This is a genomic window from Plantactinospora soyae, assembly GCF_014874095.1.
In the GTDB taxonomy this organism is placed as follows: domain Bacteria; phylum Actinomycetota; class Actinomycetes; order Mycobacteriales; family Micromonosporaceae; genus Plantactinospora; species Plantactinospora soyae.
Map to the genome: position 1 here is coordinate 4,248,192 of NZ_JADBEB010000001.1, position 57,671 is coordinate 4,305,862.

Annotated in this window: 45 protein-coding genes, 3 tRNA genes and 1 pseudogene (1 of these 49 only partly in view); 19 read left to right on the top strand and 30 right to left on the bottom strand. The window is 71.5% G+C overall.

What is annotated here, in order from left to right; genetic code table 11:
• From H4W31_RS19010 to bioB, 3 genes are all read right to left on the bottom strand, one after another.
• On the bottom strand, window positions 1-1,464 hold the 5' portion of the coding sequence (locus H4W31_RS19010; RefSeq protein ID WP_192767887.1) for a lectin. 468 nt of this gene lie to the left of the window's left edge; only the first 1,464 of its 1,932 coding nucleotides appear in the window; its start codon is at window positions 1,462-1,464; its stop codon lies off the left edge, out of view.
• Between the two features lie 156 nt (window positions 1,465-1,620).
• Window positions 1,621-1,845 (bottom strand): biotin synthase auxiliary protein BsaP, encoded by a 225-nt coding sequence (bsaP, locus tag H4W31_RS19015; RefSeq protein WP_404825719.1) that lies wholly within the window; start codon window positions 1,843-1,845, stop codon window positions 1,621-1,623.
• An 11-nt stretch (window positions 1,846-1,856) separates the two neighbouring features.
• Window positions 1,857-2,852 (bottom strand): biotin synthase BioB, encoded by a 996-nt coding sequence (gene bioB, locus H4W31_RS19020; RefSeq protein ID WP_192767889.1) that lies wholly within the window; start codon window positions 2,850-2,852, stop codon window positions 1,857-1,859.
• A gap of 368 nt (window positions 2,853-3,220) precedes the next feature.
• Here bioB and H4W31_RS19025 point away from each other — a divergent pair, with 368 nt between their 5' ends.
• Window positions 3,221-4,357, top strand: coding sequence for an 8-amino-7-oxononanoate synthase (locus H4W31_RS19025; protein ID WP_192767890.1), 1,137 nt, complete (start codon window positions 3,221-3,223; stop codon window positions 4,355-4,357).
• Window positions 4,358-4,380: 23 nt separating this feature from the next.
• The gene (gene bioD / locus H4W31_RS19030; protein WP_192772218.1) at window positions 4,381-5,085 is read left to right on the top strand and encodes a dethiobiotin synthase; all 705 of its coding nucleotides are present in this window, start codon (window positions 4,381-4,383) and stop codon (window positions 5,083-5,085) included.
• A 35-nt stretch (window positions 5,086-5,120) separates the two neighbouring features.
• Here bioD and H4W31_RS19035 read toward each other — a convergent pair whose 3' ends face one another.
• Window positions 5,121-6,110, bottom strand: a complete 990-nt coding sequence (locus tag H4W31_RS19035) for an ABC transporter substrate-binding protein (protein ID WP_192767891.1) — start codon at window positions 6,108-6,110, stop codon at window positions 5,121-5,123.
• Window positions 6,111-6,503: 393 nt separating this feature from the next.
• Here H4W31_RS19035 and H4W31_RS19040 point away from each other — a divergent pair, with 393 nt between their 5' ends.
• Window positions 6,504-8,267, top strand: a complete 1,764-nt coding sequence (locus H4W31_RS19040) for a sensor histidine kinase (protein ID WP_192767892.1) — start codon at window positions 6,504-6,506, stop codon at window positions 8,265-8,267.
• A 114-nt stretch (window positions 8,268-8,381) separates the two neighbouring features.
• On the top strand, window positions 8,382-8,996 hold the full coding sequence (locus H4W31_RS19045; protein ID WP_450091432.1) for a response regulator: 615 nt from the start codon (window positions 8,382-8,384) through the stop codon (window positions 8,994-8,996).
• A gap of 76 nt (window positions 8,997-9,072) precedes the next feature.
• Here the strand turns inward: H4W31_RS19045 and H4W31_RS19050 are convergent, their stop codons facing one another.
• Together H4W31_RS19050 and H4W31_RS19055 are read right to left on the bottom strand one after the other, a co-directional pair.
• Window positions 9,073-9,891 carry an ABC transporter permease gene (locus tag H4W31_RS19050; RefSeq protein ID WP_225945587.1) on the bottom strand — a complete coding sequence of 273 codons (819 nt, stop codon included), beginning with the start codon at window positions 9,889-9,891 and terminating at the stop codon, window positions 9,073-9,075.
• Complete coding sequence (locus tag H4W31_RS19055; RefSeq protein WP_192767894.1) at window positions 9,888-10,841, bottom strand: ATP-binding cassette domain-containing protein; 954 nt, start codon at window positions 10,839-10,841, stop codon at window positions 9,888-9,890. The genes H4W31_RS19050 and H4W31_RS19055 overlap by 4 nt, the downstream gene beginning before the upstream one ends.
• A 429-nt stretch (window positions 10,842-11,270) precedes the next feature.
• Between H4W31_RS19055 and H4W31_RS19060 the strand changes: the two genes are divergently transcribed.
• Window positions 11,271-11,810, top strand: a complete 540-nt coding sequence (locus H4W31_RS19060; RefSeq protein WP_192767895.1) for a signal peptidase II — start codon at window positions 11,271-11,273, stop codon at window positions 11,808-11,810.
• Here the strand turns inward: H4W31_RS19060 and H4W31_RS19065 are convergent.
• The 5 genes from H4W31_RS19065 to H4W31_RS19085 form a co-directional block, all read right to left on the bottom strand.
• Complete coding sequence (locus H4W31_RS19065; RefSeq protein ID WP_192767896.1) at window positions 11,763-12,977, bottom strand: MFS transporter; 1,215 nt, start codon at window positions 12,975-12,977, stop codon at window positions 11,763-11,765. The two genes, H4W31_RS19060 and H4W31_RS19065, sit on opposite strands and share 48 nt — an antisense overlap.
• The gene (locus tag H4W31_RS19070) at window positions 12,974-13,735 is read right to left on the bottom strand and encodes a DeoR/GlpR family DNA-binding transcription regulator (RefSeq protein WP_192767897.1); all 762 of its coding nucleotides are present in this window, start codon (window positions 13,733-13,735) and stop codon (window positions 12,974-12,976) included. Before H4W31_RS19070 ends, H4W31_RS19065 begins: the two co-directional genes overlap by 4 nt.
• A 16-nt stretch (window positions 13,736-13,751) precedes the next feature.
• Complete coding sequence (locus tag H4W31_RS19075) at window positions 13,752-14,960, bottom strand: cytochrome P450 (protein ID WP_192767898.1); 1,209 nt, start codon at window positions 14,958-14,960, stop codon at window positions 13,752-13,754.
• A gap of 9 nt (window positions 14,961-14,969) precedes the next feature.
• Window positions 14,970-15,662: a class I SAM-dependent methyltransferase gene (locus H4W31_RS19080; protein ID WP_192767899.1), complete on the bottom strand. Its 693-nt coding sequence runs from the start codon at window positions 15,660-15,662 to the stop codon at window positions 14,970-14,972.
• Between the two features lie 119 nt (window positions 15,663-15,781).
• Complete coding sequence (locus H4W31_RS19085) at window positions 15,782-16,579, bottom strand: SAM-dependent methyltransferase (RefSeq protein ID WP_192767900.1); 798 nt, start codon at window positions 16,577-16,579, stop codon at window positions 15,782-15,784.
• Between the two features lie 249 nt (window positions 16,580-16,828).
• On the opposite strand from H4W31_RS19085, the gene H4W31_RS19090 reads away from it, so the two are divergent.
• Window positions 16,829-17,776 (top strand): hypothetical protein, encoded by a 948-nt coding sequence (locus H4W31_RS19090; protein ID WP_192767901.1) that lies wholly within the window; start codon window positions 16,829-16,831, stop codon window positions 17,774-17,776.
• 84 nt (window positions 17,777-17,860) lie between these two features.
• Here H4W31_RS19090 and H4W31_RS19095 read toward each other — a convergent pair whose 3' ends face one another.
• The gene (locus H4W31_RS19095) at window positions 17,861-20,821 is read right to left on the bottom strand and encodes a M36 family metallopeptidase (RefSeq protein ID WP_192767902.1); all 2,961 of its coding nucleotides are present in this window, start codon (window positions 20,819-20,821) and stop codon (window positions 17,861-17,863) included.
• A gap of 473 nt (window positions 20,822-21,294) precedes the next feature.
• On the opposite strand from H4W31_RS19095, the gene H4W31_RS19100 reads away from it, so the two are divergent.
• Entirely contained in the window at window positions 21,295-22,593 is a 1,299-nt protein-coding gene (locus H4W31_RS19100) for an ABC transporter substrate-binding protein (RefSeq protein WP_192767903.1), read from the top strand.
• Window positions 22,594-22,697: 104 nt separating this feature from the next.
• Here the strand turns inward: H4W31_RS19100 and H4W31_RS19105 are convergent, their stop codons facing one another.
• Window positions 22,698-24,041 (bottom strand): alpha-L-fucosidase, encoded by a 1,344-nt coding sequence (locus tag H4W31_RS19105; RefSeq protein WP_192767904.1) that lies wholly within the window; start codon window positions 24,039-24,041, stop codon window positions 22,698-22,700.
• A gap of 2 nt (window positions 24,042-24,043) precedes the next feature.
• On the bottom strand, window positions 24,044-25,975 hold the full coding sequence (locus H4W31_RS44295; RefSeq protein WP_192767905.1) for a polysaccharide lyase family protein: 1,932 nt from the start codon (window positions 25,973-25,975) through the stop codon (window positions 24,044-24,046).
• Between the two features lie 239 nt (window positions 25,976-26,214).
• Here H4W31_RS44295 and H4W31_RS19115 point away from each other — a divergent pair, with 239 nt between their 5' ends.
• Both H4W31_RS19115 and H4W31_RS19120 read left to right on the top strand, forming a co-directional pair.
• Entirely contained in the window at window positions 26,215-26,949 is a 735-nt protein-coding gene (locus tag H4W31_RS19115; protein ID WP_192767906.1) for an ABC transporter ATP-binding protein, read from the top strand.
• Window positions 26,943-29,648: an ABC transporter permease gene (locus tag H4W31_RS19120; RefSeq protein ID WP_192767907.1), complete on the top strand. Its 2,706-nt coding sequence runs from the start codon at window positions 26,943-26,945 to the stop codon at window positions 29,646-29,648. Before H4W31_RS19115 ends, H4W31_RS19120 begins: the two co-directional genes overlap by 7 nt.
• Before the next feature lie 76 nt (window positions 29,649-29,724).
• On the opposite strand, the gene H4W31_RS19125 is transcribed toward H4W31_RS19120, so the two are convergent.
• The 9 genes from H4W31_RS19125 to H4W31_RS19165 all read right to left on the bottom strand — a co-directional run bounded on the left by H4W31_RS19125 (window position 29,725) and on the right by H4W31_RS19165 (window position 42,044).
• On the bottom strand, window positions 29,725-30,372 hold the full coding sequence (locus tag H4W31_RS19125; RefSeq protein ID WP_192767908.1) for a response regulator: 648 nt from the start codon (window positions 30,370-30,372) through the stop codon (window positions 29,725-29,727).
• Window positions 30,360-31,646 carry a sensor histidine kinase gene (locus H4W31_RS19130; RefSeq protein ID WP_192767909.1) on the bottom strand — a complete coding sequence of 429 codons (1,287 nt, stop codon included), beginning with the start codon at window positions 31,644-31,646 and terminating at the stop codon, window positions 30,360-30,362. The genes H4W31_RS19125 and H4W31_RS19130 overlap by 13 nt, the downstream gene beginning before the upstream one ends.
• Window positions 31,647-31,829: 183 nt before the next feature.
• Window positions 31,830-33,086, bottom strand: coding sequence for an IniB N-terminal domain-containing protein (locus H4W31_RS19135; RefSeq protein WP_192767910.1), 1,257 nt, complete (start codon window positions 33,084-33,086; stop codon window positions 31,830-31,832).
• 285 nt (window positions 33,087-33,371) lie between these two features.
• Window positions 33,372-35,537: an acyltransferase family protein gene (locus H4W31_RS19140; RefSeq protein WP_192767911.1), complete on the bottom strand. Its 2,166-nt coding sequence runs from the start codon at window positions 35,535-35,537 to the stop codon at window positions 33,372-33,374.
• 129 nt (window positions 35,538-35,666) lie between these two features.
• Window positions 35,667-37,166, bottom strand: coding sequence for a rhamnulokinase (locus tag H4W31_RS19145; RefSeq protein WP_192767912.1), 1,500 nt, complete (start codon window positions 37,164-37,166; stop codon window positions 35,667-35,669).
• 64 nt (window positions 37,167-37,230) lie between these two features.
• Window positions 37,231-39,285, bottom strand: coding sequence for a bifunctional aldolase/short-chain dehydrogenase (locus H4W31_RS19150; RefSeq protein WP_318783269.1), 2,055 nt, complete (start codon window positions 39,283-39,285; stop codon window positions 37,231-37,233).
• Between the two features lie 2 nt (window positions 39,286-39,287).
• A complete protein-coding gene (gene rhaI, locus H4W31_RS19155) occupies window positions 39,288-40,451 on the bottom strand; it encodes an L-rhamnose isomerase (protein WP_192767914.1) in 1,164 nt (387 codons plus the stop codon).
• A 105-nt stretch (window positions 40,452-40,556) separates the two neighbouring features.
• The gene (locus H4W31_RS19160) at window positions 40,557-40,910 is read right to left on the bottom strand and encodes an L-rhamnose mutarotase (protein WP_192767915.1); all 354 of its coding nucleotides are present in this window, start codon (window positions 40,908-40,910) and stop codon (window positions 40,557-40,559) included.
• A 114-nt stretch (window positions 40,911-41,024) separates the two neighbouring features.
• A complete protein-coding gene (locus tag H4W31_RS19165; protein WP_318783270.1) occupies window positions 41,025-42,044 on the bottom strand; it encodes a LacI family DNA-binding transcriptional regulator in 1,020 nt (339 codons plus the stop codon).
• A 314-nt stretch (window positions 42,045-42,358) separates the two neighbouring features.
• Here H4W31_RS19165 and H4W31_RS19170 point away from each other — a divergent pair, with 314 nt between their 5' ends.
• Window positions 42,359-43,234: a DUF6807 domain-containing protein gene (locus H4W31_RS19170; protein WP_192767916.1), complete on the top strand. Its 876-nt coding sequence runs from the start codon at window positions 42,359-42,361 to the stop codon at window positions 43,232-43,234.
• 146 nt (window positions 43,235-43,380) lie between these two features.
• Here H4W31_RS19170 and H4W31_RS42880 read toward each other — a convergent pair whose 3' ends face one another.
• The 4 genes from H4W31_RS42880 to H4W31_RS19185 form a co-directional block, all read right to left on the bottom strand.
• A complete protein-coding gene (locus H4W31_RS42880; RefSeq protein WP_318783271.1) occupies window positions 43,381-44,301 on the bottom strand; it encodes a carbohydrate ABC transporter permease in 921 nt (306 codons plus the stop codon).
• Entirely contained in the window at window positions 44,298-45,263 is a 966-nt protein-coding gene (locus H4W31_RS42885; RefSeq protein WP_225945590.1) for a carbohydrate ABC transporter permease, read from the bottom strand. The genes H4W31_RS42880 and H4W31_RS42885 overlap by 4 nt, the downstream gene beginning before the upstream one ends.
• 316 nt (window positions 45,264-45,579) lie before the next feature.
• A complete protein-coding gene (locus tag H4W31_RS19180) occupies window positions 45,580-46,161 on the bottom strand; it encodes a TIGR03086 family metal-binding protein (RefSeq protein WP_192767918.1) in 582 nt (193 codons plus the stop codon).
• Between the two features lie 245 nt (window positions 46,162-46,406).
• A complete protein-coding gene (locus tag H4W31_RS19185; RefSeq protein WP_192767919.1) occupies window positions 46,407-47,009 on the bottom strand; it encodes a TetR/AcrR family transcriptional regulator in 603 nt (200 codons plus the stop codon).
• A gap of 304 nt (window positions 47,010-47,313) precedes the next feature.
• Here H4W31_RS19185 and H4W31_RS19190 point away from each other — a divergent pair, with 304 nt between their 5' ends.
• The 5 genes from H4W31_RS19190 to H4W31_RS19210 all read left to right on the top strand — a co-directional run bounded on the left by H4W31_RS19190 (window position 47,314) and on the right by H4W31_RS19210 (window position 51,358).
• Entirely contained in the window at window positions 47,314-49,860 is a 2,547-nt protein-coding gene (locus tag H4W31_RS19190; RefSeq protein WP_225945591.1) for a TRAP transporter permease, read from the top strand.
• On the top strand, window positions 49,857-50,876 hold the full coding sequence (locus tag H4W31_RS19195; protein ID WP_192767920.1) for a TAXI family TRAP transporter solute-binding subunit: 1,020 nt from the start codon (window positions 49,857-49,859) through the stop codon (window positions 50,874-50,876). Before H4W31_RS19190 ends, H4W31_RS19195 begins: the two co-directional genes overlap by 4 nt.
• 219 nt (window positions 50,877-51,095) lie before the next feature.
• Window positions 51,096-51,168, top strand: a tRNA-Gly gene (locus tag H4W31_RS19200).
• A 32-nt stretch (window positions 51,169-51,200) separates the two neighbouring features.
• Window positions 51,201-51,271, top strand: a tRNA-Cys gene (locus H4W31_RS19205).
• A gap of 12 nt (window positions 51,272-51,283) precedes the next feature.
• Window positions 51,284-51,358 (top strand) — tRNA-Val (locus H4W31_RS19210).
• Between the two features lie 578 nt (window positions 51,359-51,936).
• Here the strand turns inward: H4W31_RS19210 and H4W31_RS19215 are convergent.
• On the bottom strand, window positions 51,937-52,215 hold the full coding sequence (locus tag H4W31_RS19215) for a hypothetical protein (protein WP_192767921.1): 279 nt from the start codon (window positions 52,213-52,215) through the stop codon (window positions 51,937-51,939).
• Window positions 52,216-52,379: 164 nt separating this feature from the next.
• On the opposite strand from H4W31_RS19215, the gene H4W31_RS19220 reads away from it, so the two are divergent.
• Entirely contained in the window at window positions 52,380-52,748 is a 369-nt protein-coding gene (locus H4W31_RS19220) for a hypothetical protein (protein WP_192767922.1), read from the top strand.
• A gap of 74 nt (window positions 52,749-52,822) precedes the next feature.
• On the opposite strand, the gene H4W31_RS19225 is transcribed toward H4W31_RS19220, so the two are convergent.
• A complete protein-coding gene (locus H4W31_RS19225) occupies window positions 52,823-53,401 on the bottom strand; it encodes a DUF6461 domain-containing protein (RefSeq protein WP_192767923.1) in 579 nt (192 codons plus the stop codon).
• 280 nt (window positions 53,402-53,681) lie between these two features.
• On the opposite strand from H4W31_RS19225, the pseudogene H4W31_RS19230 reads away from it, so the two are divergent.
• The 3 genes and pseudogenes from H4W31_RS19230 to H4W31_RS19240 all read left to right on the top strand — a co-directional run.
• Window positions 53,682-54,012 (top strand): annotated as a pseudogene (locus H4W31_RS19230) (transposase); the annotation flags it as partial.
• Between the two features lie 409 nt (window positions 54,013-54,421).
• Window positions 54,422-55,243, top strand: a complete 822-nt coding sequence (locus H4W31_RS19235) for a phosphotransferase family protein (protein WP_192767924.1) — start codon at window positions 54,422-54,424, stop codon at window positions 55,241-55,243.
• A gap of 224 nt (window positions 55,244-55,467) precedes the next feature.
• Window positions 55,468-56,670: an IS110 family RNA-guided transposase gene (locus tag H4W31_RS19240; protein WP_318783272.1), complete on the top strand. Its 1,203-nt coding sequence runs from the start codon at window positions 55,468-55,470 to the stop codon at window positions 56,668-56,670.
• A 547-nt stretch (window positions 56,671-57,217) separates the two neighbouring features.
• Here the strand turns inward: H4W31_RS19240 and H4W31_RS19245 are convergent.
• A complete protein-coding gene (locus H4W31_RS19245; protein ID WP_192767925.1) occupies window positions 57,218-57,547 on the bottom strand; it encodes a hypothetical protein in 330 nt (109 codons plus the stop codon).
• Window positions 57,548-57,671: the final 124 nt, after the last annotated feature.

Sequence of the window (57,671 nt, forward strand, 5' to 3'; positions counted from 1 at the left end):
CGACTGTCCGCCCCAGACCACCCGAACCGACTGTGCGCCGGTGCCGCCGTTGTGCGCGATCAGCGCCTTGGAGCCGTCCGGGTTGATCCAGGCGACGTTCTGCACCGTGCCGTTGGCGGTCGAGTCGATCCGGTACGCGCCCGGCTTGACGAACTTGGTGAGGTGTCCGGTGGTGTAGTACTCGATGGTGTTGTCGACCTGACCGGCGCGCGCGCCGCCCTCCTGCACCGTGACCAGGCCGGTGCAGACGTCGCAGCCACCGTTGTGCGGGCCCATGCTCTGGTTCAGCGCCAGGCTCCACTTGACGACGCTGCCGCTCCAGTTCCTGGTGTAGTTGACGATGTCGGCCAGATCCTCGTTGTGCTGGTTGCCGATCCAGGTGCCGCCGGAGTGTTCGGTGCTGAACTGCCGTACCGACGGGTACTGGTCGTGCACCTGGGTACCGACGCTCGGGCTGCCGCCGTAGCCGTGCCAGGCGATGCCGCCGAACAGCGGATCGTTGCGCAGCGCGGCGTCCGAGACGATGCCGGCGCCGATCTGGCCCCAGTCGCCGTAGTTCCAGTCGTGGATCATCACCTTGGTGGTGATCCCGGCACCCCGGAAGGCCGGCAGCAGGTGGTTCTTGGTGAACTCCAGCAGCCCGGACGAGTTCCAGCTCATCCCCGGGTAGTTCATCGCGGTCGGGTTGCCGGCCTGGCAGCAGTTCGGCTCGTTCTGCACCGAGACGTAGTTCACCGGGATCCCGGCGGCCTGGTACGACTGGACGTACCTCACGAAGTACTGGGCGTACATCGGGTAGTACTCCGACCTCAGCCAGCCCATCTGGTCCATCCGGCCGTTGTCCTTCATCCACCCCGGCGCGCTCCACGGCACGCCCTTGACCCGCAGGGCCGGGTTGAGCTGTCTGGCCTGCGCGGTCAGCAGCCGGACGTTGGTGTCGTAGCCGTTCGCCCCGAAGTCGCCCAGGTTGCAGCAGGTGTCGTCGAGCGACACGTTGCCGGGCCGGGACAGGTCGGAGGCGCCGATCGGGTTGCGTACGAAGGAGAGCCCGATGCCGTCGGTCGGATGGAACAGCCGACGCATCACCGCGTCCCGGGTCGCCGCGCTGATCGGACCGCCCCGCAGCAGGTACGCGGTGGTGTCGGTGATCGACGCTCCGCCGCCCTCGAACTGCTGGTAGCGGGTGTTCTCGTTGACCGTGACGGTGTGGATCGCCCCCGGACTGGTGGCGGCGAAACTGACCGGCGTCTGCTGTTGCAGGCCACGGGTCACCGTACGGCCGCCGGAGTCGGAGGTACTGGTCAGCCAGACGTTCACCGGCTCGTTGGCCGCGTACGCCGGTGGTGGCGGCCCGGCGATCGCACCACCGGCGGCGGCCAGGCAGAGCGCGAGCAGTCCGGTCGGCACCCGGCGACGGCGCAACGGTGTCCGGCGGCTCGTGGCCGCCGTACGGATGGAGGACATGCGGGGGTCTCCCTCTTTCGACAGGGATCCAAGGGGGTGAGCGGCCGGCCGGCAACCAATAGGTAACACTCTTTAATAATCAGTGTCAATGCGCCGCTGCCGCTGGCACCCCTGTTGCCGCTGCCACCGCTCTCCCTGCCACCGCAGGTCCGGGCGTCAGCCCCGGGCCGTACCGTGCTCGACGCAGGTCGCCGACCAGCCCGTCGGCAGCACCTGCACCTTCATCCGTCGCCGACAGCGCGGACAGAACCGGGGTGGCTCCAGCTGCCGGGCCGCCTGGCAGCCCGGATGGCCGGCGTCGTCGGCCGGCTCGCCACAGCGGTCGCACCACAGCCCGGTCGGGCTCGTCGCGTTCGTCATGCTCCGGGTGGTCCCCGTCAGGTCGTGGTCGTCTACAGCGTCGCGGAGAGGGCCTTGACCGGCATCTTCAGCTCGTCGAGCAGGGCCAGGTCCTCGTTCGCCGGACGACCGAGGGTGGTCAGGTAGTTGCCCACGATGACGGCGTTGATCCCGCCGAGCAGGCCGTCCCGGGTACCGAGGTCGCCGAGGGTGATCTCGCGACCACCGGCGTACCGGAGGATGGTCCGGGGCATCGCGAGCCGGAAGGCGGCGATGGCGCGCAACGCGTCACGCGGCTCGACCACCGGCTGGTCGCCCATCGGGGTGCCAGGCCGGGGGTTGAGGAAGTTCAGCGGCACCTCGTGTGGATTCAGCTCGGCGAGCTGTGCGGCGAACTCGGCCCGCTGCTCGATCGTCTCGCCGAGGCCGAGGATGCCGCCGCAGCACACCTCCATGCCGGACTCGCGGACCATCGTCAGCGTCTCCCAGCGCTCCTCGAAGGAGTGCGTGGTGACCACGTTCGGGAAGTACGACCGGCAGGTCTCCAGGTTGTGGTTGTAGCGGTGCACACCCATCTCGACCAGCTCGTCGACCTGCGCCTGGGTCAGCATCCCGAGCGAGGCGGCGACCTGGATGTCCACCTCGGCCCGGATCGCGGCCACGCCCTCGCGCATCTGCTTCATCAGCCGGTCGTCCGGGCCACGGACGGCGGCCACGATGCAGAACTCGGTGGCACCGGTGGCGGCGGTCTGCCGGGCCGCCTCGACCAGCGACGGGATGTCCAGCCAGACCGAGCGGACCGGCGAGGCGAAGAGGCCGGACTGGGAGCAGAAGTGACAATCCTCCGGGCAGCCGCCGGTCTTCAGCGAGACGATCCCCTCGACCTCGACCTCCGGGCCGCACCAGCGCATCCGTACCTCGTGGGCGAGCTGGAGGGCGGCGGGCAGCTGCTCGTCGGGCAGGCGCAGCACCGCGAGCACCCCGGCCTCGTCGAGTCCGACACCGCCGTCGAGGACCTGGGTTCGTGCCCGGTCGAGGATGTCTGGCATGGGTCGTACCCTACAAGGCGGACGGCGCGTCGATGTGGGCCGGACCGACCCACCAGGCAGGCCGGCCCGCCCGCCCTGCGACCGGGCCCGAACCACCAGCCCGGCGCCGTGCGACCGGGCACGAACCACCGGCCCGGCGCTCGGTCCGGCCCGGCGGCGGGTGGTATTTTCGCCGGTCGGGGCCGTCGTGCGGACGACGCGGACGCGTCCGTCCGAGCCCGGCGCGGTGCCGGTGGTGGGGCCGTGCTCGGCGCGGTGCCGGCGGCGGATCATGGTCGACGCCGGGGTTGACGTCCCGCCGGACGGACCGGCGATCGTGTTTCCGACACCGCCGGGAACGTGGATGCGGACCAACGTGGGGAGTGACGGTGCCGAGCTGGCTGGAGGTTCTGGACCGACGGGCACGGCTGCGCGCGAAAGCCGGCCTCAGCCGTCGGTTGCGACCGAGGGACGCGACCGAGGATCTGCTCGACCTCGCCGGCAACGACTACCTGGGACTGTCCCGGCACCCCGAGGTGACGGCCGCCGCGGCCGAGGCGTTGACCGGGTACGGCCTGGGCGCCACCGGCTCCCGACTGGTACGCGGCTCCACCGAACCGCACCACGCCCTGGAGGCGACCCTGGCGCAGTGGCTGGGCGCCGGGCGGGCACTGGTCTTCTCCTCCGGCTACCTGGCCAACCTCGGTGCGGTACGCGCCCTGGTCCAGCCCCGTACCCTGCTCGTCTCCGACGCGCACAACCACGCCTCGCTGATCGACGGTTGCCGGCTGTCCGGCGCGGAGACGGTGGTCACGCCGCACCTCGACGTCGCCGCCGTCGAGGCGGCCCTGGCCGGGGCGCCGGGCCGGCCGGCGGTGGTGGTCACCGAATCCGTCTTCTCGGTGGACGGCGACCTGGCGCCGCTCGCCGAGCTGCACGCGGTGGCCCGCCGGCACGGCGCGCTGCTGCTCGTCGACGACGCACACGCGCTGGGGGTGCTCGGCCCGGACGGCGCGGGCGCGGTCGCCGCCGCCGGGCTCGGCGGAGCCTCGGACGTCGTGGTGACCGCGACCCTGTCCAAGGCGCTCGGCGGAGCCGGCGGAGTGGTGGCCGGACCGGCCGAGCTGGCCCGGCACCTGATCGACACCGGCCGGACCTTCATCTACGACACCGCGCTTCCGCCGGCGGTGGCCGCGGGCGTGCTCGCCGCCACCAGGCTGGCCCGGACCGGGGCCGGGCTGCGGGCCGAGCTGGCCGAGCGGGCCGCCGCCGTGACCCGCCGGCTCGGCGCGGCGGGCCTGGAGGTCTCCACCCCGACCGCCGGTGTGGTGTCGGTGACCGCGCCCGGCCCGGAGACGGCGGTGGCCTGGGCGGCCGACTGCCGGGACCGGGGGGTCGCGGTGGGCTGCTTCCGGCCGCCGTCGACCCCCGACAGCCGTTCCCGGCTCCGCCTGACCATCAACGTGGGACTCGACCGGCGCGACTTCGACCGGGCGCTCGACGTGATCGTGGAGTGTGCCCCGTGACCAACGTGGCGTGGCGTGGTCCGATCCTGGTCACCGGGACCGACACCGACGTGGGCAAGACGATCGTCACCGCCGCGATCACCGCGGCCGCCCAGGCCGCCGGCCTGCGGGTCGCCGTGCTCAAACCGGGCCAGACCGGTACGGCCACCGGCGCCGTTCCGGACATCGACACCGTGAACCGGCTGGCCGCCCCGATGACCGCCCGCACCCTGGCCAGCTACCCCGAGCCGCTGGCCCCGCTCGCGGCGGCCCGGGTCGCCGAGGCGGAGCCCCTGGAGCTGTACGCCGTGGCCGACGAGATCCGGGCCGAGGCGGACAAGCACGACCTGGTGCTGATCGAGGGTGCCGGCGGACTGCTGGTCCCGATGGGGCTGCGCCCGTCCGGCGAGGCGTGGACGTTCGCCGACCTGGCGGTGTCGATCGGTGCCCCGGCCGTGGTGGTCACCCGGGCGGGCCTGGGCACGCTCAACCACACCGCGCTCACCCTGGAGGCGCTGGACCGGCGGGCGGTGCCGGCCGGTGTGGTCCTCGGCGCCTGGCCGGCCGAACCCGAGCTGGTGCACTGGGCCAACCTCACCGAACTGGTACCGAACATGGTCGGCGCGCTGCCGGACGGCGCCGGAACGATGGAACCGGGTGTGTTCCGCCGCTCCGCGCCGGGCTGGCTCACCCCGGCCCTGTACGGCGTACTGGACGACTGGCGGACCTGGGCCGAAGACGTCAGCTGAACCTCCGGCGGCGGGTGAACGTGAGTGGAACCGCGCTAGAGGTGGGTAGCCGCCGAGACGTCGGGTTTCGTCTCGACCAGGCCGTACCGCAGCATCCGGTCGGCGAAGAACTCCAGGGACTCGACGTCGACCCGGGTGCCCCAGACCGGGATGTTCACCTTCGGGGCGAGGTCCGCCCGCACGTTCGCCACGGCGGGCAGCGCGGTCCGGTACTCCTGCGGGTTGGCGGTGATGTGCGCGGCGGTCCGGGCGGCGGCGTCCTGGAACGCCCGCACGATCCCCGGATTGGCCCTGATGTAGCTCTCGGACGCCGAGTACGTGCCGACGGCGAGGTTCGGCCTCGCCTCGACGTACGGCCGGAAGACCACCCGGGTCCCCTGGCTGGCGGCGATGGTGGCGAAGGGCTCGATCACCAGGGCCGCGTCCACCCGACGCTGGGTGATCGCCGGCAGCATCTCCGGAAAGCCCAACTCCAGGAACTTGACCGACCCGGGGTCGGCACCCGCCTTCTCCAGGGACGCCTTCAGCACGATCTCGCTGACGTTGGTGAGCGTGTTGACCGCCACCGTCCGACCCGCCAGGTCGGCGACGGACCGGATCGGCGAGTCCTCGGTGACGATGACCGCCGAGAAGTCCTTCGCCGGATCCGCGCCGACCGAGGTACCCGGGGCGATGATCTGCACGGGTACGCCCCGGCTGCGCGCCAGCAGCATCGAGACCGCGTTCGAACCGCCGACCGCCAACTCGCCGGAGACGAGTCCGGGGACGATCGCGGCGCCGCCCTGTTGCCGGACGAGTTCGACGTTGAGGCCACGCTCGGCGAAGAAGCCCTTCTGGATCCCGAACGCCAGGAACGACGCCGGTGCCCCCTCGATGTCGCCGACCTTGATGCTGACCGGCTTCTCCCGGCTCGGTCCGTCGGCCGAAGCCGGGGTGGCCGGACCGGAGTCGCCGCAGCCGGCCGACGACACGGCCAGGACGAGGACGGCGCCGTACCAGATGATTCTGCTGACGATCCTGTGCATCGGAGCCTCCGCTCGGGCTTGGAGGTCGGAAACCCGGCGGGCGTACCGCTGCGCGGGGACGCGGCACCGGAGGAGTCGATCGTGCGGCACAGGGCACGCCGTCGGCGCGGTCACCTGCTTGGCGGTCGTCGAGTTGCGGGGGCTGCGGGTGCCAGCGGGAGCGGTGGCCCCTCGCCGGTACGGAGCGGAACGTCCGGAATATCTATCGGCGTTCCTGAATCTTAACAGCAGAACGGGAGGCTCAATACCTCCCTTTCGGGGCGCGGAGCCCCGGGGCGTACCGGAACGCCGGTCGGCGCCCACCCCCGACCGGCTCCGTCGCCGTGCCGGCTCCCGGGAACCTCTGACTTTCGGCAGTAACGCGCAGGTGGCGAGGCTTGTAGCCTGGGCCGGATGACGGACTGGGCGCTCGCGACGCTGCGGCGGGGCGGGTCTTTCGACTCGGTGCTCAGCCATCGGGACCGGGTCCGCGACGTGCTGCTCTGGGCGGTGCTCTCCGCGCCGGTCGCCCTGGCGTTGGTGACCCCGCCGCACGCGCCGTGGTACGCCGTCCGGCTGGCCGGTTCGGTGCTGCTGCTCGCGGTCGCGGTGCTGGCGAGCCGGTGGGCGCCGCTGCTCTCCCTCGTGCTGGTCGTGCTTCCGACCGCGTTCGACGGCAACTTCATGTTCGCCATTCCGGTCTTCAGCTATCTGGTGGGGCTGCGCGAGCGCCGGGCCGGACCGGTGGGGCTGACCTTCGCCGTGATCGCGATCGGCGGCACGGTACTGAACTTCGGCCTGCTCGGCACCGCCGCCGAGGTCTGGTTCCTGCTGGCCAGCACGCTGCTCGTCGGCGGGGTGTTCCCCTGGCTCGTCGGCCGGTACCACCGGCAGCACCGGACGCTGGTACTGGCCGGCTGGGAGCACGCCGGGCTGCTGGAACGGGAGCAGCAGGGCGCCGCCGAGCGCGTCCGGATGCGGGAGCGGGCCCGGATCGCCCAGGACATGCACGACTCGCTGGGACACGACCTGAGCCTCATCGCGCTGCGGGCCGGCGCCCTGGAGGTGGCGCCCGAACTCGACGAGCGGCACCGCCGGGCAGCCGGTGAACTCCGGGTCAGCGTCGCCCTGGCGACCGATCGGCTGCGGCAGGTCATCGGGGTGCTCCGGGATGACGCCGAGCCGGCGCCGGTCCGGCCGGCCGGGGAGAGCGTCGACGACCTGGTGGAGCGCGCCCGGTCCGCCGGAATGTCGGTACGCCTGCTCACCGACCGCAAGCCCGCGCCGGCGCCCGCCGAGCGGCGCCCCGGATCGGTGCGGGACGACGCGGATGGTGTCGGTGTGGTGCCGGCGATGGTCGGGCGGGCGATCTGCCGGGTGGTACAGGAGGCGTTGACCAACGCGACCCGGCACGCCCCGGGGGCCGCGGTGACGGTTTCGTTGACCCACCGCGCCGACCGGACCTCCGTACGGGTGGTGAACGATCCGCCACCGGCCGGGCCGCTGCCCGGGGCCCGGACGGCCGGGTCCGGCCTGGTCGGGCTGCGCGAGCGGGTACGGCTGGCCGGTGGCACCCTGCGGGCCGGACCCCGCGAACGTGGCTTCGAGGTACTGGCCGAACTGCCCCACGCCACGGAGTCGGCGTACCCGGCCGAGTCGGTGTACCCGGCCGAACCGGCGTGTTCGGCTCGGCCGGGCGGGGGCGGGGGCGCAGGCCTGGTGTTCCGGTCGCCCGGATCATCGGACGCCGACGGGCGGGTGGTGCCGGGGCCGGGGCCGGTGCCGGGGCCGGGGCCGGGGCCGGAACAGCTCGGCACGGCGGCCCAGCGGCTGCGTCACGCCCGGCAGCGGGTCCGGCGCAGCCTGGTGGCGGCGGTGACCGTACCGGCCGCGATCGGGGTGATGCTGGTGCTCGCGTACTACCCGATCGCGTCCTTCAACGCGGTGCTGGACTCCGAGCGGTACGACCGGATGCGGGTCGGGCAGGACCGCGCCGAACTGCGTGACCTGCTGCCGGAGCGGCAGGTCGCCGAACCGGAGGACGCGCCCGATCGTCCGGTGCCGACCGGGGCCGCCTGCGAGTTCTACTCCGACGGCGGTTTCCCGCCGGGGCAGACCGTCTACCAGCTCTGTTTCCTGGACGGGCAACTCGTGGTCAAGCACCGCCTCGCCGGCTGAGTCGCCCGGCCCGCCCGGCACCGTCGGGGGCCGGGCGACGTACCCGGATCGACGATTTTCCCGTGACGACAAGGAGTTCGAGTGATTCCCGTCCTGCTGGCCGACGACGAAACGATGATCCGGGCCGGGGTCCGGGCCATCCTGGCCACCGACCCGGAGATCGAGGTGGTGGCCGAGGCCGCCGACGGGCGCAGCGCGGTGGAACTGGCCCGGGCGCACCGGCCCCGGGTGGCCCTGCTGGACATCCGGATGCCCCGGCTCGACGGGCTCGCCGCCGGAGCGCAGATCCGCCAGTTGGTCCCGGAGACGGCGGTGATCATGCTGACCACCTTCGGCGAGGACGACTACATCGCCCGGGCGCTCGGCGAGGGGATGAGCGGCTTCCTGCTCAAGTCCGGCGACCCCCGGGAGTTGATCGCCGGGGTACGGGCGGTGGCGGACGGCGCGGCGTACCTGTCGCCGGAGGTCGCCCGGCGGGTCATCGAACTCGGCGGTGGACTGCTGGCCCGGGGCCCGGCCGCCCGGGACCGGATCGAGACGCTCACCGAGCGGGAGCGGGAGGTACTGGCCCTGGTCGGTGCCGGGCTCTCCAACGCCGAGATCGCCCGTCACCTCTTCCTGGTGGAGGGCACCGTGAAGAGCTACCTGAGCAGCATCTTCATCCGGTTGGGCGTACGGAACCGGGTACAGGCGGCGATCGTCGCGTACGAAGCCGGCCTGACGACCTGACGAGGGTGTTAGGAAGGGCCCCTTCTTCTACAAAAAACGATAGGAAGGGGCCCTTCCTTGCACCTTGGTTGCACTTTCAGGCGTCGCGGCGGCGGAGCACGGTGTGGCCGGCGAGCAGGGCCGCCAGCGCCCAGCCGAGGAGTAGCAGCAGGCCCACGGCGGGCGGGTAGGGATCGGGGTCGGCGCGGAGGAAGTGCAGGCCGGCGCTGCCGGGTAGGGCGTCGGCGATGCTGTTGAGGGCTGCCAGGTCGGGCAGGCGGAGCGTGGTCGGGACGATCACCAGGACCAGGAAGACCGTGACCAGGGTGCCGACCGCCCCGCGCAGCGCGGCCCCGAGGCCCAGGGTGAAGACGCTGATCAGCGCCAGGTACGCGCCGAGCCCGACCACGTCGCCGAGGGTCCGGGCGGCGTCGAACCGCCCCCACTGCCCGAGTACGGGCGCCGCGACGGCGGCACCGAGCCCGCCGAGCAGGACGCCGAGGCAGAAGGTGACCCCGGCTACCACGCTGGTCTTGGCCAGCAGCAGACGCCAACGCGACGGGGTCCACTGCAGGGTCGGCCGGATCGTTCCGGTGCTGTACTCGGCGGTGATGACGAGCAGGGCGAGCGCGATCACGGCGAACTGGGTCAGCTCGACGGCGTCGATCGCGATCCGTCCGACGGCCACCACACCCTGCTCGTCGCCGGGTTCGTCGTTGGTGTTGCCGTTCTCGACGTAGATGGCCAGTTGCCCGGCGGTGGCGGCCATCAGCAGCACGCTGGCCAGCAGGCTCCACCAGACCGAGCGCACCGACCAGAGCTTGGTCCACTCGCTGGCGATCGTCCCGGGGAGCCCGCCGCCGGAGTGCGGGTGTCGGGTCGTACGGGCCGGCGTGGGGGAGACGATGCTGCTCATCGGGCCTCGATTCGGGCGTGGGCGGTCGGGTGGGCGGCGGTCGTACCGACGAACTCCAGGCTGCCGCCGGTGAGTTCGAGGTACGCCTGCTCCAGGGACGCCTCCCGGGCGCTCAACTCGTGCAGCCGTACGCCGAGTTCGTGGGCCAGGTCGCCGACCTCGACCACCGTCGTACCGGTGATCACCAGTTCGTCGTCGCCGACCGGCTCGATCGCGAGCTGCCGGTCGGCCAGCCGGTTCCGGAGCCGGAGCAGCGCGGCCGGCTCGGGGCTGCGGACGCGTACCGCCGTCAGCGAACTGCCCGCGATCACCTCGCCGATCGGCGCGTCGGCGATGAGCCGGCCCCGGCCGATCACCACGAGTTGGTCGGCGGTGAGCTGCACCTCGCTCATCAGGTGGCTGGAGACGAAGACGGTACGTCCCTCGGCGGCCAGCGACCGCATCAGCTCGCGGATCCAGCGCACTCCGTCGGGGTCGAGCCCGTTCACCGGCTCGTCGAACATCAGCACTCCGGGATCGCCGAGCAGTGCTCCGGCGATCCCCAGCCGCTGTCCCATGCCGAGGGAGAAGGCGCCGGCTCGCTTGCCGGCCACCTCGGTCAGGCCCACCGTGGCGAGTACCTCGTCCACCCGCCGGGACGGGATGCCGTTGCTGCGGGCCATCGCCAGCAGGTGGGCCCGGGGCGTCCGGCCCGGATGTACGGCTCGGGCGTCGAGCAGCGCGCCGACGGCCCGGAGCGGGTGCCGCAGTGTCGCGTACGGCCGGCCGTCGACTAGCGCGGTTCCGGCGTCGGGCCGGTCCAGGCCGAGGATCATCCGCATCGTGGTGGACTTGCCGGCGCCGTTCGGGCCGAGGAAGCCGGTGACCCGACCGGCGGCGATGGTCAGCGAGAGGTTGTCGACCGCCGTCGTGGTGCCGAAGCGCTTGGTCAGTTCGGTTAACGTGATCATGGATCCTTCCGGTGTTTCGCGACTCGCCGATCCGGGACACGGTCCGACTCGTGCACAGACGCTAGGGATCCGGGTGGGGCTGGCGCAGCGGACGATCGACGGCCACCGACCCTGACTTTCGTCAACTCCGGCCGGGCCCGGCGGCGATCTTCCTGAGCTGGCCGATGCCTCGCACGACGTCGGCTACCACCGCATTCCCGGCTGGAGGTGGCGGTCGCCTTCGTCACGTCCGGGGGCCGGCGGCCGGCGGGGCCGAAACGGTACGAGAACCCGCCCCGACGGTCCACGACCATCGCGAACGGGGCCTGGGCGGGCCGGCGTACCCGAGCCGGATCGGCCCGCCCGACGGGTCCGGTTTCGGGCCACCGCGTCGGCGGGGTCGTAGGCTAGGTCCGTCCGGGGAGCGGCGGGTGCTGGAGGTCGTCTGTCATGCAGCAGGTCGAGGTGGATTCGCCCGTGCCGGAGGCGGACGGTGCGACCGGACGGACCCGGTGGTATCCCCGGGTTCTCACCCTGGCCCTGGTGATCCTCGTGGTGGACCAGCTCACCAAGTTCTGGGCCACCTCCGCGCTCACCGGCCGTGGCCCCGTCCCGGTGCTCGGTGACCTGATCAGCCTGCGGCTGCTCTACAACCCGGGCGCGGCGTTCTCGATCGGTACCGGGTTCACCTGGATCTTCACGATCATCGCCGCCATCGCCGTCGTCGCGATCACCCGGGCGGCCTGGAAGGTGCGGACCGGCGCCTGGGCGCTCGCCCTCGGGCTGGTGCTGGGCGGCGCCACGACCCACCTGCTCGACCGGCTGTTCCGGGAGCCCGGATTCGCCCGGGGGCACGTGGTCGACTTCATCGACTACGCCGGCTTCTTCGTCGGCAACGTCGCCGACATCAGCCTCGTCGTCGGCGGCGCGCTGATCGTCGTGCTATATCTGCGGGGCGTCGGCCTCGACGGCCGGCGCGGCGACGGGTAGCCCGGTCCGGCGGACCCGGGCGAGCCCGATCACGGTACCGAGCCCGGCGACGGCAAGGATGATCATCGCCCAGGCGATCGCGGCCGGTCCGAACCCGTTGACGGCCAGTCCGATGGCCGGCGGCAGCGCGATACCGCCGACCATCGACAGCGCGACGACGGTAGGGGTCAGCGCGGGGCGGTGCTGGGCCAGCCAGGCCAAGCCGGTGGGAAAGAGCGGGCCGACCGCGACGCCCAGCAGCGCGTAGGCGATCGGGGCCAACCCGTCGAGCAGGGTGGCGGTCGCGGCGAGCACGGTCAGCCCGGTGCAGGCGATCACGATCGCCCGTGCCGAGTAGTGGCGGCAGAGCGGCACGACCGCGAAGCGCGAGGCGGTGAACGCCAGCCAGAAGCCCGAGGTGGCGGTAGCGGCGGTGGACTCCGAGAGCCCGGTGGCGATCAGATGAGTCGTCTCCCAGCCGGCCGCGCCGGTCTCCAGCCCGACATGCAGCATGAAGAAGAGCAGGAACCCCAGCGACACCATCCCGCCGAGCGAACCGAGCCGGCGTCGGGCCGCCAGCGGTGCCGGTGGAGTGCCCGCCGCCGTCGTCGGTGCGGACCGGGCCCCGGACGCGGTACGCAGCGCCGGCACGGCCAGCAGGGCGAGCAGGGCACAGCCGACGAACGACCAGCCGTACCCGGGCAGCAGCCCGATCGCGATCGGTCCGGCGACGGCACCGACGCCGAAGCAGCCGTGCAGCAGGTTGAGCATCCCGTGGCCGCCCTCGGCGTACACCTCGGTGAAGATCTGGTTGACGCCGCCGTCGAGGCCACCGAAGCCGACCCCCGCGACGAAGGCGGCGAGCAGGGCCAGTGGCCAGCCCGGGGCGAGCGGGAAGGCCAGACAACCCACCGCGACCCCGACGAGTGACCAGCTCATGAAGCGGCCGTCGGGGACGCCGAACCGCCGGGCGAGGGGCATCGCCAGGACACCGAGGATCGCGCCGGCGAAGTGCACGCTCAGGGCGGCGGCCGCCCCGGCGGCGGTGATCCCGTGTTCCGCCCGCAACTGTGGGATCGCCGGACCGTACAGCGCCTGCTGTAGGCCGATCATCGCGAACGCGGTGACCGCGCCGTACACCGCCAGCGGACGCAGTCGGGGCGGCGCAGGACGTACTCCGACGCTCACGCGAGCACGACCTGGACACCGGCGTCGCGCAGCGCGGCCACCTGCTCGGTGTCCGCGCCGTCGTCGGTGACGAGTACGTCGGCGAGCCGCACCGGCCCGATCCGGGCGAAGGTGACCCGACCGAGCTTGGTCGAGTCGGCCACCACCACCCGGCGGCGGGACGCGGCGATGGCGGCCCGTTTCACCCGTACGTCGTCGGGGTTGAAGTCGCTGATCCCGGTGCTGCTGTCGACACCCCCGACCGACATCACGAAGGTGTCGAAGCGCAGCTCGTCGAAGATCCGTTCGGCGAGTGGCCCGACGAAGCACTGCTCGCCGGGGCGTACGTCCCCGCCGGCGGCGATGAGCCGGATCCCGGACTCGTCGGCGAGTTCCGTGGTGGCCGGAACGCTCAACGCGCAGACGGTCAGTTGCCGCCGCCCGCGTAGCGCCCGTGCGGTGGCCAGTGCGGTCGTGCCGGCGTCCAGCACCACTGTCTCGTTGGCGCCGATCAGCGCCGCCGCGGCGACTCCGATCCGGGCCTTGAGGTCCGCCCGCTGGTGGCTGCGTACGGCGAACGGCGGCTCGTAACTGCCCGACACCGTACTCACCGCGCCGCCGTGCACCCGCTGGAGCAGTCCGTCCCGTTCGAGCAGTTCCAGGTCGCGGCGGGTGGTCATCTCCGATACGCCGGCTCGGGCGCTCAGCTCGGCGACCGTCACCCGGCCATGGGTCAGCAACAGCTCCACGATCGCCTGGTGCCGCTCTTGAACAGACATGTGTGCGATTAAAACACTAAAACTGTTCGGATACCAAGATTTTTTGTTCGGATCGGCTCGGTCCGCTCCGGGCGACGACGAACGCGTCGGGCATCCGGAACGAGAGGTTGTCCGGGCACCAGGGCGCCCGGAGCACCGTGACGTCGGAGAGCAGCGGGGCCGTCTCGGCCACCACCACCGCGGCCTCCATCCGGGAGAGCTGGGCACCGACGCAGCGGTGTGCGCCGGCACCGAACGCGAGGTGGCGCCGGGAACCCCGCTGGCCGGGGGAGAACCGCTCCGGCTCGGCGACCACCTCCGGATCGCGACCGGCCCGGGCCAGCCAGAGTACGACGCTGGTCCCCTCCGGTACGGCGGTGCCGGCCAGCTCGGTGTCCCGGGCGGCCACCCGGCGCCAGGTGACGATCGGCGGCTCCAGGCGCAGGCCCTCCTCCACCACGTCGTCGACGTCGACCGTCCCGGCGCCCAGCCCGGCGAGCACCTCAGGCGCTCCGGTCAGCCGGTGCAGCAGCAGGGTGAGGAACTGCGACGTCGTCTCCTGCCCGGCGACCAGCAGGAAGAACAGCGCCCCGACCACGACCTCCGGCGGGTGCCCGGCGGCCCGGAGTTGGCCGACCAGCCCGGCACCGGTACCGGCGAACTCCCGCAGTACGGCGTGGAACCGGCCGACGACGTCAGCCAGGACGCGCTGCCGCACGGGGTCGACCGGGGCCCAGAACAGCTCCAGGGCGGCCCGGGTGAACTCCTTCACCACCTCGGCCGGCGCCGCCGGCAGGTCGACGAGCCGGGCCAGGACCAGCAGCGGCAGGTCGGCCGCGAGGTCGGCGTACAGGTCGACGGGTTGACCCGCGTCGAGCGCGGCGCCGAGCCGGCCGACCCGCTCCCGCACGACGGCGGTCAGCCAGGGCCGCTGTTCGGCGACGCGTCGCGGATGAAGGGCGTCGGCCACGATGCCCCGGATCGCCGGATGGCTGGGCCCACCGTTGTTGGCCAGCGTGGCGGGCAGCCGGAAACCGTGCCCGGCGAGCACCCGGAGCGCGGCGACCGGGATCGGGGTCATCGCGTCCAGCGCGTTGTCCGGACGGAACGTCCCGGGATCGGCGAGCACCTGGCGGACCAGGGCGTGCCGGGTCACCACCAGATGGTCGACCCCGACGTGGTCGGGCAGCACCACGACGTCCGGCCACGATCGCTCGACCGACTCCTGCCAACTGCGGAACAGCACCGGACCACGCTAACCAGCGCGGTGCTCGCGACCGGCACCGCCCGTTCCGGAGGTGATCTGGGTCAGCTCCCAGACCCGGCTGTGCTTCATCCGCACGCTCTCCAGCGCGGGCGACACCGGTATGTCGTATCCGGCCAGCGGCTGGAACCGGTCCCGGGGCAGGTACGCCCGGTCCGGGTCGCCGACCAGCACCCGGGCGCCGCCGCGCACCGCCCGGATCAGGAACCGGAGTACCCGGTTGGCCATCGCCTTGCTGTAGAAGACGTCGCCGGCCAGTACGACCTGCGCGTCGCCGGCATCGCCGTCGAGGATGTCGCCGGTCTCGCCCTCGACGACCACCCCGTTGGCCCCGGCGTTCACCTCGACGGCCGCGATTGCCATCCGGTCGGTGTCGACGGCCCGGACCCGGCTGGCGCCGGCCCTGGCGGCGGCGACCGCCACCAGCCCGGATCCGGAGGCCAGGTCGAGTACGCGCATTCCGGCCACCGTCTCCGGATGGTCCAGGACGTAGCGGGCCAGCGCCTGCCCGCCGGCCCAGGCGAAGGCCCAGAACGGCGGTGGCTGCTCGCTGCGGAACTCGCCCTCGGTCAGTTCCCAGAGGCCGATCGGCTCGGCGGCCTGGTGCAGTCGGATCTCCGGCACCGAGGCGACTGGGCTCAGCTGGGCATAGGTTCGGACGAACTCCGCCGGGGTCTCGGACACAATCGCGCATTCTGCCCGGTCACCGGCGTGGGCCGCGGGGCGCCCCGGGCGACCTGAGCGTGGCCGGGCAGGTTTGGCTGGGCCCCGGTCGGCACCTCGGGTGCGGGCTCCGGGCGCCGCTACGGCTTCCGGGCCACCCCGCAGTACTGGTTGACGTCGATGTCGGGATCGTTCGGCCCCGGCCGCCAGCGGGAACAGGAGACGACTCCGGGCGGCAGCAGGTCCAGCCCGTCGAAGAAGCGGGCGATCTCGGCCGAGCTGCGGTAGACGATCTTCGGTGTGCCGTGCTCGTTCCAGAAGGAGACGATGTTGTCGGCCTCCACCCGGTTGATGTCGTGGCATCCGTGCGCGATGGCGAGATAGCTGCCCGACGGCACCGCCGCGACGAGTTCCCGGACGACCTCCCGGGCCCGCTCGTCGTCGAGGATGAAGTGCATGATGCCGAGCAGGGTGATCGCGACGGGCTGGTCGAAGTCCAGTGTGCGCCGTGCCTCGCGCAGGATCGCCTCGGGATCGTTCAGGTCGGCCTGGACGTAGTTCGTGGCGCCCTCGGGGCTGCTGGCGAGCAGGGCGCGGGCGTGCACCAGCACCAGCGGATCGTTGTCGACGTAGACGATCCGGGACTCCGGGGCGACCGACTGGGCGACCTGGTGGGTGTTGTCCGCGCTGGGCAGCCCGGTGCCGATGTCGAGAATCTGCCGGATGCCCTCGTCCGCGACGAGGTGCCGGACCATCCGTCCCAGGAAGGCCCGGTCCGCGACGGCCAGGTCGATGATCGACGGCAGCTGCCGGGCGATCTCGTCGCCGGCCGCCCGGTCCGGGGCGAAGTTGTCCTTGCCGCCGAGCCAGTAGTTCCACAACCGCGCCGAGTGCGGCACCGTCGTGTCCAATGTGGGCCGAGCCGGGTTGTCTGTCACGGGCGCCGTCTCCCTGTTCCACCAACGGGTCTGTGGCCCCGAATCCTCGCACACGTTGACAGCTGCCAACTCCGGGCACGAGGCGGACGGGACCGCGCCGACCCGGCGTGTCGGCGGTACCGGGTAACCGGTTCACCACTGCGCGTCAAAAGCACCCCCTTCATTACAGGAAGGTGCTGATACGCCACTCTTCCGTTCGGCCGAGGTCGCCCCTAGCGTCGATCCTGCGCGCATTTTCAGGGCGCGATCATGGACAGAGGCGGCGGCGGAGAGATGGTGGTGACGGTGCTGCGGTTCGCGATCCGGCTCGGAGCCGTGCTGGTGTGCGCGACGGGCTGGGCCGCCCTGCCGCCCGCACCGGCCAGCGCCGCGCCGGGGTTCAACACCGAGATCACGCAACTGCCCGGCCGGTTCGTCGCCGGTCGTGGCGCCGAGACCGTCACGGCGGTGGTCTCCACGAGCCTGAACGGGAACTGCCAGAAGGTGCGCTGGTCGCTGGTGCTGCGACTACAGGGCGTACGGCCGAACCAGATCGAGGTGGACCGGGTCGAGAACGGGTCGTTCCCGGTCGAGGTGCGGGCCGAGGGGAACGGCGCCCGGCTCACCGACCGGCAGTTGGACCCGGGGTCGCTGTGCCGGGGCCGGACCGTCACCGCCCAGTACCGGATCGCAGTCGACGACGCCGCGTCGAACGGCCGGATCACCCTCAGCGTCGAGGCGTTGGACGCCGGAGGGCGGCTGCTCGACCGGGGCAGCGCCACCCGGGACGTGACCGGGTCGGCGCGGGACCGGCGGCGTACGCCCACCCCGAAGCCGTCCCGGTCGAGCCCGACCCCGGCGACGCCGACCGAGTCGGTGGAGACCGAGCCGGCGGAGGACGAGTCCCCGGTGCTGGCCGAGGTGCCGAGCGACGGTGAGGGCGGCGGTGCCGACTCGGCGACCGACCGGTCCAACGCCGCGGCCAAGGGCAACGGCATCGGGCTGACCCAGGTCGGGTTCATCGGCGGCGGGGTGCTGCTCTTCCTCGGTGTCGGCCTGTTGTTCCGGCTCCGCAGCCGGGACCGCGCGGCGGATCTCGCGACCGCACCCGCCGGTCCGGTCCGACGCGGTCGACCCCGCTACCCGGCCAGCTACCAGACACCGGCCAGCGCGGGGAACCGCCGGACGCGGGACGTCCGGAGTTCGCCCGACTGGTGACGGCGGGCGTACCACGAAAACCGCCGCCCGGTCCGGGGATGATCCCGGGCCGGGCGGCGGCGGTCGTACCTGCCGGTCCGGCGGTTAGCTGCCGAACACCTGGAACTCCGCGATCCGGACCTGGTCACGGGCCGGGCTGGCGGTGCTGCAGTCGGTGGTCGTCGCCGGGTCGTTGTCCTGCTCACCGGCGTAGTGCGGGCCGCCGGTGCACTGGCTGCTGCGCACCTGGAGTCGCAGGTGCGTGGCGACCGTCCTGGGGATGTCGAACGACCGGAGGTTGAGGTCCCGGGAGTACGCCCGGTACGCCCCGCCCGGGAACGCGTCCGACCGGCTGGTGTAGACCCGCCGGTAGTTCGCGTCGACCGTGCAGTCCACCCTGGTCGCGTCGCAGGCCAGTACGGCGAACGACCGCAGCGCGGACAGCGCGTTCTGGCTGGTCGGGTCCGGGTCCGTGGTGATCGTCGGCCGGAGGAACGCGCTGACGTTCACCCGCCGTACGGTCTGCGGCCGGTCCCCGGCCAGGTCGACGGTGACCTGCTTGCCGGCCACCCCGTCCAGGGACGCCCAGTTGGTCGCCTCGGTGTCGTCGACGACCCGCTCGGTGTTGACGCCGTCCCCGGAGACCGCCGCGCCCGAGGCGGACGAGGCGAGGTTGCGGTCGAGTTCCAGCTCCAGCGTCTGCGGCTTGTCGCCGCCCCGGCCCCAGCCGGACCTGAACTCCTTGCTGAACCGGGTGTGCCCGAACCCGGGTGCGACGGCCACGAACGAGAACTTCGTGTTCGGCACCACCTCGAAGGTGTCCGGCAGCGGGGTGGCCGGATCGGTGTCCGCCACCGGTACGGCTCGGGCCTCGTACTCGCCGAGGTAGAGCCGGATCGGCGCGGTCCGGCTCTCGCCGTCGGCCCGGAGCGTCACGGTGACGTTGCGGGCGTGCGGCGACGCGAAGCTCGGGGTCGGGTCGGTGTCCGCGGCACCGTTGGTGACGGCGTCACGGCCGAGGCCGGAGGTGGCGAAGGCGTTCCAGATGATGTCCTGGTTGGCCCCGCCGAACCGGAGCTGATCGGCGGCGAGCATGTTGTCCCGCATGTCGATCATGCTGACCGAGCTGGCGGCCTGGAGCAGGTACGAGTCGAAGACGAGCTGCGTCCAGCGCCGGTTGCCGGGGCACTTGTCGACCGCGACCTTGCCGTTCGCGCAGTCGAGCTGACGGGACGGCGAGCCCTGGCCGTACCGCTTGACCAGGGCGGACCGGACCCGGAAGTTGGTCGCGCCCCAGATCTCGCCGTCGGCGTGCACCGCCGGGCCGGCGACGTTGTAGCCGATGTCGGAGTAGTTCAGCGGGCTACGGCTCAGGTCGTAGTTCCGGATTCCGCTCTCGGTGTTGCCGGTGACGTACGCACCGGTGATGAACGGCGTCTTGCCCGGGTTCCGCAGGTTGTGCTGGTAGAGGTACTCCGCCCCCATCAGGTCGCCCCAGGACTCGCCCATCGCGCCGCCCTGGTGCCCGCTGATGCCGCTGTTCGGACCGCCGATCATGCGGTTGGTGACGGCGTGCATGTACTCGTGCCCGATCACCGTCATGTCGTAGTCGCCGTCCACGCAGGGCGGGTACGGACCACCGGCGGCGGGCTGCCACAGGTACATGTTGGTGCTCGGCGGAAGGCCGTCGCGCGGGGTGCTCTGGTTCGCGTTGTTCCGGTTGCCGCTGAGCGCGCCCTGCTGGGCCCGACCCTGCTCGGCGTCGCCACCGAGGCCGTCCGGGCTGAGGTTGACCGCCTGGAGGTTCCAGGCCGCCTCGTCGAAGCCGAGCCGGTAGGTCCAGTCGTGCATCCGGTTGTGCATGGCGAACAGGTTGGCGATCGCCGCGTCGGCGTCGTTGTCGGTCTCGCCGGCGAAGACGGCCGGGTCGCACTTCGAGGTGCGCCACGGGTCGCTGAACGGGTAGACGTAGTCCCGGGTCGGGCTGGCGGTCATCGGTACGGCGGGAGTGCCCCCGCCCCAGGAGACGACGGTGTTGGCCGCGTTGCCCTGGGCGGTGTACGTCGGTTCCCCGGTGGCGAGGTCGACGTCCCAGGCCTGACCGCTGTTCGGGTCGCGGACCGTACGCTCGCAGCCGCGTTCCCAGGTCAGGCACCAGATCACCCGGGCGTCCCGACCGGGCTTGGTCGAGCTGGGCGGGGTGGCCGGGAAGACGGCCCAGTTCGGGTTCTCCGAGTCGAAGTCGACCAGGTCCTCGCGGACCAGCACCTCGCTGCGGATCCCGTCCACGAAGGTGGTGAACGCGGTCGGGTGCTCGGTGTCGCTGGAGATCAGGGTGACCTCCCAGGCGGCCCGGGGAGCGGCGTCCGGCACGGGCACCGCGACCTGGCGGATGTCCCGGCTGGCCACCTTGTCGGCGGTCAGGCCGGCGTCGGCGAGCGCGACCGCGTACGCCTGGTCGGCGGAGATGGCGGCCGGCTGTGGCGTACCGGTGTTCCGGGAGAGCGAGGAGCTGACGTTGACCACGTTCCCGTTGGAGACCGCGATGCTGACCAGTCCGTCATAGCCGGCGGGCAGGTCACCGAAGCGCTGCCGCAGGGTCACCACGGCGCCGGATCCGATCGACTTGACCAGCAGCCGCTCCAGGCCGGCGACGGCGGCCTCGTCGAGCCCGAAGAGTTCCTGGTTGCGGACCAGGTACTGCCGGGCGGCCGTCTCCGGGTCGGCGTCCAGGCCGCTGGCGAGCGGGCCGTCGGTGGCCGTGAGCGCGTGCGGGGTGCCCAGGGCGTTCCAGCGGACCGCGCCGTCGACCTTCCCCGCCAGGCTGCGCTGGCGGGCGTTCGGGGCGGCGGCGCCACCCCGGTTGTCCAGGTCGCGGGGGGCGTGGCTGCCCCCGAACGACTCCGGGTGCGCACCCGGCTGGGTCTGGCCGCCGGCGGCGTCGGCGGGCGCCGCGCTGGCGGTGGTGGCGCCGGGCAGCAGAGCGGCGGCCACCACGGCCGCCATCAGCACGGGTACGCCACGCCGTCGGGTCCGGCTCGTGGGTCTCGATCCGGGTTCTGGCAAGGGGTCCTCCTTGGACGGGTACGGAAGTGCGCGACGAGGCCGACCGGTCTGGTCGGCCTCGCTCGGATGGGAAACTTGGATCATGAGCACTTGTAGATACGTGGATATCAGCGGGGGGAACCGAAGGCAAGGATTCGTCGGGTACAGACGGCCGGGCAGGTTCCGTTCGTATAACGGTTCGCTCCGCTCCGCCGCGCTCGGCAGCGTTGTGGCAGGTCCGAGTGGTTCTGATTGCCGGCCGGTCTCTTGACAAGCGGCCCGCGTCACACCTAGCGTCCGGTTCTGTTGGATCGTTTCAGTAGCTGTTCATCCGCACCACCACCACTGCCATTACCGCCCCGCGACCTGGTCCACGTCGAGGTCGGAAGCCCGCCCCGCCACCATGGGTGCCATCCGCCCAGTCAGGCAAGCGGTTTCCTGCCGGACTCCAGCGCCAATTGGACGCCAGGCGCCATCGGAAAGGGAGATTGTCCATGGTGTACACCCGGCGCCTACGCCGAACGGCGAGGTTCGCCACCCTCGCTGCGGCAGCGCTGCTTGTCCTGCCGTTGGCCGCCTGCGGCGGTGACGACGACGCATCGGGAGGTCCGGTCACCCTCGACTTCACCTGGTGGGGAAACGAGGACCGGGCCAAGGTGACCGAGCAGGCGATCGACCTGTTCGAGAAGAAGTACCCGGACATCAAGGTCAACACCTCGTTCGGCGCGTTCGACGCGTACTTCCAGAAGCTCTCCACCCAGATCGCCGGTGGAGACGCACCCGACGTGGTGCAGATGGACCGCGCCTACCTGCGGGAGTACGCCGACCGCAACGCGCTGCGCGACCTCACGGAGTACGTCGAGGACGGCACCCTCTCGGTCGCCGACCTCACCCAGACGCTGGTGCCGGCCGGCAAGGTCGGTAACGCGACGTACGCGGTCCCGATCGCCCAGAACACCCAGGGGGTCTTCTACGACCCGGCGCTCTGGTCCAAGGCCGGCGTGACCGCGCCGACGCCGGAGTGGACCTGGCAGGACATGGCCACCGCGGGGCAGAAGCTGGGCCAGGCCGGCGGCGGCAAGGTGGCCGGCTTCGGTGACTTCGGCTTCGCGATCGACTGGTTCGACATCTGGCTCCGCCAGCGGGACAAGGCGATCTACACCGACGACGGCAAGCTCGGCTTCACCGAGGCGGAGCTGACCGAGTTCTGGACGATGACCGGTGCCATGCGGGCGACCGGCGCCCTGGCGCCCCCGGCGCTGACCACCCAGCTCGACGGCTCGGTGCAGAACTCGTCGCTGATCAAGAAGGGCGTCACCGCCGAGGTCAACTACGACTCCGGCTTCACCGGCATGGTCAGCGCCTACGGTGCGCCGCTGGCGATCGCACCGATGCCGAGCGACACCCCCAAGCGCGGGATGATCGCCGCGATGTCCATGGCCTACAGCGTGGCGCAGCGCAGCGAGCACCCGAAGGAGGCCGCGATGCTGGTCAACTTCCTGATCAACGACATCGAGGCCGGCAAGGTGCTGGCGGTGTCCCGGGGCATGCCGGCGAACGCCAAGGTCCGGGACGCGATCGCGCCGAGCCTGGCCGAGAACGACAAGAAGGTCTACGAGTTCGAGAACTCGGTCGTGGACAAGCTGCTGCCGACGCCTCCGCCCCAGCCCAAGGGCGGCGGTGCGGTGAAGGCCGAGTTCCAGCGGATCTACGACGAGGTCATCTTCAACCGGATTCCGGTGGCCGAGGGCGCCAAGCGCGTGATCACCGAGGCGAAGAGCCAACTCGGCTGAGTCCGACCCCGGCGGAACGCACCTCCGCCATCTCGCACCATCCGACGTGCCCCGTCCGATCCGGACGGGGCACGCCGCTTTCCGATCCGGCGGGGGCAGGATCGTCAGCGCGGACCGCTCGGCGCGGGCCGTACCGCGAAGACGTGCGCCGGAGCCGGCGGCAGGTGGCCGACCGTCAGCACCGAGCCGTCCGGCCCGGGGCGGACCGGCACCGTGCGTCCGGCGGCCGGGCCGAGAAGTCGGACCTGCGCGTCGGGTTCGAGGACGAGGCCGGGAACGCGCAGTTCCGGCCCGGGATCGCCGAGCACGATGCCGTAGAGGTGATCGTCCCGGCGGGTGAACCGGACCGGTACGCCGCCGTCGGTCACCGCCTCCGCCGTGTGCCAGGGCCGGGTGCCGTAGATCGCCTCGCCGTACCCGGCCAGCCACCGGCCGACCTCGCCGAGCACGGCAACCTGCTCCCCGGGCACGACTCCCCGGTCGTCCGGGGTGACGCCGAGCAGCAGGTTGCCATTCTTGCTCACCACGTCGGCGAGCAGCCGCACCACCTCGGCGGCGGGAAGCAGATGATCCGATGTTTCCTGCCGGTTCCAGCCGAATGACAGCCCGAGTGCCCGGACCGTCTCCCAGCTCTCCGGGTCGATACCGGCCCGCCGGGCGTACTCCGGGGTGTGCACGTCGCACTCGTCGACCTGGAACCGGTCGTTGACCACCCCGTCCGGAACGGCCGCGCGGTAGGCCGCGATCAGCCGGTGCGGGTCGCCGGCCGCCGGGTAGCCGATGTCGTTCCAGAGCACGCTGGGCCGGTACCGGTCGATCAGCTCCTGCCAGTGCGCGTCGACGTACCGGGCGTACTCGACCGAGTCCGGGACGCTGGCCGGGATGTCGACCATGCGCCGGATCGGCAGCTTGCCGAAGGTCCAGTCCAGCCCGCCGGAGTAGTAGAGCCCGTACCGCAGCCCACGTTCGCGCACCGCCGCACCGAGTTCACCGATCACGTCCCGCCCGGTCTGCCAGTGCGGCAGGTACGGGTTCGGCCGGGCGGACGGCCACAGCAGGTAGCCGTCGTGGTGCTTGGTGGTCGGTACGACGTACCGGGCCCCGGCGTCCGCGCACAACCCGGCCCACGGCTCCGGGTCCCACCGCCGTACCGCCGCGTCGAACTCGTGCCGGAAGTCGGCGTACGGCCGGTCGCCGTACCTCCGGCGGTGGTACGCCCGGGTCGGGCCGTCCAGCAGGTAGCTGTTCTGGTACCACTCGGCGTACGAGTGCCGGGCCAGCGGGTCGACCGGGGACGGCTCGACCGGTTCCGCCAGGCCGGCGCCGAGCAGGCGTACCACCTCGTCGTCGAGGGGTGCCCAGCCGGGAACCGAGTAGAGGCCCCAATGGATCATGATGCCGAACTTGGCGTCCCGGTACCAGGTCGGCGTGTCGGCTGCGGGTCGCATGGTCAGTCGATCTCCAGCCGGATCGCGTCGTACGCCGCCTCGTTGCCCAGCTCCGGCGGGGTGTCCTCGTTGATGGCCAGGACGATCTCGTTGCCGGTCCGCCGCAGCACCCCGGCGTCGAACCGGAACACCCGCCGGTAGTGCCGCCCCGCACAGGCGCTGCGGTAGGTGGCGCCCCGGGCGTCGTCGGGTTCGAAGGTCCAGACCAGCCGGGTGCCGTTGACCCCGATCGTGAGGTTGCTCGGCAGCGGCGGTACGTCCCGGGCGGTGTCCATCGCCCAGGCGGCGAGCGCGATGGTCAGCGTCGCGGTCGCCCGGGGCCGGACCGGCCGGTCGAGGTCGAAACGGATCCGCCAGGGCGCCACCGGCTGGCCGTCGACCCGCTGGAACTGGAGGTAGTTCCAGTCGTCGTCGCCGCTGCGGCCGACCGTGTAGACCACCCCGTCGGGGAAGTCCGCCGCGAAGAAGCGGGAGGTGCCCCACTGGCGGAACTCGGTGCCCCGCCGGAACTCGGCGCAGGTGCGGTCCGGGGTGCCGAGCTGGAAGACGGTCCGGCCGTTGCGGACCGGCCGCCAGTGCAGCCCTCCGAGGTCGACGGGGTCGCCCCCGGACACCACGACGTCGTCGCGGACGAACTCGTCCCAGCTGCCGGGGCGGTAGACGGTGAGCCGGTAGGTGCCCGGACGCACGTCGTCGAGCCGGAAGCCGCCACCGGGGTTGACGTCGGCCCAGTAGGCGTAGCCGAGGGCGGTGCGCTGGAAGTCCAGCCGGTTGTCCGACAGCACCGCGACCGCGCCGCGCGGGTACGGCTCGCCCGGCACCCGGATCCGGCCGGTCACCGTGGACCGGTCCGGCGTCGGCGTCCAGCCCGGCAGCGCCAGCCGGTCGTAGAACTCCCGGTGGGCGTCGAACCGCGCGTAGCGCAGCGCCTCCACCCGCATCTGCGCCGGGTCGTCGCCCTGGCACAGGTACACGAAGTACGGCCCGTACGTCTTCTCCCAGGCCTGTCCGGCGGCGACCCGTACCGGTGGCGAGCCGTAGTGCGTCGCCTGCGGCTCGACCAGCAGCACCGGCCGGCTGGTCGTCTGGTGCAGCGTCAGGTCCTGCCGCACCGGGCCGCCGTTGAACGCCTCCCGGTTGGGCTGTACGGCCCAGATGCCGTACCCGTTGCCGTAGAGGCCGTGCACCACGTGGTCCTTGACGTAGGTGGCCCAGTCGTACTTGGTGTAGTAGCGCCGGGGGTACGCCGAGCCGAGGCCGGCCAGGTCGTGCGTGGCGTCCATGATCATCGGGGCGGCGGTCAGCTCCGCCGGGGTCGGCATCTGGGCCGCTCCGGCCCGCCAGGCCGCGCCGATGGGGTCGTCCTCGACATCGACCCGGGTGAACAGTTCGGGATCCAGGTAGAAGACGTAGCGGTGCTGGTCGGAGCGGAAGCCGTGCAGCTCGGGCGGGTGCCGGAAGACAGTGGCCAGATGGATGCCGGGCTCACCGGCCCGGATGACGTGGTGGCGCTCCAGCCAGAACGGTCCACCGTTGGTGGGGCTGTACCGGAAGACGATGTCGACGAAGTCCGTACCGCGCCGGATCTCGTAGCTGTTGGCGGCCGGCGGGAGCGGCAGTGCGTCGCCCTCCTGGGCGTTGTTCATGTCGTAGTTGCCGCGCCCGCCCGCGCCGAGCAGTTCCTGGCCGTGCAGCCGAAGCGAGGTGAGCCGGCTCGCGCTGGTCTTGCTGACGGTGATCCGTACCGGGCCGTTGTCGACCACGATCTCGGTCTCCGTCTCGACCACCTCGCAACTGGCCGCGTGCGGCCCGGGGTCCGCTCCAGCGCGGGGCGGTACGGCTCCGAGGGCCGAGGCGGCGCCGCCGATCCCGCCGCTGAGGGCGCCGACGGCAGATGCCGCACCGAGCCGGTGGAAGTCTCTGCGCGCGATCACGAATCCTCCTGGTGAAACTGCGTCGGGGACGGTACGCGGGGTCGATGCAGGGGACGACTTGAAACGAATCAATCGCTTCCCGACGCTATGGCGGCACGCCGATGCCTGTCAAGGGATCCGAGGCTCAGACATCCGATGTCTGATCATCCTGGCCCGTCGCCGGGGTGTAGCCCGCTCCACCCGGAACCGGCCGCCGCGTACCCGTGTGCCGGGCCGGCCGGTTCCGGTTCGCTGGACGGATGGATCTGGTTCAGCTCACCGGGGTGCACCGGCGGTACGGGTCGGGCGGCAATGCCGTACTGGCGTTGGACGGCGTGACGATCGGCTTTCCGGCCGGCAGCTTCACCGCCGTGATGGGGCCGTCCGGCTCGGGCAAGAGCACGCTGTTGCAGTGCGCCGCCGGCCTCGACCGCCCCACGTCCGGCTCGGTACGCCTGGCCGGTACGGAACTGACCGAACTCTCCGAGACCGGGCTGACCCTGCTGCGCCGGGACCGGATCGGCTTCGTCTTCCAGGCGTTCAACCTGCTTCCCGCGCTGACCGCCGAGCAGAACGTGGAGCTGCCGCTCCGGTTGGCCGGTCGCCGGCCCGGCTCCGGCGAGGTACGGGCGATGCTGGCCGCGGTCGGGTTGGCCGACCGGCGCCGGAACCGTCCGGCGGAACTCTCCGGCGGCCAGCAGCAGCGGGTGGCGATCGCCCGGGCCCTGGTCACCCGGCCGGAGGTGCTGTTCGCCGACGAGCCGACCGGCGCCCTCGACTCGACCACCGGCCGGGAGGTGCTCGGTCTGCTGCGCGGCCTGGCCGACCGGCACGGCCAGACGATCGTCATGGTCACCCACGATCCGGTCGCCGCCGCCCACGCCGACCGGGTGGTGTTCCTCGCCGACGGCCGCCCGGTCGATGAACTGGCCCGGCCCACGGCCCGGTCGGTGGCCGCACGGATGACCGGGCTGGAAGCGGTACGGCCGTGCTGAGCCTGTCCTGGCGGACTCTCCGGGCCCGATGGTCGGCGTTCGTCGGCACCTTCGTCGCGCTCGGCCTCGGGGTCTGTCTACTGGCGACCACCGGACTGACCCTCGCCGGAACCAGCGGCGACCCCCACCCACCGATCTGGTACGCCGATGCCGACCTCGTCGTCGTCGGCCCCGACCGACTCACCGTCACCGTCGACCCGGAGCAGGCTGCGGGGACCGAGTCGGATCCGGGGACAGAGTCGGGGTCGGGGACGAGGCGGGAGCCGGGGACGGAGTCGAATCCGGGGACAGCGCCGGAGTCGGAGCCGGAGCCGAAGACGGAGCAGCGGAACCTTCGCCGACCGGGGCCGGTGCCGGCCGACGTACCGGCCCGGCTGGCCCGGGTGCCCGGGGTCGCCGAGGTCGTGCCGGACCGCTGGGTACCGGTCGACCTCGACGGGGCCAACCTGGCCCGCCCCTGGTCGAGCGCCGCGCTGCGGCCGTACCCGCTGGTCGAGGGTGCGGCGCCGACCGCGGCCGACCAGGTGGTGCTGACCGCGCCGACGACCCGCCGACCCGGTGACCGTGTCGTCGCGCAGACCCCGGTCGGGCCGCGCGAACTGACCGTGTCCGGAGTGGTGGCGACCGGGCCGCCCGCCGTCTACCTCGGCGACGCCGTACTGGCCGACTGGGCGGGCGGCCGGATCGACGCGGTCGGGCTGCGCCTCGCCGGTGCCGCGTCCGGCCATCCGGCGATCGAGGACCGGGTCCGCGCCAGCGCCGCCGGGCTGCGGGTGCTGGCCGGGAACCAGCGGGGAGCCGCCGAGCCCGATCCGGACGCGGCACCGCTCGCCGACGCCGTCTCCCTGCTGGGCATGACGGCCACCGTCGCCGTGTTCGTCTCGATCTTCGTGGTCGCCGGGACGTTCTCCTTCGCGGTGGCGCAGCGTCGACGGGAGTTCGCATTGCTGCGTACCACCGGCGCGACCCCGCGACAGGTGCGTCGCCTGGTACTCGGCGAGGCGCTGGCGGTCGGCGTACTGGCCGCGCTGGCCGGCTGCCTGCTGAGCGCCGTCACCGCTCCGCCGTTCGCGTCCTGGCTGGTCCGGGCCGGGTTCGCGCCCGAGGGCTTCACCGCCCGGTTCAGCCCGTGGCCGCTGCTCGGCGCGGCCGGCGCCGGCGTCCTGGTCGCGCTGCTCGGGGTCTGGGTGGCCGCGCGCCGGGCGGCCCGGGTCCGGCCGGTCGAGGCGCTCCGCGAGGCGTCGGTGGACTCCCGGATCATGACGGCCGGCCGTTGGGTGTCCGGTCTGATCTTCCTGGCCGGCGCCGGAGCGGTGCTGGCCGCCGTGCCGGCCGTCGGATCGGCGGACGGCCTCGCGTTGACGCTGATGGTCGCCCTGCTGGCGCTCGTCGCCACGACCCTGCTCGCCCCGGTGGTCGTGCCGGTGCTGATCCGGCTCCTCGGCTGGCCGTTGCGGGGCACCAGCGGAGAACTCGCCCGGTCCTCCGCGCTGCGGGCGGTACGGCGCTCGACCGCGACGGCGGCGCCGATCCTGATCACCGTCGGCATCGCGGCCACCGTGCTCGCGGCCACCGCGACGTTGCGGGAGAACGAGCGGCGGGCCGTCCAGGACCGGATCACCGCCTCGGCGCTGGCCTCGGCGTCCGGCCCGGTCGGGCTCGCCGACGAGACCGTGGCGGCACTGCGCCGGACGCCGGGGGTCCGGGCTGCCGTGCCGGTCCGGAACACCGAGTTGTACGTCGGCTCGGGAGACTCGCTGGGGGAGCACCCGGCCCGGTACGTCGGCACCGGGATCGAGCAGGTACTCCGGTTGCCGGTGCTGTCGGGTTCACTGGCCGACCTGACCCTCGACGTCACCCGGCCCGATGGCGGTACCGGCCCCGCCTCCCGTACCGGCCCCGACACCAGTCCCGGCCCCGACACCAGTCCCGGTCCCGACACCAGGTCCGGTCCCGACACCAGTCCCGGCCCCGGTGCCGAAATCGGTGTCGCCACTGTGGCGGTGAGCCGGTCGACCGGCTGGCGGGTCGGTACCGAACTGCCGGCCTGGCTCGCCGACGGCACCCCGGTACGGCTCCGGGTCGCCGCCGTACTCGCCGACTCGCTCGACCTCGACGGAAGCCTGCTGCTGCCCTGGGAGTTGGCGGCCCGGGACGGCCCCCGGCGGGGCGCCGACGCCGTCTACCTGGCCGGTGGTGCCCTAGCGGACCTGGCCCCGGTCGTGGCGGCCGGCGGCGGTCACGTGGTCGGCATCGGCGAGCACCTGGCGGCGACCACCGCCGAGCAGGACCGGGGAAATCGGCTCGCCCTGTTCGCGGTGCTCGGCATGGCCCTGCTCTACACCGGAGTCTCGATCGCGAACACGCTGTTCATGGCGACCGCCGACCGGGTACGCGAGTTCGCCGTACTGCGGTTGGCCGGCGCGACGCCCCGACAGGTGCTCCGGATGGTCGGGGCGGAGTCGTTCCTGGTCGGCCTGCTGGGCGTCACACTGGCGGCGGTGGTGACCGTGGCCATGCTGGCCGGACTGCGGGCCGGCCTGGCCGACCTGGTCACCTCGCCCCGGATCGTCGTCCCCTGGTTGCCGCTCGGCGCGATCGCCATCTGCTGCGTGACGGTCGCCATCTCGGCGGGCCTCGCCTCGGCAGCGCTCGCGCTGCGTACCCCGGCGGTGCGACTGGCCGCCGTCAGGGAGTGACCGGGCCGGCGTGGTGGGGGAGATGTACCGGCTGTTACGACCCGCCGCCGGGGGCGTGACTTCCCCGGCGGTCGGGTCAGCCGGTACCCGCGTTGAGGTAGGTGAGAACGGCGGTGACCCGGCGATGGCCGCTGTCGGTCGGCGGCAGGTCCAGCTTGCTGAAGATGTTGCCGATGTGCTTGCTGACCGCGCGTTCGGTGACGACGAGCCGTCGCGCGATCGTGGTGTTGGCCTGCCCCTCGGCCATCAGGGCCAGCACCTCCCGCTCGCGCGGGCTGAGCCGGTCCAGCGGGTTGCGGCCGGCGGTGACCAGTTGCGCCACGACCTGCGGATCCATCGCGGTACCACCGGCGGCGACCCGGCGCAGCGCGTCGAGGAACTCGTCGACCCGGGACACCCGGTCCTTGAGCAGGTAACCGACCGCGCCCTGGCCGCTGGCGACCAGTTCGGCGGCGTAGGTGCGTTCGACGTACTGGGACAGCACCAGCACCGGCAGGCCGGGAAACTGGCGCCGGGCGGTCAGCGCGGCGCGCAGGCCCTCGTCCCGGAAGGTCGGTGGCAGCCGGACGTCCACCACCGCGATGTCCGGCTGCCGCTGATCGATCGCGGCGAGGAAGTCGTCGGCCGTACCGACCGCGGCGGTCACCTCGAATCCGGAGGTGGACAGCAGCAGGCTGAGCCCCTCCTGGAGCAGCACGTTGTCCTCGACGATCACGACGCGCACGGCAACTCCACCCGCAGTTCGGTAGGCCCGCTGGGCGGGCTGGACACGTCCGCGTACCCGTCCAGCGCGGCGGCCCGCCGCCGGATGCCCGCGAGGCCGGTTCCTCTGCTCTCGTCGGCACCACCGACACCGTTATCGGTGATCCGTACGACCAGCCGGTCGTTCTCGTGCGTCAACCAGAGCCCGGCCCGGCTCGCCGCACTGTGTTTCGCGATGTTGGTCAGCGCCTCGGCGATCACGAAGTACGCCGCAGTCTCCACCGCTGCCGGCAGCCTGTCCAGCGGAGCGATCCGGGCGGTGAGGGGTACCGGGCAGGCGGCGGCGAGCGCGTGGATCGCCCCGGGCAGGCCACGGTCGGCGAGGATCGGTGGGTAGACGCTCCGGACCACCTCGTGCAGCTCGGCGAGGGCATCCTCGACACCCGCCCGGGCCTTCTCGACGAGCTGGTCGGCGATCTGCGGCGCGGCGTCGCGCTGCCGCTGCGCGACGGCGAGCTGGATGGCGATCGCGACCAGCCGGGCCTGGGCGCCGTCGTGCAGGTCGCGTTCGATCCGGCGCAGCTCCGCCGCGTGCGCGTCGAGGGCACCGGCCCGGGTCGCGGTCAGTTCCGCCACCCGGGCGGACAGCCGACTCCGCACGGACGGTGTGAGCAGTGCGTGGTACGCCCGGGCCACCGCGACGCCGGCGACCGGAACCGCCCACCGGAGCGCGGCCAGCGAGACGATCGCGACCAGCGGTGCCAGGGTCAGCGCCCGTGGCCAGTCCGTGATCGGTACCACGAAGGTCATCGGCGCCTCGGCCGGCGGGATCCACCAGACCAGTGGCGTCACCAGTCCGGCGACGGCGAACAGTCCCAGGGCCAGACAGCAGGCGGCGGCTGGCAGCCCGGTCGTACCGTGCAGCGCGAGCCAGAGCAGGTCACGACAGGTCCCCGGATCGCGCAGCACCATCCCCAGCCGCGGCCGTCCGGTGCGGTCGCGGTCCGGTGCCCACCGCCGCTCGAAGCCGACAGGGTCGGACGGTTCCCGACCCGAGCCGACAGGGTCGAACGGTTGCCGACCGGAGTTGGCGGGACCGAGCAGTCGGGTGGCCCGGCGCTGCTCGGCACCGGCCAGCGACCGGACTCCGGACAGTGCCCAGGACAGCAGCGGGATGCCGATGCCGACGAGGCTGAGCACCGCGGACGTGGCCACCGCGAGCAGCGCCAGCAGCGCGGCGATCGCGGTGGGTCCACCGCCGAGGAGGTACCGGATCGCCCGCGTCGCCGTCCGCACCCTGCCATTGTGGCGCCGCCACCGCCGATCGTCGGTGTAGCGGGCTACACCTTCGGTCGGGGGCGGGAGATCGGGGACGGCCGCGCGGACCGGTACCCGGCGAACCGCTAACCTGACCAACGGCGAGGGCCGGACCAGCTGCTTTCTGGTCCGGCCCTCGCCGTCGTACGTGGATGGTGCGGCTCAGAGCACGCCGTCGGCGAGCAGGTTGTTCCCGCCCAGGTCGCTGACGCCGCCGACCAGGCCGGTGACGCTGCCCAGCGTGCCGTCGACGGTGCCGGTGACGCCGCCCACGGTGCCGCTCAGGTCGCTGGTGTCGGCCAGGTCGGTCACGCCGCCCAGGTCGCCGGTGATGCCGTCCAGCCCGACGCCGCCCAGCGTGCCGTCGACGGTGCCGGTGACGCCGCCCAGGGTGCCGTCGAGATCGGTGACGCCGCCCAGGTCGACAACGCTGCCGAGGTCGGTGACGGTGCCGGTGACGCCGCCAACCGTGCTGCCCAGGTCGGTGACCGAGCCCAGGTCGGTGACGCTGCCGAGGTCGGTGACGGTGCCGGTGACGCCGCCCACGGTGCCGTCCAGGTCGGTGACCGAGCCGAGGTCGACAACGCTGCCCAGGTCGGTGACGGTGCCGGTGACGCCGCCCACGGTGCCGTCCAGGTCGGTGACCGAGCCGAGGTCGGTGACGCTGCCCAGGTCGACAACGCTGCCGAGGTCGGTGACGGTGCCGGTGACGCCGCCGACCGTGCTGCCCAGGTCGGTGACCGAGCCCAGGTCGGCGATGCCCAGGTCGCCGCCGCTGACCAGGCCGGTCACGCCGCTGACCGTGGTGGTCACGGTGCTGGCGGCGAAGTCGGCGGTACCGAGGACGCCGTCCACGGTCTCGGCGCCACCGATGGTGCCCAGCACGGTCGAGTCGAGGGTGCCGGCCACGTCGTGCACCCCGGACAGGTCCACCGACAGGCCGCCGTCGAGGCCCAGCACCGGCAGCGAGGAGGCGGCGGCCACGTCCAGGCCGGTCGGGTCGACGCTGACCGCGCCCACGCCGGCCACGTTGACGTCCGCACCGGTGGTGTAGAGGCCGGCGGTGAACTGGTTGGCGACCGTCTGGACCTGACCGACGACACCGCTCGGGCTGAGGCTGACCGCGCCGAGGCCCAGGCCGTCGACCGCGCCGAGGTCCGCGAGGCCCTGCAGCGGTACGGAGTCGATGACGAGCGGCAGAACGTCGTGCACGTCACCCGGGGTCACGTCGCAGAGGCCCAGGCTCTCCAGGGTGCCCTCCGGGTCGAGTTCGAAGGCCGAGCGGAGGTCGGCGTCGCCGAGCAGGTTGATCACGAAGTCGTGCAGCGTCTGGGTCGACTCCACCGGAGCGGCCTCCGGGGCCGGGGCCGGAGCGGGGGCCGGGGTGGGGGTTGACTCGACGGTGGGGGCCGATTCCATTGTGACGATCTCCTCGAACGGTTGTACGGGATGATCTGGACATTCGTTCCAGACCTGGCGCCGACGGTACGGCGTCCGCGACGTACCGGACATCGGGGACGAGCCCGTGTTCTCGCCCTAATCGACTAGGTCCCGTACCGGCTCGGGGGTTAGGGGCATAGGGGATGATCGCCACGGATCTCCGGGCCCGGCCGGCCCGGCGCTTGGGGGGCGGAGCGGCTGACCGGCGCCCGGCAGCCGGCCCGGCGCTCCGGCCCGAACAGGCACCGGCGGCCCGACCCGGTGTCACTGGGCGGCGCGGAGTACCCGGTCCAGCGCGCTGCGCAGTCGTGGGGCCAGCGTGCGCGCGTAGGTGGCGGTGAGGTGCTGGCTGTCCCGGTAGACGAGCACTCCGCCGATGACCGGCGCGCACTCCTGGGCGGGGCAGATCGCACCGTTCAGGTCGATCAGGGAGACGCCGTCGAGTTCGTCCACCGCCGCCTCCTGGGCTTCCCCGGCGCCGGTCGCCAGCGCGGTACGGCGGGACGTGACGCATCTGGTCAGCCGCTTCGGGTTTGCCGACACACACATCCCGCTGTTCGTGCCGAGTACCGGAACGTCCCGGAGCACCACCGTGGGTACCCGGGCGGCGGTCAGGTCCGACCAGGTCCGTCGCATCTCCTCGGCCAGCGCCTCGTCGGCGTCGGATCCGGTCAGGGTCCGGCCGCTGCGGCTCACCGGGTAGCGGGCGCTGGTGGTCAGCAGCAGCCTGGGGCGTTCCGGCCCGGTGAGTTCGGCACGGACGTTGTCGTACCACTGTGCGCAGGCGGTCGCGGCACGTCGGTCGGTGGTGACCAGCGTCAGCTTCAGGAACGGGCAGTTCGGGTTCAGGTACGTGACCAGCCGCCACCGCCGCGCCTCCGCGACCGCCTGGAGCGCGGGTACCCAGCTCGCGGCGTGGCCGTCGCCGGCCAGCACCACCGTCTGGGTGGACGTCCGGTCGCCGTAGACACAGGCCCGGGCGGTCGCGCCGGCAGCGGCGGGGAAGCAGTCGTGCCGGTAGACGTCGGGTACGTCCGCCGCGGCGTCCTGCGGGTTCGGGGTGATCGAACGGACCCGGTCCACCGGCACCCCGGCGCGGCTGTTTCGAGGGGATCTGCCGAGTATCGCGGCGCCCGGTGCGGTCGGGGTCGCCGTGGTGGGCGTGGGGCGGGCCGAGACCGGCGCGGCACCGGACCGCGGCGCCGGTTGGTCGGGCGGCCAGACGCTGAGTTGGAACAGCAGCCCGCCGACCACTGCCGTCGCGGGAAGCATCGCACCGGCCTGGATCAGCTGGCCCGGCGTCCAGCCGTACCGCCGGCCGTCCCGGATCGGCGTCTCGACGTACCGGTGGGTGAGGAAGGCGAGCAGGGCGGCGCAGCCGAGCACGGCCAGTCCCGCCGCCGGGTGCAACTCGCCGAACCGGGCGTGCGCGGCGACGAGCAGTGGCCAGTGCCAGAGGTAGAGCGGATAGCAGTGTGCGCCGACCGTCCGCATCGGTCGGGTCGCCAGGATCCGGTGTGGCCCGCCGCCGGCGGCGGCGGTCCCGGCGGTGGCCCGGCCGCCGGCCGCGCCGCTGGCGATGATCGCGGCGGTGCCGAGCGCGGGGAGCAGGGCCAGGTACCCGGGAAACTCCGGCCCGGGCCGCAGGACGAGTACGGCGCCGACGACCATGGCGGTTCCGGTCCAGCCGAGAACGCTGCCCAGCCGCTGGGGCAGCCCGGCCAGCCGCGTGCCGAGCAGGGCGAGTACGGCTCCCAGGGCCAGTTCCCAGAGCCGGGTGCTGGTACCCAGGAAGGCGCCCCCGGGGTCGTCGCCGGTACGCCACGCCGACCAGGCGAACGAGCCGATGGCGATCAGGCCGGCGGTGAGCAGTAGCGGCCTCCGGACGTCACGGCCCCGGCGGCGGACCGCCCAGGTCGCGATGCCGAGTAGCAGCACCGGCCAGATCAGCAGGGCCTGTCCGGTGACGCCGAGTGCCCAGAGGTGCGCCAGGATGCTGGTCGTCGCGTCCGGTACGACCACGTCGGCGTCCTGGCCGGCGAGCCGCCAGTTCAGTACGGACAGTCCGCCGGCCAGCACGTCCCAACCGGTTCCGGCCCACCGGCTCCGGGGCAGGCAGAGCAGGGCCAGCGGCAGCGACGCGGCGAGGACCAGGGCGGCGGTGGGGAACAGTCGGCGAATCCGCCGGGCGTAGAACGCGCGCAGCGAGACATCGCCGGTGCGGTTCCACTCGCGGAGCAGTGCGCCGGTGACGAGGAACCCGGAGATCACGAAGAAGATGTCGATCCCGACGAATCCGCCCGGTACGACGCTGACTCCGGCGGCCGTGAGCAGCAGTGGCACGATCGCCAGGGCGCGGAGTCCGGTGAGGTCGGTGCGGCGGCCCCGCCGGCTGTCGGCGTCGGCCCGGGGCCGGTACTCCGTCACCATCTGTCAACCTCCAGGGCCTGGGATTTTGTCCAGTTAGCCCCTTCTTAACAGATAAATACCATGATAGACGGGTTTTTACATTTACCAGGGCCGTTCGTCTTCGGGCTCGGTACCGGCCACCCGGTCCGACTACTCGTCGACGATGCCGGCCCGCTTCGCCGCCGCCGACCAGTCGGTCCCGTCCCCGGCCGCCGGCCGGTGGACCCTGGTGGAGCCGGTACGCCGCAGCAGGGCCCGCAGCTCGGCCAGCCCACCCGACAGCACTCCGAGCGCGCGGGCCTGCACCAGGGCGTTACCCAGTGCGGTCGCCTCCACCGGACCGGCCACCACCGGCAGCCCGCAGGCGTCCGCGGTGAGTTGGCAGAGCAGCTCGTTGCGGGCACCGCCGCCGACGATGTGCACCACCTCGACCTCCCGGCCGGAGAGCCGCGCCGCCTGCCGTACCGCGGCCCGGTGGGCCAGCGCCAGACTGTCCAGGATGCACCGGGTCAGCGCGGCCGGTCCGTCCGGCACCGGCTGACCCTGCCGGGCGCACGCCCGGGCCAGCCGGGCCGGCATGTCGCCTGGCGGCAGGAACTCCGGGTCGTCCGGGTTGACCACGGCGGCCAGCGCCGGCTGCCGGGCGGCGGCGGCCAGCAGTTCCGTCAGGTCGACGGCGAGCCCCTGCGACCGCCACACCCGCAGCGACTCCTGGAGCAGCCAGAGGCCCATCACGTTGCGCAGGTAGCGGACGGTTCCGTCCACCCCGGCCTCGTTGGTGAAGTTGGCCGCCCGACTTGCCGGGGAGAGTACCGGCTCGGGCAGTTCGACCCCGACCAGCGACCAGGTGCCGCAGGAGATGTAGGCGAACCGGTCGTTCTCGGCCGGTACCGCGGCGACGGCGGAGGCGGTGTCGTGCGAGCCGACCGCGGTCACCGGCACCGGCCGGTCGGTGCCGACCGCCTCCCGGACCGCCGCCCGCAGCTCCCCGGCCGGGTCGCCCGGCTGGCGCAGCGGTCCGAACAACCGGGCCGGCAGACCGGCCCGTCCGATCAGATCCGAGGACCACTGCCGGGTACGCACGTCGAGCAGCTGGGTGGTGGAGGCGTTGGTGACCTCGCTGCCCGCGACACCGGTGAGCCAGTACCCGAGCAGGTCGGGAACCAGCAGCATCGTCTCGGCCCGGTCCAGCGCCGGGGTGCCGAGTTCGGCGCTGAGCTGGAACAGGGTGTTGAACGGCAGCAGTTGCAGCCCGGTCGTGTCGTAGAGGTAGTCGGCGCCGAGCGCCCCGACCACCCGGTCCGGGATCCCGTCGGTACGCCCGTCCCGGTAGTGCACCGGGTTGCCGACCAGGGCGCCGGTGGAGTCCAGCAACCCGTAGTCGACGGCCCACGAGTCGATGCCGATGCTGGCCAGGTCGGGTCGGCGGGCCAGCGCCGCCCGGATCCCGGTCAGGGTCTCGGCGTACAACCGGGGTACGTCCCAGTGCAGCGTGTCGAGCAGCCGTACCGGCTCGTTGGCGAACCGGTGCACCTCGGTCAGGGTCACCCCGTCCCGGTCGACCTCGGCCAGCATCACCCGGCCACTGGCCGCGCCGAGGTCGACCGCGGCCACCGCCGTCGGGGCGGCCGGCGAGGGCGGGGACGTCATCGCCCCGCCTCGCCGCGTTCGGCGTGCCGACGACCTTCGACGCCGTACCGGATGGTCCGCCGGTTCATCGAAGGAACGCCGCGGCCACACCGGAGTCGACCGGCACGTGCAGCCCGGTCGTGTGCGACAGCTCGCCACCGGTCAGCGCGAACACCGCGTTGGCGACGTGCTCCGGCAGCACCTCGCGCCCCAGCAGCGTACGGCGGGCGTAGTAGGCGCCCAGCTCCTCCTCGGGTACCCCGTAGACGGCGGCCCGCTGTGCGCCCCAGCCGCTGGCGAAGATCCCGGAGCCGCGTACCACCCCGTCGGGGTTCACGCCGTTGACCCGGACCCCGTGCGCGCCGAGTTCGGCGGCGAGCAGTCGTACCTGGTGCGCCTGGTCGGCCTTGGCGGCGCTGTACGCGATGTTGTTGGGCCCGGCGAAGACCGAGTTCTTGCTGGAGATGTAGACGAGGTCGCCGCCCAGCCCCTGGTCGAGCAGCACCCGGGCGGCGGCCCGGGAGACCAGGAACGAGCCCTTGGCCATCACGTCGTGCTGGAGGTCCCAGTCCGCGTCGGTCGTCTCCAGCAGCGACTTCGAGATGGACAGACCGGCGTTGTTGACCACCAGGTCGACCCCGCCGAAGGCGAGCGCGGCGGCGGCGAAGGCCGCCTCGACGCCGGCCGGATCGGTGACGTCGACCAGCACCGGTACGGCCCGGTCGGCGTTGCCGATCTCCCCGGCGACCGTGGCGGCGGCCTCGACGTTCCGGTCGGCCACCACTACGCAGGCGCCCTCGGCGGCGAGTCGCCGGACGATCGCCGCGCCGATGCCGGAGCCGCCGCCGGTGACCAGCGCGATCCGCCCGGCCAGCGGCTTCGGCTTCGGCATCCGCTGGAGCTTCGCCTCCTCCAGCTGCCAGTACTCGATCCGGAACTTCTCCGCCTCGTCGATCGGCGAGTACGTCGACACCGCCTCGGCGCCGCGCATCACGTTGATCGCGTTGAGGTAGTACTCGGCGGCGACCCGGGCGGTCTGCTTGTCCCGGCCGAAGCTGAACATGCCGACCCCGGGCACCAGCACGATCGCCGGATCGGCGCCACGCATCGCGGGGGAGTCGGGTCCGGCGAAGCGCTCGTAGTAGGCCCGGTAGTCCTTCCGGTACGCCTCGTGCAGCTCCCGCAGCCGGTCCAGTACGTCCGGCAGCGGCGTCTCCGCCGGCAGGTCGAGCACCAGCGGCCGGACCTTGGTCCGCAGGAAGTGGTCCGGGCAGGAGGTGCCGAGCGCGGCCAGTCGCGGATGTTCGGTGCGGGCCAGGAAGTCCAGTACCGCCGGATCGTCGGAGAAGTGTCCGACCTGGAACTGTCCGGTCTGCCGGCTGTCGGTGCTGGCCAGCCCGCGCAGTACCGGAGCCAGCGCGGCGGCCCGGTCGTGCCGCCGCTCGGCGGAGAGCGCCTCGTACCCCGGCAGCACCGGACCGAACGGTTCGGCCCGGCCGTGCTCGGCGAGGAACCGGGTGGCGGTTTCGATGATCTCCAGCGAGCGTGCCTCGCACTCGGCGCTGGTGGCGCCCCAGGCGGTGATGCCGTGTCCACCGAGGATCACGCCGATCGCCTGCGGGTTGTCCCGGGCGATCGCGGCGATGTCCAGGCCGAGCTGGAAGCCGGGCCGGCGCCAGGGCACCCAGAGCACCCGGTCGCCGAAGCAGCGGCGGGTCAGCTCCGGTCCGTCGGCGGCGGTGGCCAGCGCGATACCGGCGTCCGGGTGCAGGTGGTCGACGTGCGCGGCGTCGACCAGGCCGTGCATCGCGGTGTCGATCGACGGTGCGGCGCCGCCCCGGCCGTGCAGGCAGTAGTCGAACGCGCCGACCATCTCGTCCTCGCGGTCGACCCCGGGATAGACCTCGACCAGGGCGCGGAGCCGATCCAACCGGAGTACGGCGAGTCCGGCCCCGGTGAGGGTGCCGATGTCGCCGCCGGAGCCCTTCACCCAGATCAACTCGACCGGGCCGCCGGTGACCGGGTCGTTTCCGGTTCCCTTGGCCGAGGTGTTGCCGCCGCCGTAATTGGTGTTGCGCCGGTCGGCGCCGAGCCGGTGTCCCCGGTCGAGCAGCGCGGCGACCTCTGGTTCGTTGCTCACGCTCATGCTCCCCAACCGGCCTGCTGGCCGCCGACCCGCTCGGCGGCGATCCGCTGTGCGTAACCGGACCGGGCGTACGCGGCCATCGGCTCCGGGTCGAGGCCGAGGTCCGCGCGGACCTCGCGCAGCAGCGGCCGTACGTCGGTGTCGTACGCGTCCATCAGCACGCCGTTGGCCCCGAGTACGTCCCCGGCCGTCTGTGCGGCGGCCAGTGCCTCCGCGTCGACCAGCAGCGCCTTCGCGGTCGCCTCCTGCACGTTCATCACCGACCGGATCTGGGCCGGGATCTTCGGCTCGATGTTGTGGCACTGGTCGAGCATGAAGTTGACTCCCGAGTCCGGGCGCAGCGCGTCGGCCCGGACGATCTCGTACATGATCCGGAACAGTTGGAACGGATCGGCCGCGCCGACCATCAGGTCGTCGTCGGCGTAGAACCGGGAGTTGAAGTCGAACGCGCCGAGCTTGCCCTCCCGGAGCAGGAAGGCCACGATGAACTCGATGTTGGTGCCCGGGGCGTGGTGGCCGGTGTCGATCACGACCTGGGCCTTCTCACCGAGCTTGAGGCAGTGCGCGTACGCGGTGCCCCAGTCGGGCACGTCGGTCATGTAGAAGGCCGGTTCGAAGAGCTTGTACTCCAGCAGCATCCGCTGGTCGTCGCCGAGCCGCTCGTAGGTGGCGGCGAGCGCCTCGGCCAACCGGTCCTGCCGGGCCCGGATGTCGTCCTGGCCGGGGTAGTTGGTGCCGTCGGAGAACCACAGCTTCAGGTCGGCCGAGCCGGTGGCGTCCATGATGTCGACGCACTCCAGCAGGTGGCCGAGGGCCTTGCGACGGATCCGGGGATCGGGGTTGGTGACGCTGCCGAGCCGGTAGTCGTCGTCCTGGAACACGTTGGTGTTGATGGTGCCGATCCGCACTCCCTGCTCCGCGGCGTACGACCCCAGCTTGGCGAAGTCGTCCACCCGGTCCCACGGGATGTGCAGCGAGACGATCGGGGCCACTCCGGTGAAGGCGTGCACCTGGGCCGCGTCGGCGATCTTCTCCTCCGGGGTACGCGGCACGCCGGGCTGGCTGAACACCTTGAACCGGGTGCCCGAGTTGCCGTACGCCCAGGAGGGCACCTCGATCCGTTGCGCGCGTAGCGCGTCCCGGACGGCGGTCTCGGTCATGCCAGCTCCTCGCTTCGTTCGGTCATGTCGTTTCCCCGCGCCACCCGGCGCCGCCATGACCTGTCCCGGCTGTACTGGATGATGCCCTCGCTTCGCTCGGTCAAGTCAGGCCTCCGTGGTGTCGAGCGCGGCGAGTTGCGCGTCCAGGTTGAAGATCTCGTCGAGGACGACGAATCCCTCGTCGGGACGTCGCCCGTCCAGATCGACGAAAAATGGTGCCATCTCTGCCTGCCACCGGGCATTGACCTCGGTGCGCTCCATCGCGGCGAGCGAGGCGGCCAGGTCGGCGGTGCGGAAGTGTCCGACCAGCAGCCCGTCCTCGTGCAGGAAGAGGGAGTAGTCGTGCCAGCCGGCCCCGTGGAGTGCGCGCAGCATCTCCGGCCAGACCTCCGCGTGCCGTTCCCGATATTCGGCCAGCCGCTCGGGCCGGACCCGCAGGACGAAACACACTCGCCGCATCGGCGGCCTCCCAACGAAATGAACCGTTTCAACGGTCTGCCCTCAACATACGAGCGACGTCACTGGCCTGTCAAGAAACCGGGTCGCTCCGGGTGCCGCACGCGGGCGGTCGGATCAGTGCGGCGTCCGGGTGAACTGGCTGGATTCCCGGACCACCAGCTCCGGTTCGAAGATCACCTGTTGGTGCTGATGACCGTCCGGATTGTTCGACTCGTCCAGCATCAACCGGGCTGCGGTCTGCCCCAGCCGCTGCCGGGGCTGGCGCACCGAGGAGAGCGGTACGGCGGCAGCGGCGGCGAAGTCGATGTCGTCGTAGCCGACCAGGGCGATGTCCTCCGGCACCCGGACCTGCTGGCGGGTGAGTTCCTGCAACACGCCCAGCGCGAGCAGGTCGTTGGCGCAGAAGACCGCGGTGGCCCGGGCCGAGCGGGGCAGGCCCAGGATCCGCGAGGCCGCGTCCCGGCCGGCCGCCACGGTCGGACTGGGCGTCTCGAACCGGCGCAGGTGCTCCTCGGTCAGCCCCGCCTCGCGCAGCGCGTGCAGCCCACCGTGGTACCGGTCCCGGACCTGCTCCAGCCGCCACGGGCCACCGACGAAGGCGATCCTGCGGTGCCCGGCCTCCGCCAGGTGCCGGATCGCCAGCTCCCCGCCGAGCCGGTCGTCCACCGCCACCGAGCAGACGTCGGGCCGGGTCGAGCGTCGGTCCAGCAGGATGACCAGGACGCCCCGCTCGCGCAGCCGGACCAGCCGCTCGTTGGCATCGTCGACCGGCGTGATCAGTACGCCCTGTACCCGCTGTTCCTCCAGCAGGTCGAGGTATCTGCTCTCCTTGGCCGGGTCGCCGTCGCTGTTGCAGAAGATCACCGCCATCCCGGCCGCTCCGGTGGCGTCCTCGACGCCCTTGGCGACGTCGGTGAAGAACGGGTTGGCCACGTCCAGCACCACCAGACCGAGCGTGCGGCCCCGGCCCCGGCGCAGTTGCCGCGCGGCGTCGTTCGGCACGAAACCCAGCTCGCTGATCGCGGCCAGTACCCGGTTGCGGGTCGACGCGGCGACGATGTCCGGCCGGTTGAGCACGTTGGAGACGGTGCCCACCGACACACCCGCCTGGCTGGCCACGTCTCGGATACTCACCGCTGGTCCCGGCACGACCGTCTCCCTCCGCAGCCCGCTCGTCCGGCTGAAACGTGTCAAGGTTAGCCGGCAGCGAACGCAGCGGCGCGTACCGGACGACGACAACCCACGCCTGTGTCGCCACCGTGGGCCTGACAGTACGCCGCGTCGCCAAGCGCCCGGGGTTCCCCCGCCGGGGCCGAGCACCCCGATGGCATCCGAGCGCGCCGCGACCCTCGCCCACCGGATCGGCCGGCGGTACGCTGTCGGGCCAGGGGAAGCGCTTTCCCACCGGTTCGACCGGACCGGCGATCGACCGACAGAGGGCGGCGACGATGGGCGAGGACCTGACCGACGTACGGCTGCGGGTGCACGGCGAGACCGTGGCGGAGTACGTACTCGACGACCCGTACGTGGACCCGCGCTGGTCGCCCCGGCCCTACCTGCATCCGGTGCGCACCCTCGGCGGAACGCCGGTGACCGACACGCTGCCCGAGGACCACCGCTGGCACCTCGGGGTCTCGGTCGCCATGCAGGACGTCTCGGGGACCAACCTGTGGGGCGGCCGGACGTACGTCCGGGACACCGGTTACACCTGGCTCGACGACCACGGGCGGATCCTGCACGACGGCTGGCTCCCCGCCGCCGACGTACCGGACGGCGGGAGCGGCTTCGCCGAGCGGCTGCGCTGGCTGGACCCGGCCGGCGCGACCCTGCTGGTGGAGGAGCGCACGGTCACCGCCACCGCGCTGACCGGCCGGTCGGACGCCTGGCAGCTCGACTTCGGCTACACCCTGACCGCGCCCGACGACCGGGAGATCGTGCTCGGCAGCCCGGGCACCAACGGCCGCCCGGGTGGTGCCGGCTACGGCGGCTTCTTCTGGCGGGTGGCGCCCGGACAGAGCCGGACGTTCACCGCGACGGCGGACGGGGAGGAACGGGTCAACGGCAGCACCGAGCCGTGGCTGGCGCTGGTCGGCCGGGGCGAGGGCGGCTCGTCGTACACCCTGCTCTTCGCCGACCTGGGGGACGGGGACCACTGGTTCGTCCGGACCGGGATCTATCCGGGGGTCTGCGTCGCGCTCGCGTTCGAACGGACGCTGCCGGTGCCGGCCGGTACGGCGCTGCGGCGCCGGCACCGGATCGTGGTCGTCGACGGCGAACTGACCCGGGCCCAGGTGCTCGGGCTGGCCCCGGTCACGGACGCCTGACCGGTCCGATCCGGTCCTGACCCGTCCGGTCCTGACCCGTCCGGTCCCTGAGTCGTCCGGTCCTGAGTCGTCCGGTCCAGACCGGTCAGATCTCCGACCGGGCCGGTCCTGACCGGTCCGGTGCGGACCGGTCAGGACGCCGGTGGTCAGCCCTTCAGGCCCGAGGTGGCGATGCCCTCGACCAGGTAGCGCTGGAAGGCCAGGAAGAACAGCATGACCGGCACGATGCTCAGCACCGACATGGCGAACATCGGACCGAACGCCGACTCGCTGGTCTGGTCGATGAACAGTCGCAGCGCCAGCGGCAGCGTGTACGAATCCGGGTCGTTGAGGTAGACGAGCTGGCTGAAGAAGTCGTTCCAGGTCCAGATGAACGTGAAGATGGCGGTGGTGACCAGCGCCGGCTTCAGCAGCGGCAGGATCACGTAGCGGAAGGTGAGCACCGGACCGCAGCCGTCGATCTCCGCCGCGTCGTCCAGCTCGCGGGGCAGGCCCCGGATGAACTGCACCATCAGGAAGACGAAGAACGCGTCGGTGGCCAGCAGCTTGGGCAGGATCAGCGGTACGAAGGTGCCGACCAGATCCAGCTTCTGGAAGATCGTGTACTGCGGGATCAGCACCACGTGGTACGGCAGCATGATGGTCAGCAGCGTGAACGCGAACAGTGGCCCGCGCAGCCGGAAGCGGAGCCGGGCGAAGGCGTACGCGGCGAGCGCGCAGGAGACCAGGTTGCCGATCACCGAGCCGATCGCGACGAGCACCGAGTTGCCGAAGAACGTCCAGACGCTGATTCCGGCGATCCCGTCCATCGCGGCGGTGTAGTTCTCCGGGGCGAGCCGGCTGGGCAGCAGGCTGAGGCTGGAGAGGATCTCGTCGGTCGGCTTGATCGAGGTGGCGAGCAGCCAGACCACCGGGTAAAGCAGCAGAGCCAGCATCCCGATGATCAGTACGTGCCAGCCGATTCCCCGGAGCCGGGCGGCCGATGCGCCCGGCCGTCGGCTCGACGCCGGCCGTACGTCCGGCCCGCCGTCGGGCCGAGCCGACCGCCCATCCTGGAGCGTGGTCACCGGTCCTCCCCGGAGTAGAACACCCAGCGGCGCGAGGTGCCGAAGAACACCGCCGTGATGATGGCGATGATGAGCAGGAGCAGCCAGGCCATCGCCGAGGCGTAGCCCATCCGGAACTGGGAGAACCCGCGTTCGTAGAGGTAGAGCGTGTAGAACAGGGTCGAGTTGCTCGGGCCGCCCCGCCCGCCGCTGACGATGAACGCCGGGGTGAACGCCTGGAAGGCGTGGATGGTCTCCAGCACCAGGTTGAACAGGATGATCGGGGAGAGCATCGGCAGCGTCACCGAGCGGAACGTCCGCCATCGCCCCGAACCGTCGACCGCGGCGGCGTCGTAGAGCTCCGTCGGGATCTGCTTGAGCCCGGCCAGGAAGATGACCATCGGAGCGCCGAACTGCCACACGGCCAGGATGATCAGCACGTAGAGCGCGTAGTCGGGCTCGTTGATCCAACCGCCGGTGTCCCAGCCGAAGGCGCCGGTGGCCGAGTCGACCACGCCGCTGTCGGTGAACATCGCCCGCCAGACCAGCGCGATCGCCACACCGGTGCCGAGCAGCGAGGGCGCGTAGAAGGCGGACCGGTAGAACCCCTGCCCGCGCCGGTTGCGGTGGAGCAGGAGCGCCACCGCCAGGGCCGCGGCCAGCTTCAGCGGTACGGAGATCAGCACGTACCCCGCGGTCACCTTCGCCGACGCCAGGAAGCGCGCGTCGTCGGTGAAGAGCCGCTTGTAGTTCTCCAGGCCCACCCATTCAGGACTGGTGAACAGGTCGTAGTCGGTGAACGAGAGGTAGAGCGAGGCGAGCATCGGACCGACGGTCAGCAGCAGCGCCCCGCAGACCCACGGGGACAGGAAGAGGTACGCGATGCCGGATTGGCTCCGGCGCTTTCGGGCCCGGGCCGGGGTCGCGCCGTCGCCAGGATCGGCGGGCCGGGGCGGCGGCCGGTGCAGTGTTCCAGTTGTCATGGTGGACATCCCATCGGCTCGTGGCCGCCACACCCCAGGGGCGCGCACACGTACCTCGATGGCGAGGCTGTGTGAAACCATTCAACAAGCGGCACGAAAGTACCCCCGAGGGGCAGTGCCTGTCAACGGAGGTCCCGTCCTGCCTCGACAGTGTGCGGCGGAGCGGCCCCGTACGCCGGCTCGAATGAATCGGTTCATGCACTGTCCGGCGTGGCCGGAGCACGTACGGTGCCGCCTCCCGGAGCCGTACGCCCCCGGGTCTGTCGCCGGTCCGCGTGGCCCTCCGGCGCGACGAGCACCGGCCGCAGCGCGCCGGTCAGGACCTCGGGCGCCAGCCCGGATCGCGGCCGAACGCGGCCACCAACCGGTCCTGCTCGCTCGCGTCCGGCGCCACCGGTACGCCCGGCTCGACCAGCCCGGCGGCCCGGTACATCGACACCTGGTCGGTGAACCAGCGCGCGCACTCCCGGACAGCCTCGGCGTCGAGCCGGGGTTCGGTGCCGACGGCGACCATCACGTCCCAGCCGTGCACCAGGTGCTCGGCCATCAACTGGTGCAGATACTCCCGGCCGGGCGTGGGCCCGGCCGACAACTCCACCGTGCGGTCCAGTGCGCCGGGCTCGCTGACCGCCCGGTCGGCCGCCTCGGCGGCGTCCCGTGCCGAGGCGGCCGGATCGTCGCCCAGCACGTCGCCCGCGAACCGGTCACCGACCTGCGCCAGCGTCGCACCGCCGAACAGCGGCACCGACCAGCGGTCCTCGCCGACGACGTGGTTCACCAGCGTCCGGACATCCCAGCTCCCGCACGGCGTGGCTGCGGTCCACTGGTCGGCGCCGATCCGACCGACGTGGTCGGCAAACCCGGTCAGGGCACGTCGGTACGTCCGTAGCAGGTCCATCACCCGATTCTGCCCCGATCGGCCGTCCGGCGCCGGAACTGCCCGGAGCGGAACCGGCCGGATCGGCGAGGGATCGGCGGATGGGCGGTCGGCGGGGAATCGGCGGGGGGCCGCTGGATCAGCCGAGGGATCGCCTGGCGGCGCTGCGTCGGCGCGCGGGGTCGAGGTGCCGGATGACGCCGCCGTCGATCGGTGGGGGATCGCTGGGTGGGGGATGGGTCGGTCGAGGAGGGTGTCGGGCGGGCTCAGTCCAGTTGCCCGGCGACCAGGCCGAGCTCGCGGGCCACGGAGAGCCGTACCCACTCGGTGAGCTGGCGCCGGGGGAGTACCCGGTCGTGCACCGCCAGTTGCACGGCGAGCCCGTCGATCAGGGCGTTGATCCGCCAGGCGGCTCCGGCCGGGTCGTCGCAGGTGAAGACGCCGTCCTCGACGCCGGCCGAGATCACCTCGCCGAGCCCCTCGCGCCGACGCAGGTCCAACCGCCGGGACACCTTCTCCAGTTCCGGGGTACGCAGCGACTCCGACCAGCCGTCGATCCACATCGCCCACGACCGGGTACGTCCCGGCGGGGCGTAGAGCCGGAGCAGCTTCTTGAGCTTGACCAGTGGGCTGGCGGTGGACCGGTGCACCACGTCGAGCCGGGCGAGATCCTGCTCAGCGGCATACGCGAAGGCCTGGGCGACGAGTCGCTCCTTCGTGGCGAAGTGGTAGAAGACCAGCGCCTGGCTGACCCCGGCGGCCTCGGCCACGTCGGCCGTACGGGTATTCGCCAGCCCACGCGCCGCGATCACGTCGCAGGCCGTACGCAGCAGCGAATCCAAACGCACCTCGGCCGCACGTCTCGTCACGCGGCTACGTTAGCCCATCCGGGCCAGCACAATAAGCTATCAACACGTCGGATAAGTTACTACCGGGTCAGACTGTCCAGTAGCGCATCAGAAGCGTCACGATGCCCCTGCGGACGCGCAGCCGGCGGACCGGGTCCACGGTGGCGTCGGCGTCGACGACGGCAGGTCCTCCGGAACGGGGTGACGACCGGCTCCGGAGGCCGGAATACCGGCCGGCGCACCACGCCAACCGCCCGGCCCGTGGAGCCAACCGCCCGGCCCACGAAGATCGGCCATGATCGGTACCGCATAGTAGGGTCCGCTCATGCCAGACGGTGTGGCCAAAATCCCTCCGGCGGCGGATGCCGAGCCGGGACCGGCGCCGGGTGAGTCCACCCTGGAACGGCCGGCCGGCGGCTCCGGCCCGCAACCCCCGAACCTGACCCGTGACACAGAGTCGCCCCGTGACGCGGAGTCGACCCCTGGTGCGAAGGCGCGCCATGACGTGGAGTCGACCCGTGGTGCGCCGGTCGCGTTGGCCACCCCCGGTGTGGCCGACGCCCCGGTGGCGTTCGACGACGAGGAACGCCCCGCCCGCCGGCTCACCGGCCCGGTCGACCTCGGCGTCGCGGTGGTCGCGTTCGCCGTCGCGCTGCTGGTGCTGTGGCAGGTGTTCCGCCCGCTGGCACAGGGCAGCCAGTTCTATCTGATCGTCTTCCTGGCCGGCGTACTTCCGCTGGTCTTTCTCGCGTACCGGTCGGGCCTGCGGCTACCGGACCGGCTGACGGGCCGGCTGCCGGCGCGACTGGCGCCACGCGTACCCGATCCGGACGGCCCGCCGGAGCGCCGGCGTGACCTGCCGACGGTGGCCGACTGGCTGCTGGCCGGGCTGGCCCTGGTGGTCTGTCTCTATCCGGTGATCCCGCTCGCGTTCGGGAACGCGGGCGGCGGCTACGACGCCTTCCTCGACCGGCAGGGCCTGCTCGCCCCGGTGGACGTGGTGATGGGCGCTCTGCTGCTGGTGCTGCTGGTGGAGGCCTGTCGGCGCACCACCGGCTGGATCCTGCCGGTGGTCTGCCTGGTCTTCCTCGGCTACGGCTACTACGGCGGACTGCTGCCCCAGACCTGGACGATCGCCCACGCGGGCCTCGACTTCGGACAGATCGTCGACGCCTTCTACAACTCCGGCAGCGGGTTCTACGGCACCCCGCTGGACGTCGCGGCCACCTACATCGTGCTGTTCACCATCTACGGCGCCGTGCTCGACCTCTCCGGCGCCGGACGGTTCTTCGTCGACCTGTCGGTCGCCGCCTTCCGCCGGTCCCGCAGCGCCGCCGGCCGGACCGCGGTCGCCTCCGGGTTCCTGCTCGGCACGGTCTCCGGATCGGGTACGGCCACAGCCGTCAGCGTCGGCGCGGTCACCTGGCCGATCCTGCGCCGGGCCGGCTATCCCGCCGAACATGCCGGCGGAATGCTGGCGGCGGCCGGGGTGGGCGCGATCCTCTCCCCGCCGACCCTCGGCGCCGCCGCCTTCATCGTCGCGGAGTACCTCGAGGTCTCCTACCTGACCGTGCTCGGCTGGGCGGTGATCCCGACCCTGCTCTACTACCTCGGCATCCTGCTCGCCGTCGAGATCGACGCGCGCCGGTTCAAGGTACGGCCGGTGGAGGTGGCCGCCGGCTCGGCGTGGCGGCTGCTGGCCCGGTTCGGCTACCACTTCTCCTCGCTGATCGTGATCGTCGTACTGCTCGCGGTCGGGGTGAGCGCGACCCGGTCCGTGGTCTACGCGACCGGGCTGGCGGTGCTGCTGTCCTTCCTCGACCGGCGCAGTTGGCTGACCCCGCAGCGGCTCTTCGCCGCGCTCTCCGCGGGCGTACGGGGCGTACTTCCGGTCGTGGCGGTCTGCGCGGCGGCCGGCATCATCACCGCCACCACCACGAAGACCGGGCTGGGTGCGCAGTTCGCCTCGCTACTGGTCCGTGGTGCCCAGGCGCTCGCCGACGACCCGACCGTCGTACTGGCGCTGACCGTGGTGTTCGCCGCGGTCGCGCTGTCACTGCTCGGGCTCGCCGTACCGGTCACCGCGTCCTTCATCATCGGCTGGGTGATCATCGGCCCGGCGCTGCTGGCGCTGGGCGTCCCGGCGCCGGCGGCCGCGATGTTCGTCTTCTACTACTCGGTCCTGTCCGAGGTCACCCCGCCCACCGCACTGGCCGCCGTGGGCGCGGCGGCGATCACCGGCGGCCGGACCGTACCGACGATGTGGCAGGCCCTGAAGTACGCCCTGCCGGCCTTCCTCGCGCCGATCGCGTTCGTGCTCACCGGGCCCGGGGAGTACCTGCTCGGCCGGGGCTCGCCGCTGGAGGTGCTCTGGGCCGGCCTGGTCGGCTGTCTCGGGGTGGCGGCGTTGGCGGTGGCGACCGGTGGCTGGCTGCTCGGGGTGGGCCCGGCCGGGCCGGTCGAGCGGGTCCTCACGGCGCTCGCCGGACTGCTGCTGCTCTACCTGCACCCGGTCTCGATCGCGATCGGGGTCGCGTTGATCGTGATCGCCGTGCTGATCGCGCTGGCGCGGCGGCGCGGGACGGTGGAAACAGGTCCGGACGATCCGGCATCGGCAGGTCCGCCGGTCCCGGGCGGTACGACCGGAGGTGGCGGTGTGACCGGCGGCGAGGGCGTGGCCGGAGCCGGCGGTGCGCCCGGCGCGGGTGTGAGCGGAGCCGGCGGTGCCACCGGAGGCGAGGGTGCGACCGGAGGTGGCGGTGTCACCGGAGGCGACGGTGTGACCGGAGGTGCCGGGCCGGGTGCCGGGGCGGAGGACGCCGGTTCGAGGCGGCAGGAGTTCGGTTCGAGCGTGGGAGAGGAAGCGAAATGAAGCGTGCAACGAGGATCCTGGCAGTGGTCACGGCCACCGGCCTGGGCCTGACGGGACTCGCCGGCTGCGGCGGACGGCAGGACGCCGGCACCAGCGACGCCGGTGGCGAGGTCACCTGCGAGGTCGCCACGGAGACCCGGATCGGCATCGCGACCGGCAACGCCACCGGCGTCTACTTCGCGCTCGGCAACGCCTACGCCGACCAGGTCTCCAGCAGCCCGGGCAGCAAGGTGAAGGCGACGGCGGCCGAGACCGGGGCGTCGGTACAGAACATCCAGCAGCTCGTCGCCGGCACGTACGCCGTGGCGTTCTCGCTGGCCGACACGGCCGCCGACGCCGTGCAGGGCACCGGTAGCTTCGAGGGGCAGAAGCAACCGGTGCAGGCGCTGGCCCGGATCCACACCAACTTCACCCAGGTGATCGTGCGCAGCGGCGCCGGGATCAACTCGGTGGCCGACATGCGGGGCAAGCGCGTCTCCACCGGTTCACCGAAGTCGGGTACCGAGGTCATCGCCAACCGGCTGCTCCAGGCCGCCGGGCTCGACCCGGCAAAGGACATCCAGGCCCAACGGCTGGACCTGACCAAGACCGTGGACGGGATGAAGGACGGCTCGATCGACGCGCTGTTCTGGTCCGGCGGCCTACCGACCCCCGGCATCACGGATCTGCTCACCACGGCCAAGGGCCAGGTAACGTTTCTGGACATCACGCCACTGCTGGCTGAGATGAAGAAAATCAACCCGGTGTACGAGGAAGGCTCGATCCCGGCCTCCACGTACGGCACCCCGGCGGACGTCAAGACCATCGTGGTACCCAACTTCCTGCTGGTGAAGGACACCCTCGACGCGAACGTGGTCTGCGTGCTGACCAAGACGCTGTTCGACCGGAAGCCCCAACTGGAACAGGCCAACGCGGCGGCCAAGGAGATCAGCCTGGACACCGCCCGCAAGACCGACCCGGTGCTCCTGCACCGAGGGGCGGCCCAGGCGCTCGACGACCTGAACGCCCCGAAGTAGCCGTACGTCCGCCCGCGCCGCCACCCCTAGAACCCCAGGTTCCTAGGAAGCTCTAGGGGTGGCGGCGCGGACGTCTGTCCGGCCCTGGGCTTGGTTGCCCGGATCGGGCCCCACCGACGGCACGGAACCCCTGCTGACCAGCCTGTACGCCCCCGAGTTGGCATCTGTTCGTGGCCTCGGCTAAAGTTCTCATCCGTCACCAGGAAACACCGGAGACAAGCGGACGTAGCGCAGTTGGTAGCGCATCACCTTGCCAAGGTGAGGGTCGCGGGTTCGAGTCCCGTCGTCCGCTCGGAGATGCCGCCACAAGTCGGGGGCTACCTCGGTGGAGTGGCCGAGAGGCGAGGCAACGGCCTGCAAAGCCGTGTACACGGGTTCAAATCCCGTCTCCACCTCGGTATCAACGAGGGCGATTGGCGCAGTGGGAGCGCGCTTCCTTGACACGGAAGAGGTCACTGGTTCAAACCCAGTATCGCCCACCAGTTATATATGCAGGTCAAATGGCTCGTTACCGGATCTTCGGTAACGAGCCATTTCGTAGTTGCTCCTTACGGTGGGAGCAAATTGGGAGCACATGATCATCTACGGCGGCCCAGCGGCGGGTCCGAGCGATGGATGACGTCGTACCGGTCGGACTGGCAGCAAGATGATCGCCGTCGTCGGGCGTTGGGCCACGTTGACGGGTCCGTGGTCGGCGGAGCCCTTAACGGCTTCCGTGAGGGTCCGTCAACCGGACCAGCGAACTGGGTGATCAGAGAGCCTCACCACGCCTACTCCTGAATCTTTCGGCTACGGCGTGGGCTGCCTTCCGCGGCACCTTGCCACAGCCGGTGACACTGGAGCGCAGCGTCAGCTGGTACAGCTCCTGCACCGGTTCAGTTAAAGAACAAGCCCGGCGCGAGACCGGATCGCACAGCAGGCGGCTGAGTACATCGTCGGGATCTTTGCTCCCCAAGCAGCAGCGGCTCGTCAACCAGTGCGGCGCCACCCTCATCTACCCCGGCCGGGTGTCACAGAGCATCCAGCTGAGCAACACGAGCTCGGCCTGGACGGAGAGCTCTCACGTGGAGATGATCGCCCGTACCGGCCAGGTCTCCAGCCTTCTGGTCCAGCTCACCGCCGCCTGCTCGGCACCGTGCACGGTGCCGCAGTCCGACGCATGGGGAGTCGAGTCACTGACGTATCTCGAACTCGAATCTGGCGAACTCCGCTTCTCCGGCAACCCTTCAAGCGGTAGCACGACCTCCATCATCCCGACGTGGACGCTGACCGCGACCGCACCGGGAGCGATCCCGATCATCCCGTCGATTAACTGGCGGCTGCCCGACGTCCTCACCATCCGCTGTGATGCCATGATTGGCTCAAGGTCCGGATGTGTGGTGCGGTCCTATATTCCGACCCTGCTGCTGTCCTACTCGACCGACGGCGCCTCGGCCGTCATGATCGCTGGGCCAGCAATACCTCACGGACGGGTGGGGCTACGAGTACGGCGGCGGAGCCCCGTTGCGCCGGCTCGCCGACGAATCGCTGCAACGCACCAACCGCAACATCATCTGCGACTCGACGTTCGTACCACGGCCGGCGGAGGTGCCAGAAGACTCCTGCGACGAGTTCCCGTTCGCCGCCACCTACGAAAGTGGCGCCATGCTCGGTCTGACCGGAGCCCAGTGCGCCGAGGTGCTGCCGTACATCGACGATGTCACCGGCACCTGGGACGTGCGCTACCTCAAACCGGTCACCGGCAGCGAACGCTGCGTACGCGGCCACGTCAGCCTGGCAAGCAACACCGACGTCGGTGGGGACCTCGGCCGGCTCACCACCGCCCAGCGGCTCCTCGACCACGAGGAATACTGGATCGGCATCACAAGCTAGACCTCGGTGCGGTGCGGTGCGGTGCGGTGCGGTCCGGTCCGCTCCGGGCCCGCCACCGGCCCGGACCGCACCGCCTACAGGTTGAGCCAGTCCGACAGCAACGGCCCCTCGATGTCGCCTGCGGCGAGGCGCACCCCGGTCAGCTGCGACAGCAGCGCAAGCGCGCGCAGGACCGGGCTCACCTCCCCGTCACCAGGCATCGGCCGATCAGGATCTAACCCAACCAGACGTTGCTGGTCAACCAGCTCATCTGGGGCGCTACCGAGACGCACATGCGCTATGTCCGGCTCGAAGCCGACCACGACCTGTCCATCTCGCGCATACCCGAAAAAGGCCATCGCCGAGGCCGACTTCCAGACCGTAACCGCCTCACCGGATGTGGACAACGTCCGCAGCAAGTCGAGCTGGCCGACCTCTACCCCATCCTCCTGAAAGGCAAAGCTCCAATCCCCCGCCGAGCCGACCCGGACCACGGGCTCCGCTACGCCGAACTCCTCAACCGCCGCACCGCGCTCTAACACGGCGGACACCTCCGGATCAAACCCCAAATCGTCGGCCAACCGCCGCACGTCACGGCCGCGCACCACGGTAAGACAGAAGCCAACCGAGAGTAACGGCTTGACCCACCCCCAGCCGACCAACGCTTCGGACAACCAAGGACCCAAAAACCCACGCTCCCGTCCCCGTAGTCCTCCCCTATCCTTACCATCCCGATCTACCTGCCACGGCGGTTAGGGCTCGGTCCCGGGCCGACCGCGACAACCGGTAGCACCACCCGCCCCGACAGCCCACGACACCGAAAGCCCCGATGGCCGCCCCCCACGACCACACCCAGACGGCAGCCGATTCCCAGGAAGTCCTCCACGGGTCTGTGGATCGAACGGTGTTCCGGCCTGACACGCCAGGCGTGTGCCTGGTGAGGAGGGTGCCGTGATGACCGCGACACTGAATAACGTGACCCCGAGGAAGGCGAAATCCGAGCCGTCGGCGGAGGCGAAAGCCGCTGCCGAGTTGGTGCGGTTGGCCAAGGAGCAGGGCCTGCCGTTGACAGGTCCGGACGGTCTGCTCAAGCAGTTGACCAAGACGGTCCTGGAGACCGCGCTCAACGAGGAGATGACCGAGCACCTTGGCTATGAAAAAACATGATCCGGCGGGCGTCGGCGCTGGCAACATCCGTAACGGCAGCCGGCCGAAGAGCGTACTGACCGACGCCGGCGGGCCGGTCCAGATCGACGTGCCCCGGGATCGAGCCGGGACGTTCGAGTACTAGAGGACTCGGGCACGGTTCGCTGGGCCGACAAGCACGACATATTCCGGGCCGCCGCGACTGTCGTTGCGCTACACCCGGCGGTGTTCCACGGTCTGCTGGCCGGCTATCACGCGGTCTACGGCGACCTTCAACCAGCGGAGGCGCTCACTCTGCTGGAGCACCTGCGCCTTCCGGCCGACGCCGAAGGTGTCGCCCAGCTACGGACAGTCTTACGCAAGGGCGCCAAAAACCACTAGGACGACCCCGGCCTCTGGAACGTCCAGTAGCGCCTGCATGTCCGCAGCTTGCTGAACATGATCGGAATCCCGGTTCTCGACAGATCCGGGTGTAGTCGCCGTCGCTCTAGTTTCCTGACGCAGACCGAAATACGGCTGCGCCGAAAGCGCTGAGTTACGGTGCTCCGATGCAGGCGAATGCGGCCCAGCGGGCAACACAGGCAGCCATGTCGATCGCCTCATCGCTCGGCCTGACCGCCTACGACGCCGCCGTCCTGCACAACTCGAACAAGCTCACCCTGCGTCTGCAGCCCTGCGACGTGGTGGCGCAGGTGGCACCGGCGGCGCACCAGTGCGCCCAGCTTGAAGTGGATACCGCTAAGCGACTGTTCGAGGTCGGGAGCCCGGTGGCCGCGCTGGAAGCGCCCGAGGTCTTCGTCTGGGACGACTACGTGGTTACTCTGTGGACCTACTACCAACCGGTGACTACTCAAGCGATCCCATCCGCGGACTACGCCGGAGCGCTCGGACGTCTGCACGCCGGAATGCGCCGGGTCGACCTGCGCACCCCGCACTTCACGGACCGGGTTTCCGAGGCCCAGACGCTCGTGGTCGATCACGACCGGACGCCGAAGCTGGCCGACGCGGACCGGATCTTTCTCGCCGGCACGTTGGACCGCCTGCGCCGAGCGGTCAGCGATAGCGGCCGGCCCGAACAACTCCTGCACGGCGAACCTCACCCGGGCAACCTGCTCTCGACCCCGATCGGTCTGCTCTTCATCGACTTCGAGACGTGCTGCCGGGGGCCGATCGAGTTCGATCTGGCCCACGCACCCGACGAGGTCGCAGACCTCTACCTGGGCGTCGATCACCACCTGCTCCGAGATTGCCGGACCCTCATGCTGGCGATGATCACTACGTGGCGCTGGGATCGCGACGACCAATTCCCCGACGGCCACAGCCTCGGCGTCGAGTGGCTGAGCGATCTCCGGAGGGCGACGGCTCGGTAAATCACCGAGCCCCGTCATCGGCTGCTTGTTTCATTGCGGTAGGACCGTAGCCCGGCCAGGCTTTGGTCCAGGTGCCCGGGCTGTCGCTCTCACATCGGCTGCCCACGCTGGTCGTGTGGCTCTCATTTGGCCTGCGCAGTCCCGGGCGCCGCCAGGGCGGGGAGAGGCTCGAGAGGGGTTTGCGTAGCTCGAAGCAGCGTTGCCCTCCCGGCTCGACAACTCAGGTGGATCGAGCATCGGAGGACGCGTTGAAGGTCACGTCGGATCGTGTGGTCATCGGTATGGACCCGCACAAGCGCTCTGCCACGATCGAGGTCATGGCCGGCGACGAGACCATCGTCGGCGGCGGCCGGTTCGACACCGGTCGGGACGGCTACGCGGCGATGAGACAGTACACCGGCCAGTGGCCGGTCCGGGTGTGGGCGATTGAGGGTTGCCAGGGCATCGGCCGGCACATCGCCAACCGGTTGTTGGCCGACGGTGAGCAGGTCGTCGACGTCCCGCCGAAGCTGTCCGCCAGGGCGCGGGTGTTCGCGACCGGCCAGGGTCGCAAGACCGACGCCACCGACGCCCACTCCATCGCGCTGGTCGGCACCCGGATGGCCGGATTGCGTCCGGTCGTCAACGATGAGCAGCTCGCCTTGCTTCGGATTCTGGTCGACCGTCGTCGGTCGCTTGGTGAGGACCACACCCGGATGGTGTCCCAGCTGCACCAACTGTTGCTGGAGCTCATACCGGGCGGCGCGAAGAAGAGCCTGTCCGCCGCCCAGGCCAAGGCACTGCTGGCCACGGTCCGGCCCCGTGACGTCGTCGGCAAGACCCGGCGCCGGGTCGCCGCGGAACTGATCGGTGACCTCGAACGCGTCTACCGCCGCACGAAGGAAGCCGACAAGGAACTGAAAGAGCTCGTGGCTTCCACCGGGACCACGCTGATGGACCTGCACGGCATCGGACCCTCCGGCGCCGCCCGACTGCTGGTCGAGGTCGGCGAGGTCACCCGGTTCCCGAACCGGGCCCACTTCGCCTCCTGGAACGGCACCGCCCCCATCGACGCCTCCTCCGGCGAACAAGTCCGCCACCGGCTCTCCCGCGCCGGGAACCGGCAGATCAACCGAGTCCTGCACATCATGGCCACCGTCCAACTACGCAACCCCACCGAGGGCCGCGCCTACTTCGACCGGAAGAAGACCGCCGGGAAGACGTCGATGGAAGCGATGCGGGCGCTGAAACGACGCCTGTCCGACATCGTCTACCGGCAGATGATCGACGACGCCACGGCCGGCCAGGTGACGGGCCCGGGAGGACAACGAGGAACGACTACTGACTCCAGCGTGACCAGCTCACATCCCCATGCCGGCTCTTCGGAGAAGTCACTTCCCGGACCCGCCGCCACCCAGCTTAGAACCCCGCTCCCGACGATGGCTTGACACAGAGGGGAGCCATGTCCGGTCGTCGAGCCGATACGGGGGGCCGGCCACCGAGCGTGACGGCTTCGGCTGGTGGTGACGCGCGCGGTCGGCGGCTTGTCAGTGCGCCTCGAGTCGGATTTCCCTCGGATCGTGGGATGGCGTGGGGGGGGCAGATTGGGAGCGGGGCCGCGCTCCCAACGGCACTGAACGGCGCTCAACGGCCTTGACCTGCACGTATTGTCCCTCGCCCGACCTGCGGGTCTTTTGTCGTTGCTGGTCAGAGCGTTGCGGTCCGTTCCTTGACACGGAAGAGGTCACTGGTTCAAACCCAGTATCGCCCACCAGTTATACATGCAGGTAAAATGGCTCGTTACCGGATCTCCGGTAACGAGCCATTTCGTAGTTGCTCCTTACGGTGCGAGCAAATTGGGAGCACATAATCATCTATGGTGGCCCAGCGGCGGGTCCGAGCGATGGATGATGTCGCGCTCTGGCTGACGTCTTCCTGCGTGTTCCGCCAGGAGAGCCGCGCTCCTTGACCGCTGGGTGTCATCCGCATCCCGCATCACCGCACGGATGCCCCTTGCTGATGTGACTGATGGCCCACACCACGCGTGCCGGTCGCGGCCAGGCTGCTCAGCGCGAGGGTGTCCCAGGCAGTGATCTCCGTGCCCACCTCAGCCCGGTGGTGCGAGGAATGGACAGCGTCGCGGGTCCAGGGCTCCCGGTACCGCACTACGGGCACGAGTTCCAGTCCAACGTCTGCGGTTCCCCACTTCGCCTCGGTCTCGTCGGCGACGACAAGAGTCGGGCGGGCGTCGGCGGCGAGGAGTTCGTTGATTGCGAAGTCGTAGGTGTCGCCGAGGTCGGCGGCGGCGGCGAGGTCGATCACCACCGTGGCGAGGTATGAGGCATTTGTCTTCGGGTGGTGACATGCCCCAGTTCCGCCCCGAGCAAGGCGGTGACCTCGTCGGTGGGGGTGGCGGTCGTGTTGGACGGCACCGACCACCGCAGCCACA

Excerpts from the sequence above, each read along its gene's own strand:
- bioB (WP_192767889.1), bottom strand. The coding sequence starts at position 2,852 with ATGCCAGACATCCTCGACCGGGCACGAACCCAGGTCCTCGACGGCGGT.
- H4W31_RS19035 (WP_192767891.1), bottom strand. The coding sequence starts at position 6,110 with ATGCACAGGATCGTCAGCAGAATCATCTGGTACGGCGCCGTCCTCGTC.
- H4W31_RS19040 (WP_192767892.1), top strand. The coding sequence starts at position 6,504 with ATGACGGACTGGGCGCTCGCGACGCTGCGGCGGGGCGGGTCTTTCGAC.
- H4W31_RS19045 (WP_450091432.1), top strand. The coding sequence starts at position 8,382 with ATGATCCGGGCCGGGGTCCGGGCCATCCTGGCCACCGACCCGGAGATC.
- H4W31_RS19050 (WP_225945587.1), bottom strand. The coding sequence starts at position 9,891 with ATGAGCAGCATCGTCTCCCCCACGCCGGCCCGTACGACCCGACACCCG.
- H4W31_RS19055 (WP_192767894.1), bottom strand. The coding sequence starts at position 10,841 with ATGATCACGTTAACCGAACTGACCAAGCGCTTCGGCACCACGACGGCG.
- H4W31_RS19060 (WP_192767895.1), top strand. The coding sequence starts at position 11,271 with ATGCAGCAGGTCGAGGTGGATTCGCCCGTGCCGGAGGCGGACGGTGCG.
- H4W31_RS19070 (WP_192767897.1), bottom strand. The coding sequence starts at position 13,735 with ATGTCTGTTCAAGAGCGGCACCAGGCGATCGTGGAGCTGTTGCTGACC.
- H4W31_RS19090 (WP_192767901.1), top strand. The coding sequence starts at position 16,829 with ATGGACAGAGGCGGCGGCGGAGAGATGGTGGTGACGGTGCTGCGGTTC.
- H4W31_RS19100 (WP_192767903.1), top strand. The coding sequence starts at position 21,295 with ATGGTGTACACCCGGCGCCTACGCCGAACGGCGAGGTTCGCCACCCTC.
- H4W31_RS19105 (WP_192767904.1), bottom strand. The coding sequence starts at position 24,041 with ATGCGACCCGCAGCCGACACGCCGACCTGGTACCGGGACGCCAAGTTC.
- H4W31_RS19115 (WP_192767906.1), top strand. The coding sequence starts at position 26,215 with ATGGATCTGGTTCAGCTCACCGGGGTGCACCGGCGGTACGGGTCGGGC.
- H4W31_RS19135 (WP_192767910.1), bottom strand. The coding sequence starts at position 33,086 with ATGGAATCGGCCCCCACCGTCGAGTCAACCCCCACCCCGGCCCCCGCT.
- H4W31_RS19140 (WP_192767911.1), bottom strand. The coding sequence starts at position 35,537 with ATGGTGACGGAGTACCGGCCCCGGGCCGACGCCGACAGCCGGCGGGGC.
- H4W31_RS19145 (WP_192767912.1), bottom strand. The coding sequence starts at position 37,166 with ATGACGTCCCCGCCCTCGCCGGCCGCCCCGACGGCGGTGGCCGCGGTC.
- rhaI (WP_192767914.1), bottom strand. The coding sequence starts at position 40,451 with ATGACCGAGACCGCCGTCCGGGACGCGCTACGCGCGCAACGGATCGAG.
- H4W31_RS19160 (WP_192767915.1), bottom strand. The coding sequence starts at position 40,910 with ATGCGGCGAGTGTGTTTCGTCCTGCGGGTCCGGCCCGAGCGGCTGGCC.
- H4W31_RS19170 (WP_192767916.1), top strand. The coding sequence starts at position 42,359 with ATGGGCGAGGACCTGACCGACGTACGGCTGCGGGTGCACGGCGAGACC.
- H4W31_RS42885 (WP_225945590.1), bottom strand. The coding sequence starts at position 45,263 with ATGACAACTGGAACACTGCACCGGCCGCCGCCCCGGCCCGCCGATCCT.
- H4W31_RS19180 (WP_192767918.1), bottom strand. The coding sequence starts at position 46,161 with ATGGACCTGCTACGGACGTACCGACGTGCCCTGACCGGGTTTGCCGAC.
- H4W31_RS19190 (WP_225945591.1), top strand. The coding sequence starts at position 47,314 with ATGCCAGACGGTGTGGCCAAAATCCCTCCGGCGGCGGATGCCGAGCCG.
- H4W31_RS19195 (WP_192767920.1), top strand. The coding sequence starts at position 49,857 with ATGAAGCGTGCAACGAGGATCCTGGCAGTGGTCACGGCCACCGGCCTG.
- H4W31_RS19215 (WP_192767921.1), bottom strand. The coding sequence starts at position 52,215 with ATGGTGAGGACGTCGGGCAGCCGCCAGTTAATCGACGGGATGATCGGG.
- H4W31_RS19235 (WP_192767924.1), top strand. The coding sequence starts at position 54,422 with ATGCAGGCGAATGCGGCCCAGCGGGCAACACAGGCAGCCATGTCGATC.